The organism is Pararhodobacter sp. SW119, from assembly GCF_017811755.1.
GTDB lineage: Bacteria > Pseudomonadota > Alphaproteobacteria > Rhodobacterales > Rhodobacteraceae > Pararhodobacter.
The window spans coordinates 168953-225189 of record NZ_JADDJF010000002.1 but is presented as its reverse complement, the minus strand read 5'-3'; the positions used below and the strand labels follow the sequence as shown (position 1 = coordinate 225189).

Sequence of the window (56237 nt, the reverse complement as noted above, 5' to 3'; positions counted from 1 at the left end):
GTGCGGCCAGGGGTGGTCCGGCTTTGCGGTGTCGGCGCGTCCCTCGGGGCATGGCCGGAACAAGAAAATCCGACCGTGCTGCTGAGTGCGCGGCCGGCGGTTCCGGGTCCGGAAGACCGAGGTCGGGTCAGTCTGCCGCGCGGGCTTCCTGCTGGATCGCGACGCCGGCGCGGGTGATGTCCTGGCCCGCCCCCTCGACCGTGTTGCAGGCGGCGAGGAGGAGAGCGGCAAGCAGGGGCAGGGTCTTGGGAAGGAGGGTCATTTCGGGCAATCCTTGTTGAAGTCGAAGGTCAACGTGCGGCGGCGCGTTTCGTTCCCCCGCCAACGCCCGAAAGACCGTGGGTTCAGAGCGCCTTCGCGGCCTCCAGCACCTCCTCGACATGGCCGGGGACTTTCACCTTGTTCCAGACGCGGGCGATCTTGCCCTGGCCATCGATCAGAACGGTGGTCCGCTCGATGCCCATGTATTTCTTGCCGTACATGTTCTTCTCGACCCAGGTGCCGTAGCGCTCGCAGATGTCGCCGTCCTCGTCCGAGACGAGGGCGATGCCGAGGCCGTGCTTGGCGATGAACTTGTCGTGGCTTTTCACGCTGTCCTTCGAGACGCCGACGACGACCGCGCCGGCGGCGTCGAAGGCGGTGGCGCGTTCGGTGAAGCCCACCGCTTCCTTCGTGCAGCCCGAGGTGTCGTCCTTGGGGTAGAAGTAGAGCACGACCTTCTTCGGGCGCAACTCGGACAGGGTCAGCGTGCCGCCCCCGTCGCGCGGGGCGGTGAAATCGGGGGCTTCGGTGCCGGGTTCCATCATGGTCCTCCTGTTGACTTTCCCTTGTGTTTTAGTCACCGCGCGGCGGGGATAAAGGGGCGGCGGCAAATTAGCGGGTCACGCGCGTGAAACTGAGCGATTTCGACTTCGACCTGCCGGACGACCTGATCGCGACGCGGCCGGTGCATCCGCGCCCCGCCGCGCGCCTGCTGCACGCCGAGGGCGGGGTGATCCGCGACCGCCATGTGCGCGACCTGCCCGAGATCCTGCGCCCCGGCGACCGGCTGGTGCTGAACAACACCAAGGTGATCCCGGCGCGGCTGATCGGCGAGCGGCTGCGCGACAGCCGCGACGGCAGCGGCCGGGCGAAGGTGGAACTGACCCTGATCGCGCCGGCCCCGGACGGGGCGTGGCGGGTGCTGGCAAAACCCCTGCGCAAGCTTGCGCCCGGCGACCGGCTGGTCTTTGGCGCGGCACTTTCGGGCCGCGTCGTCGCGCGCGAGGCCGACGCGGCGGTGGTCGCATTCGACCAGACGGGTGCCGCGTTCGACGCCGCGCTGGAGAGTGCCGGCCAGATGCCGCTGCCGCCCTATATCGCCGCGCGGCGGGCGGCGGATGCGCGGGACCGCGCCGATTACCAGACCGTGTTCGCCCGCCGTGCCGGCGCGGTGGCCGCACCCACCGCCAGTCTGCATTTCGACGCCGCCCTGCTGGAGAGCCTGCGCGCGCGCGGGATCGACATGACCGAGGTGACGCTGCATGTCGGCGCCGGCACCTTCCTGCCGGTCAAGGTCGAGGATGTGGCGACGCACCGGATGCACGCCGAATGGGGCGAGGTGAGCGCCGCCGCCGCCGCCGAGATCAACGCCACGCGCGCCGCCGGCGGGCGGGTCATCCCGGTGGGCACGACGGCGCTGCGGCTGATCGAAAGCGCGGCGGGCGAGGGCGGCGTGCACCCCTGGCGGGGCGAGACCGACATCTTCATCTATCCCGGCTATCGCTTCCGGGTCACCGATGCGCTGATGACCAACTTCCACCTGCCGAAATCGACGCTGATGATGCTGGTCGCGGCCCTGATGGGGATGGACGAGGTTCGGCGCATCTATGCCCACGCCGTGGCCGCGCGCTACCGATTCTTTTCCTATGGCGATGCCTCGCTTCTGGTTCCCGACCGCCACGCCTGATAGGACGCCCCCCACGACGGCGGCGCGCTTTCCCGCGTGTCGCCCGGCGTCGACCGTGCTAGCGTCGCGCCCATTGCCGCCACCCCGAGACCCGGACGGATTTGCCGATGTTGAGAGTTTTCTTCGCCAGCTGGACCCTGCTTCTGGGCATGATGCTGCTGATGATCGGCAACGGGCTTCAGGGCACGCTGCTGGGCATCCGGGGCTCGATCGAGGGGTTCGAGACCTGGCAGATGTCGGTCGTCATGTCGGCCTATTTCGCGGGCTTCCTGCTGGGCTCGCAACTGGCGCCGGGGATGATCAGCCGGGTCGGGCATGTGCGGGTCTTCGCCGGGCTCGGCTCGATGATCTCGGCGGTGCTGGTGCTCTATGCGGCGGCGCCCGACTGGATTGCCTGGTCGGCGCTGCGCGTGGTCATCGGGTTCTGCTTTGCCGGCGTCTATGTGACCGCCGAAAGCTGGCTCAACAACGCCGCCACGAACGAGACGCGCGGGCAGACGCTGTCCTTGTACATGATCGTGCAGATGGTCGGGATCATCACCGCCCAGGGCCTGCTGAACCTGGCCGATCCGGGGGGTTACAACCTCTTCGTCATCGCGTCGGTGCTGGTGTCGCTGGCCTTCACGCCGATCCTGCTGAGCGTGACGCCGGCGCCGGGATTCTCCTCGGCCAAGTCGATGGGGATCGTGAAGCTTTTCCGCATCTCTCCGCTGGGCTGCGTCGGGATCTTCCTGATGGGCGGCATCTATTCCGTGCTTTTCGGCATGGTCGCGGTCTGGGGCGCGCTGGTGGGGCTGAGCGTGCTGGAGATTTCAACCTTCGTGGCCGCGATCTATCTGGGCGGGCTGGTGTTCCAGTATCCGATCGGGGCGCTGTCGGACCGGATGGACCGGCGGCGCCTGATCATCGGCGTGGCCGGGTTGTGCATGCTGGCGTCGCTGATCGGCTTCGTTCTGACGCTGCCCCTTGTCGTGCTGCTGGCACTTGCACTGATTATCGGCGGGACAGCCAACCCGCTCTATTCGCTGCTGTTGGCGCATACCAACGACTTCCTGCAAAGCGACGACATGGCGGGTGCCTCGGGGGGATTGCTGTTCCTGAACGGGGTCGGCGCGGTGGCCGGGCCGCTGGTGCTGGGCTGGCTGATGAGCGCGGTAGGGCCTTCGGGGTTCTTTCTGTTCGTCGCCGTGCTTTCGGCGATGCTGGTTGGCTACGGGTTCTGGCGCATGTCGCGTCGCGCCGCCCCCGAGATTGCGGATCAGGGCAGCTATACGCCCTTGACCCCGGGCGCCTCGGTTGTGACACTTGATGCGGCCTTCGAGGCTGCGCAACCCGATGAAGCAGGAGGGGGAGCCCATGCCGCAGCGCGCTGAAGAGATCGTACGCTTCTGGGACGAGGTCGGTCCCGAGGGCTGGTACGGTGCGGCGCCGGAACTGGACGCGGAGATCCGCGCGCGCTTCCTGGCCGATTGGGAAAAGGCCGCCGAGGGCGGGCTGACCCACTGGTGCAGCAACCCGACCGGGGCGCTGGCCTACATCATCGTCACCGACCAGTTTCCCCGCAACCTGTTCCGCGACGACCCGCGTGCGTTTGCCACCGACCGGATGGCCCGCGACGCGGCGATGATCGCCGTGCAGCGCGATTTCGACCTGAAGACGCCCGAGCCGATCCGCCAGTTCTTCTACCTGCCGTTCATGCATGCCGAGGATACATTCGACCAGGACCGCAGCGTGCGCCTGTTCATCGCCCGCATGCCCGACACCGGCACGGAGAACCTGCGCCACGCCCGCGCGCACCGCGACGTGATCCGGCGCTTCGGCCGCTTTCCCTACCGCAATCCCGCGCTGGGCCGGAAAAGCACGCCGGATGAACAGCGCTTCCTCGACAAGGGCGGCTACGGGGCGGTCGTGCGGGAACTGGCCTGAGGCGCCCGCTTGCGGCCCGGTCCTGGCCTGTCGGGGCGCGGCTGCGCGCGGCATTGCCCGGCGCGGCGGATCGGCATAACGTCGGAACAGATTTCTTCGGGGGGTTTCCATGGCGCAGCAGGGCTTTGATGTCATCGTGATCGGGGCGGGACCCGGCGGCTATGTGGCGGCGATACGCGCCGCGCAACTGGACAAACGCGTCGTCATCGTGGAGCGCGAGCATCTGGGCGGGATCTGCCTGAACTGGGGCTGCATCCCGACGAAGGCGTTGCTGCGCTCGGCCGAGGTCTTTCACCTGATGCACCGCGCCAAGGAATTCGGCCTGAAGGCCGAGGGGGTCGATTTCGACCTCGATGCGGTGATCAAGCGCTCGCGCAAGGTGGCGGGACAGCTGACCAGCGGAATCGGCCATCTGATGAAGAAGAACAAGGTCACGGTGGTGATGGGCGCGGCCAAGATCACCGCGCCGGGCAAGGTCAGCGTCAAGACCGACAAGGGGACCGAGGATCTGACCGCGCCCGAGGTCATCCTGGCCACCGGCGCGCGGGCGCGGGAACTGCCGGGGCTGGAGGCCGACGGCGACCTGGTCTGGACCTACAGGCACGCGCTGCAGCCCAAGCGCATGCCGAAGAACCTGCTGGTCATCGGCTCGGGCGCCATCGGCATCGAATTCGCCAGCTTCTTCAACACGCTGGGTGCCAAGACCACGGTGGTCGAGGTGATGGACCGCGTCCTGCCGGTGGAGGACGAGGAAATCTCGGCCTTCGCGAAGAAGGCGTTCGAGAAGCAGGGCATGTCGATCCGCGTCAAGACCACGGTCAAGAAGCTTGAACGCGGCAAGGGCAAGGTCACCGCGCATCTGGAAGCCGGCGGCAAGACCGAAACCGCCGAGTTCGACACCGTGATCTCGGCCGTCGGCATCGTCGGCAATACCGAGGGACTGGGGCTGGAGGAACTGGGCGTCAAGGTCGACCGCACGCATGTGGTGACCGACGAATACGGGCGCACCGGGGTCAAGGGTCTGTGGGCCATCGGCGATATCGCCGGCGCGCCGTGGCTGGCGCACAAGGCCAGCCACGAAGGCGTGGTGGTGGCCGAGAAGATCGCCGGCATGAACCCGCATCCGGTCAAGCCCGCGGCCATCGCCGGCTGCACCTATTGCCATCCGCAGGTCGCCTCGGTCGGGCTGTCTGAGGCGAAGGCGAAGGAGGCCGGGCACCAGGTCAAGGTCGGCCGCTTCCCCTTCATCGGCAACGGCAAGGCCATCGCGCTGGGCGAATCCGAGGGCATGATCAAGACCGTCTTCGACGCCAAGACCGGCGAGTTGCTGGGCGCGCACATGATCGGGGCGGAAGTGACCGAACTGATCCAGGGCTATGTCGTCGGCCGCACGCTGGAGACGACCGAGGAAGAACTGATGCACACCGTCTTCCCGCATCCGACGCTGAGCGAGATGATGCACGAATCGGTCCTGGACGCCTACGGACGCGCGATCCACTTCTAGCCGTAGGCGATCATCCGGCCCGCGATCAGCACCGAGGGCCAGAGCGCGAGCGAGAGGACGACGGCGACGCGCTGGCGTGACAAGGGATGGTCCGCGATCCGAGGGTGCAGAACGGCATTGCCGATCGCCAGCGCCAGAAGAACCAGCTTTGCACGAAACCACGGGCTGGCGGCATAATCCACTGGCTGCACGATGAAGAGCATCAGCCCACAGGTCATCGCCAGAAGAAGCCCGGCAACGGCAAAGGGTCGCAGCAGCGCCACGGTCCGGGCGACATTGATGCCGCGCAGGATTCGCAGGTCCATCGGCACCACCGCCCCGATCAGGAGCGCGATGCCGAGGATGTGACCGGCATTGACCAGCGGATAGGTCCAGCGCGACACCTTCAGGTGCTGCGCCAGTGCCGTCGCCTCGAGCAGGGACAGCGTCTCGGTCACCGGCAGCCGTCAGAGCCGATCGGGATAGAGATCGTAGTTCTGCCCCGCGATCACGACCCGCTCGGCCTTCAGCAGGTTTTCCGATGGGTCGGCCGACCGCGGGCCGATCGCCACGATCTCCACGCCCGGCGCGAGCATCGAATCCTCCAGCCCCACGCGTGCATTTCGCCAGGGTTGGCCGACCTCGACGCGCCAGATCTCCCCCTCGGCGTCGACGGTCAGCACGCCGTGGGGATTGCCGAGTTGGGCGTCCGTGATGACGCCGGTGAGTTCGATCTTGCCGTCCGCCGTCCAGCGCCAACCGTGATGCCCGAGCGCGGGCAGGGCGGGCAGCAGCGCGACGGCGGCAAACAGCATTCGACGGGTGATCTGCATGTTTCCTCCTGTCTGTGCGTATGCGGCAGGGTAGTCCGATCCGGCGCGCTCCGACAGTGACAACGCAGTGAGGTGTTCTTGCTTCGTTCACAATTTCGGTTTGGCGACTCGCCAGGAGTGACCTATGTAGGGGGCTTGAGGTTCGGGGGCTGAAAATGGCGGAACAGAAGTTCATCGAGGTGCGCGGCGCGCGCGAGCATAACCTCAAGGGGATCGATGTCGATATCCCGCGCGACCAGCTGGTGGTGATCACCGGTCTGTCGGGGTCGGGCAAGTCGTCGCTGGCCTTCGACACGATCTATGCCGAGGGGCAGCGCCGCTACGTCGAGAGCCTGAGCGCCTATGCGCGGCAGTTCCTGAACATGATGCAGAAGCCCGATGTGGACCATATCTCGGGCCTCAGCCCGGCGATTTCCATCGAGCAGAAGACGACCTCGAAGAACCCGCGCTCGACCGTCGGCACGGTGACCGAGATCCACGACTACCTGCGGCTGCTGTTCGCCCGCGCCGGCACCCCCTACAGCCCCGCCACCGGCCTGCCGATCGAGGCGCAGCAGGTGCAGGACATGGTCGACCGAGTATTGGCCATGGCGGAGGGCACGCGCGCCTACCTGCTGGCCCCCATCGTGCGCGACCGCAAGGGCGAATACCGCAAGGAATTCCTGGAGTTGCGCAAGCAGGGCTTCCAGCGCGTCAAGGTCGACGGGACCTTTCACGAACTCGACAGCCCGCCGGAGCTGGACAAGAAGTTCCGCCACGACATCGACGTGGTGGTCGACCGGATCGTGGTGCGCGCGGGGATGGAGACGCGCCTGGCGGACAGTTTCCGCACCGCGCTGGACCTGGCGCAGGGCATCGCGGTGCTGGAACTGGCCGACGACAGCGCCGAGCGGATCACCTTTTCCGAGAATTTCGCCTGTCCGGTCAGCGGCTTCACCATCCCCGAGATCGAACCGCGGCTGTTTTCGTTCAACGCGCCCTTCGGCGCCTGTCCGGCCTGCGACGGGCTGGGGGTGGAGCTGTTCTTCGATGAACGCCTGGTCGTGCCCGACCAGATGCTGCGGCTGGAGGACGGCGCCATCGCCCCCTGGCGCAAGGGCAAGTCGCCCTATTTCCTGCAGACGATCGAGGCGCTGGCCAAGCACTACGGGTTCGACGCCCGCACGCCCTGGCGCGACCTGCCCGACGCGGTGAAGACGGTGCTGCTGCACGGGTCCGACGGCGAGGAAATCCCGTTCCGCTACGACGACGGCGGGCGGGTCTACAACGTCACCCGCAGCTTCGAAGGGGTGATCCCGAACATGGAGCGCCGCTACCGGGAGACCGACAGCGCCTGGGTGCGCGAGGAATTCGAGCGCTACCAGAACAACCGGCCGTGCAGCACCTGCGGCGGCGCGCGCCTGAAGCCCGAGGCGCTGGCGGTGAAGATCGGTCCCGCCAAAGGCGGGCGTCACAAGCTTCTGCACATCGCCGAAGTCAGCGAGATGTCGATCAAGGAGGCGCTGGCCTGGATCGACACCGCGCCCGATCACCTGAGCAATCAGAAGAACCAGATCGCCGCGGCGATCATCAAGGAAATCCGCGAACGCCTTGGATTCCTTGTCAATGTCGGACTGGACTACCTGACGCTCAGCCGCGCGGCCGGCACCCTTTCAGGCGGCGAGAGCCAGCGCATCCGGTTGGCGAGCCAGATCGGCAGCGGGCTGACCGGCGTGCTCTACGTGCTCGACGAACCCTCGATCGGGTTGCACCAGCGCGACAACGACCGCCTGCTGACGACGCTGCGCAACCTGCGCGACCAGGGCAACACCGTGCTGGTCGTCGAGCATGACGAGGAAGCGATCCGTACCGCCGACTGGGTGCTGGACATCGGCCCCGGCGCCGGTGTGCATGGCGGGCGCGTGGTTGCCGAGGGCAAGCCCGAGGCGATCACCGCCGATCCGGCCAGCCTGACCGGGCAATACCTGTCGGGCGCGCGGCGGATCGAGGTGCCGGCGGAACGGCGCAAGGGCAACGGCAAGTCGCTGCGGGTGGTGAATGCGACCGGGAACAACCTTCGCGGTGTGACCGTCGATTTTCCGGCGGGGAAATTCGTCTGCGTGACCGGGGTGTCGGGGGGCGGCAAGTCGACGCTGACCGTCGAGACGCTGTTCAAGACCGCCTCGATGCGACTGAACGGCGCCCGGCAGACGCCAGCGCCCTGCGAGACGATCACCGGGCTTCAGCATCTGGACAAGGTCATCGACATCGACCAGCGCCCGATCGGACGCACGCCGCGGTCGAACCCGGCGACCTATACCGGGGCGTTCGGGCCGATCCGCGACTGGTTCGCCGGCCTGCCCGAAGCGAAGGCGCGCGGCTACAAGCCGGGGCGGTTTTCTTTCAACGTCAAGGGCGGGCGCTGCGAGGCGTGCCAGGGCGATGGCGTGCTGAAGATCGAGATGAACTTCCTGCCCGACGTCTATGTCACCTGCGAGACCTGCAAGGGCGCGCGATATAATCGCGAAACACTAGAAGTTCTTTACAAAGGCAATAGCATAGCCGACGTTCTTGACATGACGGTTGAAGAGGCGCAGGGCTTCTTCCAGGCGGTCCCGGCGATCCGCGAGAAGATGGATGCGCTGATGCGCGTCGGGCTGAGTTACATCAAGGTCGGCCAGCAGGCGACGACGCTGTCAGGCGGCGAGGCGCAGCGCGTCAAGCTGTCGAAGGAACTGAGCCGCCGTTCGACCGGGCGGACGCTCTATATCCTCGACGAGCCGACGACCGGCCTGCACTTCGAGGATGTGCGCAAGCTGCTGGAAGTGCTGCACGAACTGGTCGATCAGGGCAATACCGTGGTGGTGATCGAGCACAATCTGGACGTGATCAAGACCGCCGACTGGATCATCGACATCGGGCCCGAAGGGGGCGACGGCGGCGGGCTGATCGTGGCCGAAGGGACACCCGAGGATATCGCGCGCGTCGACGCCAGCCACACCGGGCGCTACCTGGCGCCGCTGCTGAACCGGACGCGCGCGGCGGCGGAATAGACCCTGCCAGCGGCCTGCCGGAAACCGGCTGGCAGGCGTATGGCAGGCGTATGGCAAGCGTATGGCAAGCGTATGGCACGAACGCACGCCGGCGCAGGAAACCCGAAAGGTTTGCGGCGGCCAGGATGAAATGCGATTGTCCCGGCTGTCGGGATCAACGGCGCCGCGCTGGCCGGTTGTCGAGCTTGTCAGGGGCGGGCACGACCAATCCGGCCGAGATGACAAGTTTCGCTGCGTCCTCGACGCTCATCTCCAGAGGTTTCACGTCGGCTTCCGGCACGAACAGCAGAAAGCCCGAAGTCGGGTTCGGCGTGGTCGGCAGGAAGACGGCGATGTGTTTTTCGCCCGTGCCCAGATGGCCCGCGATCTCGCCGCGCGTATCGGTCGAAATGAAGGCGATCGCCCAGATGCCGCGGCGAGGATATTCGACGAGGCAGGCGCGGTTGAAGCTGGTCGAGGACTGCGCGAAGACCGTCTCGGCGATCTGCTTGAGGCCCTGATAGACCGACCGCACCACCGGCATCCGCGAAACGATCCGTTCGCCCCAATCGATCAGGCTGCGCCCGATGATCCCCTTGGCCAGCCAGCCGACGACCATCGTGAAGATCAGGAAGATCAGCACGCCCATGCCGGGGAAGGTCATGCCGGTCAGGAAGTCCGGCAGGATCGTCCGCGGGATCAGCGGCAGCACGCGGTTGTCGATGAATTCGACCGTGGCGACGATGATCCAGATGGTCAGCACCGCGGGCGCGACGATCACGAGCCCGGTCAGAAACGAATTGCGCAAGAGGGCAAGAACGCCGCGCTTCGGCGGGGGCGGTTCGGTGGTCATGGCAGGTTCCGTCGGAGGCAGGCCAGACCCGTCCTTACCAGAGCCGGAAGCGCCCCGGCAAGCGCGCCGGCGCGGCTCAGAGGTCGAGCGGCGCGATCAGCCGGCGCAGGGCGGCCAGCGGGTCGTCCTGGATCCAGACCTCGTCCCCGAGGGCGATGAAATCGGTGATCGGGGCCAGTGCGGCGACGAGTTCGGGCGTCAGGGCGCCTTCGGCGACGACCGGCACCTCGATCATCTGCGACCACCATTCGAATAGCTCTGCATCCACTGTGGAACCGCCGCCCAGCGGGCTGTCGCCGACCGGGCCGAAGGCGACATAGTCGGCGCCGGCCTCGGCCGCCGAAAGCCCCTCGTGCCGGGAGGCGCCGCAGGCCGCGCCGATGATCGCGTCCTTGCCCAGCGTTTCGCGCAGCTTGCGGATGCCCGGCGTGCGCTCGGGCAGGTGGACGCCGTCGAGGCCCAGGCGTTCGGCCAGCAGGACGTGGCGTTCGATCACCAGCGGGATGTCGCGTGCATGCGCCAGTTCGCGCAATTGGTCGGCAACGCGGGCGATGCGATCCTCGTCCCCGCCGGCCATGGACAGGCGCAGGCAGGCGACGGGCACGGCGTCGAGCACGCGGGCCAGCGTCGGCGCGAAATCCGCGGGCTCGAAAACCGGCGGGGTGATCAGGTAGAGCTGCGGGCGGTCGGGTTGGTCGGTCATCGGATCTGTCCTGACATTGCGCGCCTGCATAGCCGCGGGGCGGGTACTACGCAATGGCGCGCGGGGCGGGGTGGTCGGGCACGAAAGGTTGGACCTGCGGCGGAAGACCCGCTAGATTTTGATCAAAATAATCGAATCAAGGGCAGGAGGGAACATGGCCGACAAAGCCGATCTGATCATCACCAACGCTCGCGTCCTGACGATGGACCCGGCGCGTCCGCGTGCCGAAGCGGTGGCGGTGGTCGGCGGGCGCATCCTGGCCGTGGGCGCGGCCGAGGAGGTGGCGGCGCTGGCCGGTCCGCAGACCCGGCGCATCGACGCGCGCGGCGCCAGCGTCCTGCCGGGCTTCATCGAAAGCCATCTGCATCTCTTCATGGGCGGGGCCGAACTGGCACATCTGCAACTTCTGGGCGTCAAGGGCGAGACGGCGCTGGGGCGCGCGATCCGCGTCTACGCGGCCGAGCACCCGGACCTGCCGCTGATCATCGGACAGGGCTGCGACTACGCCATCCTGAACCGGCCGCTGACCCGGCAGGACCTGGACGCGATCCTGCCCGACCGCCCGGTGCTGCTGGTCGCGGCAGACCACCACACCGGCTGGGCGAATACCGCGGCGCTGAAGGCGGCGGGGATCCTGGAGGGTCGGGCGCTGGGGCCGGGCAACGAGATCGTCATGGGCAAGGATGGGCTGGCGACCGGCGAGTTGCGCGAATTCGAGGCGAAGGCCCCGGTCATGGCGCTGTCGGGCGCGCAGCGGATCACCGCCGGTATCGCCACCGGCGAGGAGCCGGTGCCCGCGCCGGGCGCGGCGGAACTGGTCGCCGACTGCGTGCATATGGCGCGCGGGCTGCGCCATTGCGCGCGCCACGGGCTGACCAGCCTCGTGAACATGGACGGAAACCGCTACACGCTGCAGGTGCTGGCGGCGCTGCGCGCGCAAGGCAGGCTGACCGCGCGGGTGCGCGTCCCCTTTCACTTTCGCAACCATCGCACGCTGGCCGACCTGCAGTTTGCCAGCGACCTGGCTGCCGAGTTCGACGACGACTGGCTGTGCTCGGGTTTCGTCAAGCTGTTCATGGACGGGGTGGTGGACAGCGGCACGGCGGTGCGGCTGGACGATTACCCCGACCAGCCCGGCTGGCGCGGCGAGCCGCTGTTCCAGGCCGACCAGTTCGCCGCGATCGCCACCGAATGCGACCGACGCGGCTTGCAGATCGCCGTCCATGCGATCGGCGACGGCGCCGTGCGCCGGGTGATCGACGGCTACGAGGCCGCGCGCCGCGCCAACGGGCCGCGCGACGCCCGCCACCGGATCGAACATATCGAGATGATCGACCGCGCTGACATCCGCCGCATGGCGGATCTGGGCATCGTCGCCTCGATCCAGCCGTGCCACGTGCCCGGCGCGCTCGATTTCCCGTTGTTCCCGACGCTGGACATGGTCGGGCGGGACCGCTGGAACGACGCCTATCTCTGCCGGTCCCTGGCCGAGGCGGGGGTGAAACTGGCCTTCGCCTCGGACTGGCCGGTGGCGGATGTGAACCCGCTGCGCGGTATCCAGTCGGCGCTGATGCGCCCGGTCTTCGACGGCGCGGGCGACGAACGACTGGACCTGCACTCGGTGCTGGCCGCCTACACGACCGGCGGCGCCTGGGCCGAGCATACGGAAAAGTGGAAGGGCATGCTGAAGCCCGGCTTCCTGGCCGATATCGTCGTGCTGGACGGCGATATCGAGGAAACGGCGCACGACCGCATCGGCCGCATGACCGTTGCACAGACGGTGTGCGGCGGCCAGATTGTCTGGGATCAGGCGGCGATGGCGGAAGAAGATGCTTGATCGCCGCGCCGGTTTGCGCCTCACTGATGCGGACGATCCCGGCAACGAACGAGCGGAGGCCGACATGGCGGCGCAGGGTGCAGGGCAGCGGGGCGCGCGCGATCCGGTGCAGACCGAGATTGACATCCGCAAGGTCAGCAAGGTCTTCGGCCAGGGCACCGCGGCCTTTCACGCGCTCACCGACATCGATCTGCAGATCCGCAGCGGCGAGTTCTTCACGCTACTGGGGCCCTCGGGCTGCGGCAAGACAACCCTGCTGCGGGTGATCGCCGGGTTCGAACAGCCGACCGGCGGGTCGCTGCAGATCGACGGCAAGGAGGTTGCGGGCCTGGGGCCGAACCAGCGCCCGGTGAACACGGTCTTCCAGAACTACGCGCTGTTTCCACACATGACCGTGGCGCAGAATATCGGCTTCGGGCTGAAGATGCAGGGCCGCCCCCGCGCCGAGGTCGCGGCGACGACGGACGAGATGCTGAATCTGGTCAAGATGGAGGAGATGGCCGAGCGCAAGCCCTCCGAGATCTCGGGCGGGCAACAGCAGCGCGTGGCGCTGGCCCGGGCGCTGGCGCCACGGCCGCGGGTGCTGCTTCTGGACGAGCCGCTGAGCGCGCTGGACCTGAAGCTGCGCAAGGAGATGCAGGGCGAGTTGAAGCGCCTGCAGTCCGAGACCGGCATTACCTTCGTCTTCGTCACGCATGACCAGGAAGAGGCGCTGACCATGTCCGACCGGATCGCCGTGATGAACAAGGGCCGGATCCTGCAACTGGGCAGCCCCCACGAGATTTATCATTCCCCGACAGAGCGTTTCGTGGCGGACTTCATAGGTGACACGAACTTTCTGGAACTGCCGGTCTCGGCGGTGGAGGGCGCCGAGGCGACGGTCACGCTGCCCGGCGGCAACGGCACGGCGGCGCGTCTGCCCGACGGCATGACGCCGCGCCCCGGCGAGAAAGTGATAACCGTGATCCGCCCCGAACAGGCCCACCTGGTCGAGGACGGCCCCGCCGACCTGCAGGCCGAGGTCGAGACCGCGGTCTTCTTTGGCACCGACACCCATGTCCATCTGCGCCTGCCCGACGGGCAGGGGTTTATCCTGCGCCGGCAGAACGTCGACCACATGGCCGAACCCGCGCCGGGGACGCGCGTCGGCTTGCGGCTCAGTCCCGGCGCGCTTCGGGTGCTGAGGGGCTGAGGCGATGGAGGCGACGAAGGAACGCCACGGCTGGAAATGGCTGTTGTGCACCCCGGCGCTGATCGTGCTGGTGCTGGCTGCGTCCGGCCCGCTGATGATCGTGCTGATCTATTCCTTCCTGACCCCCGGCAACATGGGCGGGGTCAACTGGGAGTTCACGACCGAGGCCTGGTTCCGCGTCTTCTGGCGGCGCGACATCTTCGACCCCGATCAGGTCACCTGGAACGAGGCGCATCTGACGGTCTTCTGGCGCTCGATCTCGCTGTCGCTGCAGACGACGCTGCTCTGCGCCTTTCTGGGCTTTCCGACCGCCTGGTTCATCGCCACGCGGCCGCCGAACAGCCGCGCGATCTGGCTGTTCATGATCACCATCCCGTTCTGGACCAACCTGCTGATCCGCACTTTCGCGATCCAGGAGCTGATCCGCAACAACGGCACGATCAATGCGCTGTTGCTGCAGACCGGCGTGATCAACCAGCCGATCCAGATAATGTACACCGATTTCGCGGTGCTGCTGGGCATGGCCTATGTCTTCCTGCCGCTGATGGTGCTGCCGCTCTATGCCGCGATGGACAAGCTGGACTTCCGGCTGGTGGAGGCGGGCTATGACCTTTACGCCAGCCGGATCAAGGTCTTGTGGTACGTCATCCTGCCGCTGGTGAAGCCGGGGTTCATCGCCGGGTCGATCCTGGTCTTCATCCCGGCGATCGGCGCCTATGTCACGCCGCGGGTCCTGGGGGGCGGGCGCACGATGATGCTGGGCAACCTGATCGCGCTGCAGTTCGGGCAGGGGCGCAACTGGCCGCTGGGCGCGGCGCTGGCGATGCTTCTTCTGATCATCGTGGTCACGGCGCTGGTGCTCTATCTGCGCTGGGTCAACCGCGAGGAGGTGCGCCGTGGCTGAGGTCACCGCCGGGACGGAACGCGCGCTGCGCGGCGGTTCGGACGCGGCCCGCCCCGCGCGGCGGCGCAACTATTCGGTGCGGCGGCTGCCGGGGTTCGGCGTCATCGCCATCTTCACCTTCGTCATGCTGTACCTGCCGATCGTGATCCTGGTGGCCTATTCCTTCAACGAGGGCGTGTCTCAGGCGCGCTGGGAGGGCTTCTCGCTGCAATGGTACGAGGCCGCGTTCAACAACCGGCAGGTGCGCGACGTGTCGGTCCGTTCGCTCTGGCTGGCGGTGACGGCGTCGGGCATCGCCACGCTTCTGGCGACGCTGGCGGCGCTGGGGACCACCCGCACCAGCCGCTTTCCCGGCCAGACCATGATCTACGCGCTGATCAACCAGCCGCTGATGGTGCCCGAGGTGGTGACCGGCATCGCGCTTCTGATCTTCGTGGCGGCAATCAAGGTGCAGACGGGCTATACCGGCATGGGCTACCTGGTGGCCGCGCACACCGCGTTCTGCATCCCCTTTGCCTACCTGCCGATCCGCGCCCGGCTGGAGACGATGGACATCACCCTGGAAAAGGCCGCGGCCGACCTCTACGCTAGCCCCTTTCAGGCCTTTCGCTACATCACCCTGCCGCTGCTGGTGCCCGGCATCGTCGCGGGCTTCATGCTGGGCTTCGTCATCTCGCTCGACACCGTGGTGATCACCGAGTTCGTGAAATCCGCCGGGCAGGACACGCTGCCGACCTACATGCTGGGCCAGTTGCGCCGGACCGTCACGCCCGAGATGAACGCCATCGCCACGCTTTTTCTTGCGCTGTCTCTGATGATCGTGACAGCCTTCTTCCTCATCACCCGCAAGCGCGGGGTGTGAGAGCATCAACCACCAGGGAGTAGAACGATGAAAAATACACTGGCCGTCAGCCTTGCGGCACTTCTGGCCTCCGCCGGATTCGCGCAAGCGCAGGGTGTGGTGAACCTCTATAACTGGGGCAACTACACCCATCCCGAACTGCTGGAACGCTTCACCGCCGAGACCGGCATCCAGGTCAACCTGACCGATTTCGACAGCAACGACACCGCGCTGGCCCGCATCCGGCAGGGGGGGCACGGTTTCGACCTGGTCGTGCCGTCGAACACCTATGTCCAGACCTGGGTGGACGAAGGGCTGGTGCAACCGCTCGACCCCGAGATCGTGACCGACCGGGACAACATCGCCCCGCAATGGGTCGATGTCGACTTCGACCCGGGCCGCGAATATTCGGTGCCGTGGGCCTGGGGTACGACGGGCGTGATCGTCAACACCTCGGTCTATGGCGGGGATGTCAATGACCTGGACCTGATCCTCGACCCGCCCGAGGAACTGCGCGGCCGGATCAACGTCATCCCCGAGATGTCGGACGTGATGTCGATGGCGATCTATCACGCCGGCGGCGACAGCAGCTGCACTACCGACATGGACGTGCTGCGGCAGGTACGCGACAATCTGATGGCCGCGAAACCGCACTGGCTGGCCTTGGATTACGGCACGGTCGACAGCTACGCCGCGGGCGATCTTGATGCCGGCATCTACTGGAACGGCGCCAGCATGCGCGTGCGCCTGCAGAACGAGGATTTCGCCTACGGCTATCCGCGCACCGGCTATCCGATCTGGATGGACAACCTGATGGTGCTGGCCGATGCGCAGAACACCGAGAACGCGATGCGCTTCGTCAACTTCGTGCTGCAGCCGGAAAACGCCGCGCTGATCTCGAACTTCGCGCGCTACGCCAACGGCATCACCGGGTCTGAGGAATACATGGACGAGGTGATGCGCGAGGCGCCGGAGATAAACGTGCCCGAGGAACTGGTCGCGGCCGGTCGCTTCGGTCAGGCCTGCCCGCAAGAGATCAACGACATCCACGCGCAGATCTGGACCGAACTGCTTCAGTAAGCGCTGCGTGAATATCGACCGGGGAGGGGGCCTGCGCCCCCTCCCTTCGATTGTGAGGAAGGGGCAGGACATGGACGGGATACTGGCACGCGACGCGCTCGATCAGGCGCTCGCGCTGGAGGGGGGCGAGATCGGCGCCGAGGAACTGATGCGCGCGACGCTTCAGCAGATCGAGCGGCTGAACGGGCCGGCCAATGCGATCGTGTCGCTGCGCGACGCGGAGGCGCTGCTCGCCGAGGCGCGCGCCGCCGACGCGGCGCCGCGCAAGGGCTGGCTGCATGGCCTGCCGGTGGCGATCAAGGATCTGGCGGATGCCGAGGGTCTGCCGACCTCCAAGGGCTCGCCCGTGCTGGCGGGGCAGGTGGCGCAGCGCGATTCGCTGCATGTCTCGCGGATGAAGGCGGCGGGCGCCATCGTCATCGGCAAGACCAACACGCCCGAGTTCGGGCTGGGCAGCAACACCTTCAACCCGGTTCACGGCACAACGGGCAATGCCTATGACGCCGGGCGCACCTGCGGCGGGTCCTCGGGCGGGGCGGCGGTGGCGCTGGCGCTGCGGATGCTGCCGGTTGCCGACGGCTCCGACATGATGGGCAGCCTGCGCAACCCGGCGGGCTGGAACAATGTCTACGGGATGCGCCCCAGCTGGGGCCGCGTGCCCGATTGGCCCGAGGGCGAGACCTACCTGCACAAACTGTCGACCAACGGGCCGATGGCGCGCAGCCCGAGGGACCTCGCGGCACTGCTGGACGTGCAGGCCGGTCCGGTGGCGGGTGCGCCCTTCTGCCTGCCGAAAGTCGCAAGCCTGCCTGACATCGACGCGCCGGTCGCAGGCCGCCGGATCGCTTGGGCGCGCGACTGGGGCGGCGCCTTCCCGTTCGAGCCGGGCATTCTGGATCTGTGTGAAACCGCACTGGCGGGCTTTGCCGACCTGGGCGTCACTGTCGAGGCGATCGATCCGCCCTTCGACCGCGACGCGCTCTGGCAATCCTGGCTGGATCTGCGCGCCTTCGCCAATGCCGCGCGTCTGGGGCAACTCTACGACGATCCGGGCCACCGGCCCCGCCTGAAGGCCACCGCGCTGTGGGAGATCGAGCAGGGCCGCAACCTGACCCTGGCGGCGGTCGAGGCCGCCAGCCTGACCCGGTCGCAATGGTACGCGCGCGCCGATGCGCTGTTTCAGACCCATGACGTGATCGCGCTGCCGACGGCGCAGGTCTGGCCCTTCCCGCTCGATCAGGAATACCCGACCGAGGTCGCGGGGCACGCGATGGACACCTATCACCGCTGGATGGAGGTGATGATCCCGGCCAGCCTGATCGGCCTGCCGGCGATCTCGGTCCCCGCGGGGTTCGGTGCGAACGGTCTGCCGATGGGCCTGCAACTGATCGGCGCGCATGGCGCGGATGCGGCGGTGCTGCAGCTTGCGCAGGCCTGGCATCGCGCGACCGACTGGCCGAACCGCCGCCCGCCGCCGGGCGTCTGACCCCCGCCACACGGCCTGCGCCTGCGCCTTGCGCGGCTCCGGGCGAAAGTTTCATTGCGGTTAACTGCGTCGATTTTTATAGACATATCACTTCCTTACGGAAGTGCGCACGCGTGCGCACTTTCTCGTTTCGCCCTCGCGGCGCCCCTTTAGCCGGCGGCCACGCGCCAGTGCACCGGAAAGCCGGGGTCGAACACGGTGACCGGCCCGGCGCCGGTTTCGATCTTCTCGGGGAAGCGTACCGGCGCGTCCTGCCGTTCCAGCGTCAGCTGGCCGGCGTTCCGCGGTAGCCCGTAGAAATCAGCGCCGTGATGCGCGACGAAAGCCTCCAGCCGGTCCAGCGCCCCGGCGCGTTCGAACACCTCGGCCAGGACCGGCATCGTGTTCGTCGCCGTGAAGCAGCCCGCGCAGCCGCAGGCGGCCTCCTTGGCCGGGTCGGCATGCGGCGCGCTGTCGGTGCCCAGAAAGAACCGCGCATCGCCCGAGGTCGCGGCCTTGAGCAGCGCTTGGCGATGCGTCTCGCGCTTGGCGACCGGCAGGCAGTAGTAATGCGGCCGGATGCCGCCGGCCAGGATATGGTTGCGGTTGATGATCAGGTGATGCGTGGTGATCGTCGCGCCCAGCCCGCGGTCGGCGCCGCGCACATAGGCGACGGCATCGGCGGTCGTCACATGCTCCATGATCACCCGCAACCCCGGCACCGCGCGCCGGATCGGGTCCAGCACCCGGTCGATGAACACCGCCTCCCGGTCGAAGATGTCGATATCGGCGTCGGTGACCTCGCCATGCACGCAGAGCGGCACGCCGGCCTCGGCCATCGCCTCGAAGGTGGCGCGCACCCGGTCGAAATCGCCCACGCCGGAGTCGGAATTCGTGGTCGCCCCGGCGGGATAGAGCTTCACCGCATGGATGATCCCCGCCCGGTGCGCCGCGACGATATCGGCCGAATCGCTTGCCTCGGTCAGATAGAGCGTCATCAGCGGGGTGAAATCCGCGCCGGGCAGGGCGGTGCGGATACGCTCGCGATAGGCCTGAGCCTGCGCACCGGTCACGACCGGGGGCACCAGGTTGGGCATGATGATCGCGCGGGCGAAATCGCGCGCCGATTCCGGCGCGATCCCGGTCAGCATGGCGCCATCGCGCAGATGCAGGTGAAAGTCGTCGGGACGGGTGAGCGTGAGCGTGCGTTGCATGCCCTGCCTCTAGCCGCCGCGCGTGGGTCTGTGAAGGGGGATCAGGCGCGTCCGCCGTCGGACTCGGTCTCGATTTCGGCCTCCGCCTCGGCCAACAGAAGCCGCAGGCGCGGGTGGTCCGAGCGGGCAAGCGCCGCGCGGCAAGCCCGCGCCAGCCGGACCGCGCCGCCGGTCGCCTGCGCGCGCGCGGCCAGACGGCCCAGCCAGGCCGGATCATCCCGGCGCGCGCGCGACAGCCGGTGAAAGAGCGCCGCCGAGATCGTCCCGTCGACCACCGCCTCGATCAGCGGGACGAGCAGGTCGAGCCGGGACAGCGCCGCCGCGGGATCGGGGCCGATATGCCGGGCGCGCAAATGCGTGACCTGTGGACCCCGGAAGAGCGCCGCATGGGCGGCATCGAGGGCCTGCAGGGGATCGTGGATCAGGAAGGTTGCCTCGGTCCCCGCCACCATGTCGGGCGCAAAGCCGTAGCGCGACCGGAAGTCGAGCCGCCGCGCCGTCAGGTCGCGCCGGTCCCAGGGGGCCGTGGCGGGGTCGAGCGTCGCGCGCGGCGCCAGTGCCAGCACGCGGCAACCGGGGGCGACAACGGCATAGGCCGAGGCCGCATAGCCGCCCATCCCCGCCCCGTAGAACGCGACGCGGTCGAAATCCTCGAAAAAACCCTCGTCGATCAGGCGGTCGAAATAGCCCCAGAGATGCCGGTCGCGAAACCAGCTGGCGCCGTCGGCGATGATCGTCAGGCTGGACCAGCCCCGCGCCGACGCGACCCGGTAGCCCAGCGGCATCTGGTCGGCGGCGGCGTCGCGCAGGCTCGACAATTCCTCGAAGCTGACCAGCAGCACCGGGGCGAGGTCGTTGAAGAAGGTGTGGTGTCTTGCGCCGATGGGTTCGAAATAGCCCGCCTCCTCGCCGATCCGGTCGAGATGGGCGCGCCAGTCGTCGACGCTTTTCGCCCCTTCGGCGCTGTAGCGGTCGCGCGGTACGGTTGGCATTGCTGCGCCTCCTCGCGCGGGGCCGGGGCGCGCGGGTCTAGACGAAGCGGACCTTGCCGATATACGGCAGGTTGCGGTCTCGCTGGGCGAAATCGATGCCGTAGCCGACGACGAATTCATCCGGGATCTCGAACCCGGTCCAGGTGGCCTTGATCTCGACCTCACGGCGCGAGGGCTTGTCGAGCAGCGCGCAGACCTCCAGCCGTCGCGGCTCGCGGCTTTGCAGCAGGTTCTTGACGTGATGAAGCGTAAAGCCGGTGTCGACGATATCCTCGACCAGAAGCACGTCGCGCCCGGCGATTTCGCTGCGCAGATCCTTGAGGATGCGCACCTCGCGCGAGGAATGCATGGCGTCGCCGTAGCTGGAGGCTTCGAGGAAATCGACCTCCACCGGCAGATCGAGTTCGCGCACGAGATCGGCGATGAAGACGAAGGAGCCGCGCAACAGGCCTACGACCACCAGCTTTTCCGTTCCCTTGAAGGCGCGCGTGATCTCCGCTGCAAGCGCCTCGACCCGTGCGGCAATGGACTTGGCCGAGATCATCTGGTCGATGACATATGTCCGCTCGCTCATCCGCGTCTCCGGGTCGGGCGCCGTGGCGGGACGGGGCCTCTTGTCATTTGGGCGCGACTTTACGAAAAGGCAGGCGTGCTGACCAGAGGTCGCGGATGCCCCGCCATAGCGAAAACCGCAAGCTGCCCTACACCGCCCGCCAGATCTACGATCTGGTGGCGGACGTGGCGCGCTATCCCGAATTCCTGCCCTGGACAGCGGCGGCGCGGATCCGGAAGGTCGAGCCCCTGCCCGACCGCTCGGAGGGGGCCGAGGTGATGGAGGCCGATCTGGTGATCTCGTTCAAGGTATTTCGCGAACGGTTCGGATCGCGCGTGACGCTGCTGCCGGCCGAGCGGCGGATCGAGACCGAGTATCTGGACGGGCCGTTCAAGTACCTGCAATCGTCGTGGGACATTCAGGACCGGCCCGAGGGCGGCTGCGAGGTGCACTTTCATGTCGATTTCGAGTTTCGGAACGCGCTGTTGCAGAAGATCATCGGCGTCGTCTTCGACGAAGCGATGCGCCGCGTCGTGACCGCATTCGACCGCCGGGCGCGCGCGCTTTACGGAGAGGGCTGAGCGGCCAGCGCGCGCGCCAGCAACAGCAGCGCATGGTCGCGGGCCGCGCGCCGCACGGGGTCGCGGCCGAGAGCGCCGAAATCCACCGTTTCACTCGTGATGCCAGCGGGCGAGGCGACGGCGAAGCAGACCCGCCCTTCGGGCTTGAACTCGGACCCGCCTGGGCCGGCGATGCCGGTGATCGCCACCGCATGGCTGGCGCCGGTCCGCATCCGGGCGCCGGTGGCCATTTCCTGCGCCACGGGTTCCGACACCGCGCCATGCTGCGCCAGTGTCGCTTCGGAGACATTCAGAAGATCGCGCTTCAAGTCATTGGAGTAAGTTATGAATCCACCGATATAGACGTCCGAAGATCCGGGCAGGTCCGTCAGTGCGGCGCCGACCATCCCGCCCGTGCAGCTCTCGGCCGTTGCGATCAGGGCGCTCCGCGCCCGGCCTTGAGAAAGGATCTGGTGGGCCAGCCGGCTCATATAAGCACCAGGTGAGCAAATGTCGCGGCGACCGCGACGACGAGTACCGCGCAAAGCCCGGCAAGGATGTCGTCCAGCATCAGGCCGAGCGGGGTGTGCCAACGGTCGACCCATCCGATCGGGCCGGGTTTCCAGATGTCGAACAGGCGAAAAGCGATGAACGCCAGGACCCAGCCGGGCCAGAGGCGCAGGATATCGGCGCCGGCCATCTGTGCGCCGAGTGAGACCGGCCAAAGCGCGAGGAACATGCCCGCGACCTCGTCCACGACGATCTCGGAAGGGTCGGGGTCGCTACCGCCGCGGGTTTCGGCGATGGCGGCCCACCAGCCGACCGCAAAGATCACGACCGTGGCCAGCGCGACCAGAACGAAGCCGCCCATCATATGCATCGCCCAGACGAACGGCAGTGCCGCCAGCGTGCCCCAGGTGCCCGGTGCCGGACGCAAGAGCCCTGCGCCGAACCAGATCGCGATGACCCGCGTCGCGGTCATGGCGCCACCAGGGTCGCAGTGGCGAGGGCGGCGATTCCTTCCTCGCGCCCGGTGAAGCCAAGCCGTTCCGAGGTCGTGGCCTTGACCGAGAGGCGCGCGGCTTCCACCCCGAGGATAGCGGCAAGTGCTTCGCGCATGGCATCGGCATGCGGGCCGATCTTCGGGCGTTCGCAGATCAGCGTGACATCCGCGTGGGTCAGTCGAAAGCCGCGCGCGGTGACGCGCTCTGTCGCGTGGCGCAGGAAGATGCGGCTTTCGGCACCTTTCCATTGTGGGTCGCTTGGCGGGAAATGTCGCCCGATATCGCCTTCGGACAGCGCGCCGTAGATTGCGTCGGTCAGCGCGTGCATGCCGACGTCCGCGTCCGAATGGCCCTGCAGCGCACGGTCGTGCGGGACCTTGACTCCGCAAAGCCAGACGGCGTCGCCCGGCCCGAAGCGATGCACGTCGAAACCGTTGCCGGTGCGGATGTCCACGGGCGCGTCCTCCGTCCTGAGGGGTCTGGCCAGGATCGCTTCGGCGCGCACGAAATCGGCGGGCCTGGTCAGTTTCAGATTGTCTTGATCCCCCTCGGTGATGGTCACGTCAAGACCGGCGGCGCGGGCCACGGCGACGTCGTCATCGGCCGGCCCGGGATGCGCCCGGTAGGCGCGAAGGATCGCGTCGAAGGCAAAGCCCTGCGGTGTCTGGGCGCGAAACAGTCCGTCGCGCGGGACAGTGCCGGTCACGCGATCCGCATCTGCGCGCCAGAGGGCATCCGTCACCGGCAGGGCGGGGGCGGCGGCGGGGCTGGACCTGAGCGCTTCAAGCACGGCGGTGATGACGGCGGTCGTGACCAGAGGACGGGCGCCGTCATGGATCAGCACCCGTGCCGGCGGATCGGCGGCAAGGTGTTCGAGCGCGGCGCGCACCGACTCGGTCCGGGTTTCGCCCCCGGCGACCCAGGGCAGTCCGATGGGCGCAATGTGACCGGCGTCCTCGGGCCGTATCACCGCAAGAAGACGGTCGAGCCCGGCTGTACGGAACGCCGCCGCGGTTTGGCCAAGTACCGTCCGGCCGGCGAGTGGGCGCCACTGCTTTGCGGTGCCCTCGCCCATGCGCGTGCCGCGCCCTGCAGCAACGAGGATCACCGCAGTCTGATCTTGTTCGCCCATGAGGCAGGGTTAGGGCAGGGCTTATCCCCCCGCAACCCTCGGGACCTGTCCCAAGCATCGCGGATCGCCCCTTTTGCTTGCGACGAAGATCAAGAAATGTGCAAATGATGAATTCTCGCGCATCAATGTCGGGCGCCGCCTTTGCGGCGGGCGTTCGAGGCGCTACATCTCGGGCACCGTTCAAGCGCGAGAATCGATGTCTTCGCCGCCCTTTCCCATTCCTCTCGACCCGCCGGTCCTGCTGGCGCCGATGTCGGGAATCACTGATCTGCCCTTTCGGCGGATCGTGGCGCGCTTTGGCGCGGGGCTGCTGGTCAGCGAGATGATCGCGTCGGGCGAGTTGGTCACCAAGAGGCGCTCGAGCCGGGCGCGCGCGCGCATCGCGGCTGGCCTGCCGACCGCGGTGCAGCTTGCCGGCCGCGACCCCACCGCGATGGCCGAGGCCGCGCGCATCGCCGAAGCCGAGGGCGCGCCGCTGATCGACATCAACATGGGCTGCCCGGCAAAGAAGGTGGTAGGGGGCCTTTCGGGCTCGGCGCTGATGCGCGATCTCGACTTGGCGCAACGGTTGATCGAGGCTGTCGTGCGCGCGGTGCGGATCCCGGTCACGCTGAAGACGCGGCTGGGCTGGGACATAGACTGCCTGAACGCGCCCGAACTCGCCCGCCGGGCCGAGGCGTCCGGCGTGCGCATGATCACCATCCACGGCCGGACCCGCGCGCAGTTCTACACCGGCCGCGCCAACTGGCGCGCGATCCGCGAAGTGGGTTCGAGCGTGCGCATACCACTGATTGCGAATGGCGATGTCCTGGATGCCTCCGACGCCCGTACGGCGCTTGCCCAGTCGGGTGCGCAGGGCGTCATGATCGGCCGCGGGGCGCAGGGGCGGCCGTGGCTTCTGGCACAGATCGCGGCGGCGCTCTACGGCGGCCCGGCGCCTGTGGTGCCGACGGGCGGCGCGCTCGTCGATCTGGTGGGCCTTCATTACGAGTCGATGCTGTCCTTTTACGGGCGCGATCACGGGCTGCGGATCGCGCGGAAGCACCTGGGCTGGTACGTGGATGCGGCGGGCGGTCCGGCTGATCTTCGCGCGCGGCTGATGCGCGCGCCGGAACCGGCGCAGGTCCTGGCGCTGCTGGCGGACGCCCTTTGCGCGCGCGAGGCTGCGGCATGATGCCCCCGCCCGGCGCCATCTGGGCGGCTCTGCCGGTGCCGGCGTTCTTGCTCGCCTCGCAGGACGGGATCGAATGCATCCTCGGCTGCAATCCGGCGGCGGAACTTTTCATGTCGGCGACCAGCGCAACGCTGGAGGGCGAGCCCGCGCTGGACCGGCTGACGATCGACGCGCCGATGGAAGAGGCCTTGGCACGCGCCCGGCGCAACCGCGCGCCGATCTTCATCAACGACGCGGATGTCTGCACCGGGGATCGACCGCCCGTCCTGTGTACCCTGCAGATCGCCCCTCTGAGCGAGGAGGAAGAGACACTTCTGCTGCTGGTCACGCCGCGCGATATTGCCGGGCGGCTGGGGCGGACGCAGGCAACGAAGGCCGCGGCGCGCTCGGCCATCGGTCTGGCCGAGATGCTGGCCCACGAGATCAAGAACCCGCTTGCCGGTATTGCCGGGGCGGCGCAGTTGCTGTCGATGGGATTGCCCAGGGCCGACCGGGAAATGACCGACCTGATCGTCGAAGAGACGCAGCGCATTGTGAAGCTGCTGGACCAGGTCGAGCAGTTCGGCGATCAGCGTCCCCCGGAGCGAAGGCCCGTCAACCTGCATGACGTGCTGGAGCGCGCGCGCCGCTCGGCGGTGGTTGGGTTTGCGGCGCATATGCGCATTCTGGATCAGTACGACCCCTCGTTGCCGTTGACCCTGGCCGACCCGGACCAGTTGCTGCAGGTCTTTCTCAATCTGCTGAAGAACGCCGCGGAAGTTCAACCCCAAGGCGGCACCATCCGCATGCGAACCTATTTCGAGCGTGGTCTGCACTTGCGCCATCCCGGCGGGTCGGTCGCTCTGCCGCTGCACGTGGAGATCATGGACGATGGCCCCGGCCTGCCGGTCGAGATCGCCGAGCAGGTGTTCGAACCCTTCGTCTCGGGCCGCGAGAACGGCACCGGTCTGGGCCTCGCGCTGGTATCGAAGATCATTGCCGCGCACGAGGGATGGATCGAGGTGGACCAGCGTCCTGGCCAGACGACTTTTCGTATCTCGCTGCCCGTCGCGCCGCCCGAAGCGCTTCCCGATTTCCTGACCCAAGCTGTGCCCGACCCCGAGGAGTGAAGCCGATGGATGGTACCGTCCTGGTTGCCGATGACGACCGCACGATCCGAACGGTGCTGACCCAGGCACTGACCCGCGCGGGATGCCGGGTTCATGCGACATCGAGCCTGACCACGCTGATGCGCTGGGTCGAGGAGGGCAAGGGCGATCTGGTCGTCTCGGACGTGATCATGCCCGACGGCAACGGCATCGAGATGCTGCCGCGCATCCGGGCGCTGCGACCTGGGCTGCCGGTGATCGTGATCTCGGCGCAGAACACCATCATGACCGCCATCCAGGCGACCGAGGCCGAGGCCTGGGACTATCTTCCCAAGCCTTTCGACCTGCCGGATCTGCTGAAGCGCGCCGCCAAGGCGATGGAGGCGAGCCCGCGCCGTAATCGCACGCCGGCCACGCCGCCCTCCGGCGAGGTACTGGACCCGCCCGCGGAAACCGATCTGCCGCTGGTCGGGCGAACGCCTTCGATGCAGACGCTCTACCGGCTGGTTGCACGGGTCATGAACACCGACATGCCGGTGCTGATCACCGGCGAGTCCGGAACGGGGAAGTCCCTGATCGCGCGCGCCCTGCATGATTTTTCTGATCGCCGGGCGCAACCGTTCGTGCTGGCAGCGGGCCAGGACCTGGGGCAGGGCGACCCGACCGCCGTGCCGGGGCTGGTGGCGCGCGCGCGGGGCGGCACGCTGGTGATCGACGGGCTGGGTGATCTGGACGGCGCAGCCCAGGCGAGGTTGGTGCGCCTGCTCGATTCGCTGCCGGAAAACGGGCCGCGGCTTCTGGCGATCGCCGAGGGCGACCTGTCGGCGGCGCTGGAGGAAGGGGGCTTTCGCCAAGACCTCTACTACCGCCTTGCCGGAATGACCCTGCATGTCCCGCCCCTGCGCGAGCGGATCGAGGACATTCCGCTTCTGGCCGAACACTTCCTGGCCCGCGCCGCGCGCGATACGGGCGCCGTTCGGCGCATCGCGCCGCAGGCGATGGAGCTTATCCGCCACTACACCTGGCCGGGAAACGTGCGGCAACTCGAAAACACGATGCGCAGGCTGGTCGTGACCGGCCAGACCGAGGAGATCGGACGCAGCGAGATGGAGTCGGCGCTGACCGGCCAGCCCGCGGTGACTCAGGCCAGCGGCGGTGCGCCGGGCGAAAAACTGGGCGAATCGGTCGCGCGCCATCTGCGGCGCTACTTCGAGCTTCATGGCGACGAGTTGCCCCCGCCGGGGCTCTATGACCGCATCCTGCGCGAGGTCGAAGCGCCGCTGATCGAGATTGCGCTGGAGTATACCAGCGGCAATCAGGCGAGGTGTGCTGAGCTTATGGGAATCAACCGCAATACGTTGCGCAAGAAGATCAACGATCTGGATATTCGCGTGACACGCCGCCGCAAATTGATGTAAGCACGCCACAGGGGCGTGGCGAGCCTGCCGCAGTGCGGCCCGCCGGATCGCGCCCGTCGAAAACGAGGCGGCGAGCGGCATCGATGGCGACGGATATTCCGGCACACCAGCCCCCGGGCCTGGCGCCGGTCATGGCGGTTCCCCCGCGACGCAGCCCGCGCCGGCGTCGAATTCAGGCGATTGCAACCTTCGTCCTCGTGACCTTGGCACCCATTCTGGTTCTGGGCACGGTACTGGTGCTCGGTCCGTTCACGGTTCCTGCAGGCGTGCCGTCCCTGCGCGTCATCCTGCTGCTGGACCTTATCTACCTGCTTGTCATCGCCGCGTTGGTCATGGCGCGGATCGCGCGCATGGTGGCCGCGCGGCGCCAGCGCTCGGCCGGTTCGCGCCTGCACATGCGGTTGTCCGCGCTTTTCGCCATCATCGCGCTGCTGCCGGCCGTGACGGTCGCGGTCTTTGCGGTGGTCACGATCAACTTCGGGCTGGAAGGGTGGTTCTCCGAGCGCGTGCGCAACGTCGTCGGCAGTTCGCTCGCGGCCTCCGAGGCCTATCAGGCAGAACAGCAGGAAAACCTGATCGAGGACGGGCTCGCCGTGTCGCGCCGACTGGAGGCGGTGCTTGCGCGCGATCCCCTGGTACCCGAGGGCGAGCTGCGGCAGGTGCTGAGCCAGGCGCAGGCGGATGTGCAGCGCGGATTGCGTGTCGCCTTCATTCTGGACGGGGACGGCAATCTGCGCCTGCGCGGTGAAAGATCCTACCTGTTCGACTTCATCCAGCCGACGCGCGACGAGCTAGAACTGGCGCTGGATGGGGAACTGGTCCTGATCCGTGATCTGGAGAACAGCGAATTCCGTGTGCTTGTGCAACTGCAGGGTCGTGCGGACCGCCTGCTCTATATCGCGCGGGCGGTCGACGGGGACCTGCTCAGCCTTCTGGACGAGACGCAGGCGACCATCCAGCTCTACAACCAGCTTGAACGCGAGCGGGGTCGGCTGCTGTTCAATTTCGGCATGATCTATCTGGGCTTTGCGCTGATCCTGATTCTTGCCGCGGTCTGGCTGGGCATGTGGTTTGCCGAACGTCTCTCGCGTCCTATCGGGCGACTGGCCGGCGCGGCGGAGCAGGTCGGTGCGGGCGATCTGGATCAGCAGGTGCCCGAGGAGAAAGGCGAGGACGAGATCGCCCTGATGGGGCGCGTCTTCAACCAGATGACCCGGCAGTTGAAGCAGCAGCGCGAGGCACTGCTCACCAACACCCGGCAGATCGAACGGCGTCGCCGCCTGTTCGATTCGGTGCTTGGGTCGGTGACGGCGGGCGTGATTGGGCTGGACGCGACGGGCGAGGTGGAATTCGTCAATCGGGCAGCGGAGACGCTGTTAGGCATCGGCGGCGAGGCGGCACAAAGAAAACCGCTAATCGAAGTCGTGCCCGAGTTTGCCGCGCTTCTGGAGCGGCTGCGCAATGGGGAAGCCCGGTTGGACGGCCGCATTCAGGAGGAGTTGCGCCTCGGACGCGGCGGGCGACTTGAGACCTTGCTGGTGCGCCTGGCCGAACGCCGCAACGCTGCAGGCGATCTGGAGGGTTATGTGCTGGCCTTTGACGATGTGACTGAACTGGTCTCGGCGCAGCGAATGGCGGCCTGGGGCGACGTCGCTCGACGGATCGCGCACGAGATCAAGAATCCCCTGACCCCAATCCAGCTGTCTGCTGACAGGATCAAGCGCAAGTTCCGCCGGCACCTGGCCGAGGACGAAGCAAAGGCTCTGGAAGAGCTGACAGATGTAATTGTACGCCAAACCAATGACCTGCGCCGCATTGTTGACGAATTTTCGCGCTTCGCAAGAATGCCCGAACCCGATCGCCGCCCCCACGATCTCGTCGAGGTTGTGCGCGATGCCGTGACGCTTCAGGAGGCCGGGCTTCCCGACGTCGAGATCGTCACCGACTTGCCGGCCTTTCCGATGGTACTCGATATCGATAGGGGCATGATCGGTCAGGCGCTTACAAACCTGATAAAGAACGGCGGAGAAGCAATTGAAAGTTACAAGGAAAGCAATGGTGATGAAAACTACTCCCCGCGGCTCGAACTCAGGATGGTCGAGGGGAACGACGCGGTGACCATCACCATCGCCGACAACGGTATCGGCCTGCCGGAAGACCGTACGCGCCTGTTCGAGCCCTATGTGACGACCCGCAAGCAGGGCACCGGACTTGGCCTGCCGATCGTCAAGAAGATCATCGAAGAACATGGCGGGGCGCTGCGCCTGCGCGACGCGCCCGTCTTCGACGGCAGCACCCATGCCGGGGCGCTGGCCGAAATCCGACTGCCGCTGCTGGGGGGCGCACGCGCGTCGCGGGCAGAGGCCGAACAACAGACCGAGGCAGAGGCATGAGCGATATCTTGATCGTCGACGACGAACGCGACATCCGGGAACTGATCTCGGAAATCCTGCGCGACGAGGGCTACACGACCCGCGTCGCGGCCAATGCCGACGAGGCGATGAACGCGATTTCCGCCGATCCGCCGGCGCTTCTGATCCTCGATCTGTGGTTGAAGGACAGCCGGATGGACGGGATCGGCATCCTGATGGCGGTCAAGCGCGAGCATCCGGGCATCCCCGTCGTCATCATCTCGGGGCATGGCAACATCGAGATCGCGGTTGCGGCGATCAAGAAGGGTGCCTACGACTTCATCGAGAAGCCGTTCAACATCGACCAGCTGATGGTCGTGATAGGCCGCGCGATGGAGACCTCGCGGTTGCGGCGAGAGAATACGCAACTTCGCCGCCGGGATGGTGGGCCAACCGAGATGATCGGCCTGAGCCAGGCGATGAAGCTTCTGAAATCCCAGTTGGCGAAAGTCACGAAGTCGAACGGCCGGGTCATGCTGACCGGGCCCTCTGGCTGCGGCAAGGAGATGGCGGCGCGCTTCATCCATGCGCATTCGAACCGCGCAGATGCGCCGTTCGTCAGCGTTTCCTGCGCGGCCATCGAGCCCGACAAGATGGAAATCGTCCTTTTCGGTCAGGAAGGCGCGCAGGGCGTCGTGCAAGGCTTGCTGGAACAGGCCAACGGCGGCGTCATCTACCTGGACGAAGTCGCCGACATGCCGTCGGGAACGCAATCGAAGATCCTGCGCGTGCTGGTCGACCAGACCTTTACCCGCGTGGGGGGCAACGGAAAGGTCAAGGTCGATCTGCGCGTCATCTCCTCGACCACGCGCGACCTGAGGGCCGAAATCGCGGCAAGCAATTTCCGTCAGGAACTCTACGATCGGCTGAATGTCGTGCCGATCGCGGTGCCCTCGCTCGAGGAACGGCGCGATGACATCCCGCTTCTTGCCGGGCATTTCATCGACCACTTCCACCAGACCCAGGGTCTGCCCAAGCGCGATCTCTCGGCCGAGGCCGAAGCGCAGCTGCAAGCAATGGGCTGGCCCGGCAATATCCGCCAGTTGCGCAATGTGATCGAGCGTGCCCTCATCCTCGGTGAGGGGACGGGCCCGATCGAGGCGAGAGAGCTTCAGGGCGAAAACGGTCAATCCGCGGGCGAGGGGCGGGTGGTTCTGTCGGGCGTGCTCGCGACCCTGCCGCTGCGGGAAGCGCGCGAGCTTTTCGAAAGGGAGTACCTGCTGACCCAGATCCACCGTTTCGGCGGCAACATTTCGCGTACTGCGACCTTCGTGGGCATGGAGCGTTCGGCGCTCCATCGCAAGCTGAAGTCGCTGGGTGTCGGCACCGGTGCCTTGGGCGATGCCCGAAGCGACCGCGAGCAGGTTTGAGGGGCGGCGATGAAGGTCATCATTTGCGGCGCCGGCCAGGTCGGCTGGCAGATCGCGCGGCAACTTTCGGGCGAGGCCAACGACGTCGCCATCGTCGACAACAACCCTGCGTTGGTCCGGCGGGCGACCGATACGCTGGAGGTGCAGGGCGTGATCGGCTTTGCCTCCTACCCCGACGTGCTGGAGGCCGCCGGCGCGCATGACGCCGACATGGTGATCGCCGCCACCTTCTCGGACGAAGTGAACATGGTCACCTGTCAGGTGGCCCATTCGCTATTCAACGTCACCCGCAAGATCGCGCGATTGCGCAACCAGTCCTATCTGCAGGCGCGCTATTCGGACCTTTTTCGTACCGAGCATGTTCCGATCGATGTCATCATCAACCCCGAGCACGAAGTCTCGATGGCCGCTCTTCGCCGGATCGGTGCGCCCTCGACATTCGACGTTCAGGATTTCCTCGACGGGCGCGTGCGCCTCGCCGGTATCGTGCTGGCCGAGGATTGCCCGGTGCTCAACACCGCCTTGCGGGAGCTGACGGAACTGTTCTCGACCCTTCGCGCCATCGTCGTCGGTGTGCGCCGTCACGGTCGGCTGTTCGCGCCCGAGCCGCAGGACCAGTTGTTCGACGGAGATCAGGTGTATGTCATTTCGGACACCGAGGATCTGCCGCGCACGCTCGAGATCTTCGGCAAGCCGCTCGCCCGGCAGGAGCGGGTGGTGGTCATCGGAGCGGGCAACGTCGGCCTCACCGTCGCGCGGGCGCTGGAAGAGCGTCCCGAGCGCATCCGCGTGCGGGCCATCGAGCGGGATCGCGCCCGCGCAGAACTTGCCGCGGATGCGCTGGAACGAACGATCGTTCTGAACGGCGATGGGATGGACAGCGCCATCCTGTCCGAAGCCGGGGTCGAGCGTGCCGACGCGGTTCTGGCCGTGACCGATGACGACAAGATCAACCTGCTGGCCTCGGTCCGTGCCAAGGCGATGGGATGCAAGCTGGCGATCGCGCTGATCAACGACCCCTCGCTGGCCCCGTTGATGGAGCATCTGGGCATCGATGCCTACATCAACCCGCGCGCCACCACGGTTTCGTCCATCCTGCGCCATGTCCGCCACGGGCGCGTCCGTTCGATCTATACCGTCGGCGACGGCGAGGCCGAGGTCATCGAGGCGCAGGTCCTGTCCACATCCTCGCTGGCCGGACGGACCATCGCGTCCGCGGATTTTCCCGAAGGTGCGCTTGTCGGGGCGGTCCTCAAGGGTGAGGTGCTCGTCCGGCCCCGCGGCTCGACCCTGCTGGAGGCCGGCGACGTTCTGGTGATCTTCGTGCTCAAGAATGACGTTCCCAAGGTAGAACGCCTCCTGCAGGTCGCGGTGGAGTACTTCTGACATGCTCGCGCGACTTCTCCGCGCGCCGGTGCCGGTGTTGTTGCTGGGAACGACGGGTGCGGCGATGCTGGTTCCGTCCGGGCATGCCTTTCTGGCGGGCATCGCCCCGGTGGGGCGCGCTTTCCTCTACGCAGGGGTCTTCCTGATCCTGCTTTCCGCACTGCTCGCGCTTGCGCTGAGCGGCGCAAGCGGTCGCCAACGGGCGAACGCACTCCTGCCGCTGTTTGCGGCAAGCTACCTGTTGCTGCCGGTCGCCATGGCGCTGCCCCTGGTCGAGGCCGTGCCGGGCATGCGCTTTCAGGACGCCTGGTTCGAGATGGTCGCCTGTTTCACGACGACCGGCGCCACGGTGATCGAGGCGCCTCATCGCATCGCGGCGTCGGTGCACCTCTGGCGTGGCTTTGTCGCATGGTCGGGCGGGCTGTTCATCCTGGTCGTGGCGATGTCGCTTCTGGCTCCCTTGGGACTGGGCGGGTACGAAGTCGTGCGCGAGAAGGCGCTGCAACCCCTGATGCGCGCCGATGCCGGCGAAGATGTTTCGCTTCGTCTGCGCCAGCAGTTGAACCTGGTCTTGCTGCCTTATCTGGCGGCGACCGCGCTGGTCTGGGCGGCGCTCACATCGCTGGGCGTATCCGGTTTCGACGCGTTGATGCAGGCAATGGCGGCCCTTTCGACCTCGGGTGTGCTGGCGCAGATCGGCCTCGGCCCGGTCGGCCTGGGCGCGGAAGTGGTGTTGTTTCTGGCGCTGCTGCCCGCGCTCAGCCTGCGCATGCGCCCCGGGCCGCGCGGATTCGAGCGGTTCACGCCGCGTCGGGACCCCGAGCTGGTTGCCGGCGTGATCATCCTGCTGGTGGTCATCCTGATCGTCGTGTTCCGCCATATGACCGCGGGGACGGCCCTGCCCGAGGACGAGGCGTTCCCGGCCCTTGGGCGGGCGGTCTGGGGTATGGCATTCAACGGGCTTTCCTTCCTGACGACAGCAGGATTGGTGAGCGAGGACTGGTCGACCATGCGCGCCTGGTCGGGCTTGTCGCCGCCGGGACTCTTGCTGGTCGGACTCGCGCTCATGGGGGGCGGGGTGGCAACGACCGCAGGCGGGGTCAAGCTGTTGCGAGTGCACGCCATGGCCAGGATGAGCCGGGTCGAGGTCGAGCGGATGATCTATCCGTCCATGGTTGTCGGCGGCGGTCCAAGGGCGCGACAGCTTGCCACGGCAGGCGCGCGCGCCGCCTGGTTGCTCGTCATGGTTTTCGCCATTGCCGGCGTTTCGCTGGTCGCGCTGCTCATGGCGATGGGCCTGCGCTTCGAGTCCGCCCTGATCTTCGGTATCGCCGCGCTGACGACCACCGGTCCGTTGACGCAGGTCGCGGCCGAGGCACCCCTCTTGTGGACAGGCGTCTCCGATTCGATTCGTTTCATTCTGGCACTGGCAATGATCCTCGGAAGGCTTGAGATCCTCGTGCTCGTGGCGCTGGTAATGGCGCGACTGGGTCGCGGATGATGCAACCTGCAGTTCAAGGCCCAATTGGTGGCGTGTGGAGGATCAAACGACGGTTTTTAGGCTGGAAAGATCGAGAAAGCCACTCCATACTCCGCTGCCGGGGGGAACGCTGCGTCAGCGCCTATTGACGCAGGCCACGAAAAAAAAAGGCAAAAGCGATGGCCAACGACAAACAGAATCTTCAAGACGCATTTCTCAATCACGTTCGCAAGAACAAGGTTCCGGTCACGATATTCCTGATCAACGGGGTGAAGCTCCTGGGCGTCATCACATGGTTCGACAATTTCTGCGTCCTTCTGCGCCGCGAAGGGCAGAGCCAGTTGGTGTACAAGCACGCGATTTCGACCGTCATGCCGGGGCAGCCGATCAACCTCTATACGGGCGACGAGTGAGCCTGCCGCGACGCCCGATGCGATGATCGACGTGTCCGAACTCGACGGGGCTGGCGGCAAGAGGCCGACTCGCGCCCTGGTGCTTCATCCCGAGATCCGTGGCGAGCAGGTGTCGCGTTCACCGGATGCCGCCTTGTCCGAAGCGATGGCGCTTGCTCAGGCCCTGCCCGGGATCGAACTGGCGGGCGGGCAGGTCGTGCGTCTGCCGCGCGCGCATCCCGGCAAGCTTTTCGGGTCGGGCAAGCTGGATGAACTGAAATCCCGGATCGAGGGCGAGGAGATCGAGCTGGTTCTCATCGACGGCCCGGTCAGTCCCGTCCAGCAGCGCAATCTGGAGCGCGACTGGAAGGTGAAGCTGCTGGACCGGACCGGCTTGATCCTGGAGATCTTTGCCGACCGGGCGCGCACCCGTGAAGGCGTGCTGCAGGTCGAGCTTGCCGCACTCAGCTATCAGCGCACGCGGCTGGTGCGCGCATGGACCCACCTGGAGCGTCAACGCGGCGGGCTGGGCTTTGTCGGCGGCCCCGGTGAAACCCAGATCGAGGCGGATCGCCGCGCCATCGACACCCAGATCGTGCGCCTGCGCAAGCAGTTGGAAAAGGTCGCCAGAACGCGCGAGCTGCACCGCGCCGCGCGTCGCCGGGTGCCCTATCCGGTGGTTGCCCTCGTCGGCTATACGAACGCCGGCAAGTCGACGCTGTTCAACCGGATGACCGGGGCCAGGGTGATGGCGAAGGACATGCTTTTCGCCACGCTCGACCCCACCATGCGCGCGGTTCAACTGCCCGGCGGGCTTCAGGTGATCCTGTCCGACACCGTTGGCTTCATCTCGGATCTGCCGACACAACTGGTCGCCGCCTTCCGCGCCACGCTGGAGGAGGTGCTGGAGGCCGACCTGATCGTCCATGTCCGCGATATCGCGCATCCCGAAACCGAGGCGCAGGCGACCGATGTCGAGGCGATCCTGGGCGCGCTCGGCGTCGCCGAAAGCACGCCGCGCATCGAGATGTGGAACAAGGCCGATCTGCTGCCAGCGGACGATCCGCGCCTGACCATCGCCGCCCGGCGCGACGGCGTCTTTCCAGGGTCGGCGTTGACGGGGCAGGGGCTCAATGCCGTTTTTGCCGCGGTCACGCGGGCACTCGATGCCGAACGGACCACCGCAGAGCTGGTCCTGCCCTATGACGAAGGCCGCGCCCGCGCCTGGCTCTATTCCGAGGGGATCGTGCAGGACGAAGCCCCGGAGGACGCGGGTATTCGGTTGACCGTCCACTGGACGGCGGCGCAGCGGCGTCGTTTCGAATCGCTGCTGTCGGACCCTGAAGCCGAAACCGACGGCCCTCAGTCGTCCTGATCGACCAGCGTGATCTCGCCGGCATCGAGCAGTCCGCGCACCGCATCCGCCACCGCCGCCATCGCCGCCTCCGCGACCGACGCCTTTACCGGGCCAAGCGCTTCGGCCTCTTCGCGCAAGGTGGCGGCCATTCTCTGCGACATGTTCGCCAGCAGGAACTCGGCCGACTTGGCCTCGTTCGTCTCGCCTGCGCCCAGGGCGGCGGCCAGGGCCGAGATCAGTTCGGGCTGCGGGACATCGCGCAGCACGCGCGGCACGTCTCTTGGCTGAAGGCGGGAATGAATATGGCCGAAGGTGAAGATCGCCTTGCGCACGCCCGCGGCAAAGCCCTGATCCTCTTCATCGAGTTCGGCCAGAAGCCGGTCGCGGATCTGCGACGTCGCCAGGTTCAGGATCGCGCCCACCCGGTCGCTCGGCGGCGCCTCGAAAGCGCGGGGCGGGCGCTGGTCCAGTTGCAGCGCAAGTGACTTGCCGATCCGTGTGACCGTCTGGGGTGCAATCCCGCCGGTCAGCGAAATCGCATAGGCGACCCGCCGCGCCCGTTCGCCGGGCATGCGTTCCAGCAGCGCGGCCGCTTTCTTCACCGTCAGCTTCGACAGTGCCACCGCTGCCACCTCGGCGCTTTCCGGCTGCAAAAGTTCCGTCAGTTCGTCCAGTTCGGCGGCGGCAAGGCGTTCCCAGGGATCGGCCGATCCGCGCCCGGCGGCAAGTTCGCGCAAACGCCGTACCGCCGCGGGGCTGAGTTTTCCGTCAAGCGCCTTGATCGCGCCGTCAATTCCCCCTGCAAAGCTGAGGCCGATCTGCTCTAGCGTCTCGATGAACTCGCTGATGACGGCTTCCATCGTATCGCGGTCGACAAGCCGCATTTCGGCAAGCTGCTCGGTCAGCGCGGTCTGCATCTCGTCGGGTAGCGCGGCAAGGTTGATCTCGGCGCCCTGCGCGATCAGCAGGCGGACCAGAATCGCGGCCTTCTGCGGACCGCGCAGCACCGGGATGCGGCGCCCGCGGGGGCTGGTGGCGTGCGTCGGAAGATGACCGCCCGCCGCGTGGGCAGGGCGGGCGGGTTCGGGCGGCGGCCCGGACTTGATCTGTGGCAGCGAGAGCGTCATGCGAAGGTCGATCCCAATCGAATCGTCGCCAGCATCTCAGCGAACAGTTAACAGGGTGCTGAAAGCGGCTGTTTCGAAAAGTCTATTTGCCGTTGCGCCGCGTCCGTTCCAGGATCGACACTGCCGCACGCACGCTCAGTCTGCGCGCCAGATCCAGCCGCCACCAAAAACCCGGCTGCCCCCGGATTCATAGAACACACAAGCCTGCCCCGGGCTCACGCCTTCTTCGGCGTTCAGCAACTCGACCTCGGCACTCGTGGGCCCGGTCGGGCGCACAACGGCCTCGGACGGCGGTCGTGTGGACCGGATGCGCACCGAAAGCGTCCATTCGTCGCGGCTGTCGAAGGGCGCATCGCCCAGCCAGTTGATTTCACGCACCGGAACGCGGCGCGCGCGCAACGCCTCTTTCGGGCCGACGACGACGCGCCGCGACTCCGGGTCCAGCCGGACGACATAGAGCGGATCGGCAAGGCCGCCGATGCCAAGGCCCCGGCGCTGGCCGATGGTATAATGGATCACGCCGCGATGCCGGCCCAGAACATTGCCGTCCATGTCCACGATCTCGCCCGGATCGGCCGCGCCCGGGCGCAGCTTCTCGATAACCGCGGCGTAGTTGCCGTTCGGCACGAAGCAGATGTCCTGGCTGTCGGGCTTGTCGGCGACCGAAAGCCCGTGCTTAGCGGCGAGCGCCCGCGTCTCGGATTTCGAACGCAGGTGGCCCAGCGGAAAGCGCAGATAGTCGAGTTGCTTGGCAGTCGTCGAAAACAGGAAATACGACTGGTCGCGCGCGGGATCGGCCGCCATGTGCAACTCCGCCCCCTGCGGGCCCATCCTGCGCTGGATGTAATGGCCGGTCGCCATGCAATCGGCCTCCAGCTCGCGCGCCGTTTCCAGAAGATCGCGAAACTTCACGCGTTCGTTGCAGCGAATGCAGGGAACCGGCGTGGCGCCCGCCAGGTACGCATCCGCGAATTCGTCGATCACCGCTTCGCGAAACGTGTTTTCGTAGTCCAGCACGTAGTGCGGGAATCCCAGTTCCTCGGCCACGCGGCGGGCATCGTGGATGTCACGCCCTGCGCAGCAGGCGCCCTTTTTGGCCAGAGCCGCGCCATGATCGTAAAGCTGCAGCGTGACGCCGATCACGTCGTAGCCTTGGCCCGCCAGTTCCGCCGCGACGACGGAACTGTCCACGCCCCCGGACATGGCGACCAGAACGCGCGTTTCCGAGGCCGGTTTGGCAAAGCCGAGCGAATTGAGCGCAAGATCGCGCGCCATGGGCAGATCCCGTCGAAGGAGTTGGGCAAGGGTTTCAGAAACTCGCGCGAATATAAGAAAATTCGAGACGTTCTCAACCCCTCGGGGCCGTGTTGCTAAACCCGGCATTAAAGAACCGGGGGCACCCTTTCAGCGGGATAAAGTTGGGGTGTGTGACATGTACCTGAAAAAGATAGACGGCCCGCGGGCCGTGAAGCTGGCGGATGGGACCGTTCTGACGCGTGCCGATCTGCCGCCGCAGAAGACGCGTCGATGGGTGGCCAGCCGAAAGGCGGTTGTCGTCAAGGCCGTGGAAGCGGGCCTGATAACCATGAAAGAAGCGATGGAACGCTACTCCCTGAGCGAGGAAGAGTTCGAGGCCTGGCGCCGCGCCGTTCACGATCACGGTCTCGATGCGTTGAAAGTCACGGCGCTACAAAGATATAGACAACTATAGGTAGAGTGTGTATGGGTCATCCGCACGGTAACCGGGCGTTAACGAACATTGTTCAAACATAGCCCGAGCCAAGGTTAACGCGGAGCCCTATCCATGCGCATTTTGCTAGTCGAGGATGACCCGACGACGGCACGCAGCATCGAACTGATGCTGACTCATGCCAATTTCAACGTTTATTGTACGGACATGGGAGAGGAAGCGGTCGAGCTGGGCAAGCTCTATGACTACGACCTGATCCTTCTGGACCTCAACCTGCCGGACATGACGGGGCTGGACGTGCTGCGCCAGATCCGGCTGGCACGCATCGACACGCCGATCCTGATCCTGACCGGCGAAGACAGCACCGACACCAAGCTCAAGGGGTTCGGCAGCGGCGCGGACGACTACCTGACCAAGCCGTTCCATCGCGACGAACTCGTCGCCCGCATCCATGCGATCATTCGTCGCAGCCAGGGCCACGCCCAGTCGATCATCCATACCGGAAAGATCGCGGTCAATCTGGATGCGAAGACGGTCGATGCCGAAGGCGACACGGTGCATCTGACCGGCAAGGAATACCAGATGCTGGAGCTTCTCAGCCTGCGCAAGGGCACGACCCTGACCAAGGAGATGTTCCTGAACCATCTCTACGGCGGCATGGACGAGCCCGAGTTGAAGATCATCGACGTCTTCATCTGCAAGCTGCGCAAGAAGCTGGCGGAAGCCACGGGCGGCGACAACTACATCGAAACCGTCTGGGGGCGCGGGTACGTGCTGCGCGACCCGGTCCGCACCCAGGACAAGGCCCCGCGCGCGATCAGCGCCTGAACGCGCGCGACGGTCCCTGACCATCAGCCACGGGCCGCCGATAACCTTTCGAACGTCAGGGGCGCGTCCAGCCGGACGCGCCCTTGACGTTTCCCTGCCCGGATTGTGGCGCCGAAAGCCGCCCTCATCACGCGGAGACTCCCGGCGTCGTCCTCGTCCGGCTCAGGCCGCGTCCAAAGCTGCGGTCAGGTCGGCCAGCAGGTCCGCCGCATCCTCCAGCCCGACGCTCAGCCGTATCAACCCCTCGGTAATCCCCAACTCCGCTTTCTGCGTGTCGGGCAGGCGCTGGTGGGTCGTGGTCGCGGGATGGGTGGCGATGCTGCGCGCATCCCCCAGGTTGTTCGAGATCAGCACGACGCCGAGCGCGTTGAGAAAGCGGAACGCGGCCTCCTTCCCGCCGGCTACCTCCAGCGCCATCACCGTGCCGGGGCCGCCCATCTGCGCCGAGGCGATCTCGTGTTGCGGATGGCTCTCGAGCGCGGGAAAGAGGACCCGCGACAGCTTGGGATGCCCCTCAAGCGCTCGTGCCAATTCCTGCGCCGTCCTTGCCTGCGCCCGGACGCGCAGGTCCATCGTGGTCAGCCCGTTCAGCAGGACCCAGGCGTTGAACGGGCTCATCGCGCTGCCGGTATGCTTCATGTAGGGCTCGATCGTGCCGCGGATGAACTCGCGCGTGCCCAGAACCACGCCGCCCAAGCAGCGCCCCTGACCGTCGACATGCTTAGTTGCCGAGTAGATCACCACATCGGCCCCCAATGCCAGCGCCTGGGAAAAAACCGGCGTGGCGAAGACGTTGTCGACAATGACCAGCGCCCCGACCGCCTGTGCCAGTCCCGCGACCGCCTTCAGGTCGACAACCTCCAGCGTCGGGTTCGACACGCTTTCCAGAAACACCGCCTTGGTGCCGGGCCGGATCGCCGCGCGCCACTGGTCCAGGTCGGTTCCGTCGACAAAGGTCACTTCGACGCCAAAGCGCTTGAGCACCTCGTCCAGCACGTAGATGCAGGATCCGAACAGCGCCCGCGCCGCGACGACGTGATCGCCGGTGCGCAGCATGGCGCACAGCGTCCCGGACACCGCCGCCATGCCGCTTGCCGTGGCAAAGGCGTCCTCGGTCCCTTCCAGCGCCGCCATCCGGTCCTCGAACGCCGCCACGGTCGGATTGCCGTAGCGCGCATAGATGAACTCGTCGCGCCCGGATTGAACAAAGCGCGCCTCGGCGGCTTCCGCGGTCGGATAGACAAAGCCCTGCGTCAGGTAGATCGCCTCGGCCACCTCGCCGTACTGGCTGCGGCGCGCGCCGGCATGCACGGCGACCGTCCGCGGCGCCCAGGGTTTGCCATCCGTCCCGTCGGTGCTGCGCATCTTCCCACTCTCTCAAGACCCTGCGCGGCGGTGGCGCAATCCGCGCTTAGCCCCTTGCCGCGGGCACGTCAATCAAGCGTCAACGGCGGCGTAACCATCAGGTAACGCGCCGCGCGCAGACTGCGCGCAGAACTTCCGCCGGGAATGCCACATGCCGCTTCTTCAGATCACCGCGACCCGGTTCGGGTTGACCAGCGCCGCCGCCCCGGTCGATTGCATCGGGGTCCCCGCCTCGGATTCGCCCGAGGCTCAGGTGCGTCATGCCCTGGTCGGGCTGCCGGCGGGCGCGCCGGTGCTGATCATGATCCACGGCATGGGCTACGTGCCTGGCGTCGCCGCCGTGGACCCGCATCGCCTGATCTACGCGCCGCGCTCGGGTCAGGCCACGCGCCGCTACCTGTCCTGGCCCCGCCACCTTCGCTTCACGCCGGCCTCGCCGACCGAGGCGGCGGCGCGTCCGGGGCTCTGTATCGGGTTCGGCTGGAACGGCGGCGGCGGTGTCTGGGCGGCGAGCCGTCAGGCCGAGGCCGCCGCGCAAGCGCTGGCGCGGCTTGTGCAGATCGTGCGCCGCGCCGCCCCCGACCGACCGGTGGACCTCTTTGCCCACAGCCTCGGGGCGCGGGTTGCGCTCGCGGCGGTCCCGCTTCTGCACGCTGGCGCATTGGGTCGCGTCTTCCTGCTCGCCGGCGCCGAACTGGGCCCGCGCGCGTTGCGGGCGATCGACTCCCCCGCCGGACAGGGCGCCGAATTCATCAATGTGACCACGCGCGAAAACGACATCTTCGACATGCTGTTCGAACTGAGCCAGATCCCGATGCACGGTCGCGGGCGTTCGATTGGCCTGGGCTTGCGCGAGGCGCCGAACTGGCTCGATCTGCAGATCGACCATGCGCCGGTGCTCGACCGGCTTGCGGCGCTGGGTTTCGAACTCGCGCCGGCGGGTCTGCGGGTCTGCCACTGGTCCGTCTACCTGAGGCCGGGTATCTTCCGGCTCTACCGGACCCTGGTTCACGAGCGCGAGCGCCTGACCCTGCCTGCCCTGCGCGAGTTGCTCGCCGAACCACCGACGCCGCGATGGTCGCGGCTGGTTTCGCGGCGTTTGGCCTTGCCTTTTGCCCCGCGGGGACCAAACCTCCCTGAATAACTCTGGGAGAGAATGAATGACCGCCGATATCGAACTGCACTACTGGCCCACCCCCAACGGGTGGAAAATAACCATCGCGCTGGAAGAGATGGGACTGCCCTATCGCGTGAAACTGGTGAACATCGGGACGGGCGAACAGTTCGAACCCGACTTCCTGAACATCGCGCCGAACAACCGCATGCCCGCCATCGTCGATCCCGAGGGGCCGGACGGCGCACCGATCTCGATCTTCGAATCCGGCGCGATCCTTCAGTACCTCGCGCGCAAGACCGGCCAGTTCGGCGGCCCGACCGAGAGGGACCGCACCGCGGTCGACCAGTGGCTCATGTGGCAGATGGGCGGCGTCGGCCCGATGGCAGGCCAGGCGCATCACTTCCTCAGCTACGCGCCGCAGCTGGATCCGCCGCAGGACCTGCCCTACGCCAAGGACCGCTACCGGCGCGAGGTCGGCCGGCTTTACGCCGTGCTCGACCGGCAGCTTGCGCAGAACCACTATGTCGCGGGCGATTTCCTGTCGATCGCCGATTTCGCGATCTGGCCCTGGGCCTGCCTCTGGGATCGGCAGGAGCAGACGCTGGACGACAAGCCGCATATGGCGCGCTGGCTAGACGAACTCGCGGCGCGCCCGGCCTTCGAGAAGGGCAAGGCGGTCGCGGCCGAGGCGCGGCAGAACTCCGCGCACGACCGCAAGGCGCAGGAGATCCTGTTCGGGGTGAAATCGGCGCAAGGCTGATCCGGTACCGGGGGCCTTGCCCCCGGCGCGAAATCGCTGGCCGGTCGGCTCCGCCCGACCACCGGGCACCCCAACGGCGGCGCCTTGACCGCAGGTGACGGACCGCGCGCGTGGTCCGAATCCGGCCCCCGAAAGGCCCCGAAAACGGGATGAAAATTCGGTTAAGAAATTTTCTCTTTCATCGCGATATCAATGACTTGCTTCGGCGTCCAAATTTGGACGCCCCCCATCGAGGTGCCAAGCGCGCGAAAAAGCCTCAGGTCTCGTCCGGTTCCTGCCAGTGCGTTTCGATCAGGCGGTAGTTGGAAATGAAGAAGCCGAACATCACCCCCATCTGCCCCAGCGTATCCCAAAGCACATAGACATCGGTCGAGAAATTGCGCCAGATCACCTCGTTCGCGACAGCCACGGCGGCGAAGAACCAGGCCAGGCGCCGGGTCAGGATCATCCAACCGTCGTGGCTGATCGGCAGCGCGCCTTCCAGAACGTAGGCGAAATAGGACCGGCCCCGCGCCAGCCCGATCCACAGCAGCAGGCTGAAGATGCCGAAGACGAAGGTGCTCTTCATCTTGAAGAAGCGCTCGTCGTTCAGCGCCACGGTGATGCCGCCCAGAACCACGACCAGCACCAGCGTCGCCACCTGCATGCGCGACAGCTTGCCGGTCAGGCGCCGCATGATCAGCGTCGCCGCCAGTTGCAGCGGCGTGAAGATCACGATGGCGATGATGAAGCCCGCGTAGTCCACCCCGCCCAGCGTGACCACCGTGTCCCGAAACCAGAAATAGGCGGCCAGGAACACCAGCAGCGGGCCGAATTCCAGGATCTGACGCAGGCGCGGGTCGGGCGCGGTCGGGGGCGGTTGCATCGGCTCTCCTGATCTGTCTGGCCCCATCTGCCCTGCGCCGGTGCCAAGTTGCAAGTGACAATGCCGCGTGGTCGCGCAAACCCAGACCCTTGACCTTTGCGGAAAAACCGAACACTCCCCGCGCGAAAGTCGTGAAGGACCAGACCCGATGTCGATGCCGAACCATGCGCCCATTTCCGAACTCTACGTTTCCGCCGACTCGGCGCAGAAACTGAAGGTCGAGGCGGCGACGCTGCCGTCCTGGGATCTGACGCCCCGGCAGATCTGCGATCTGGAGCTTCTGATGAACGGCGGCTTCACGCCGCTCAAGGGCTTTCTGGGGCAGGCCGACTACGACAGCGCCGTCGAGAAGATGCGCCTGGCCGACGGCACGCTCTGGCCGATGCCCGTGACGCTCGATGTCTCCGAGGCTTTCGCTGATGGGATCGAACCCGGGCAGGACATCGCCCTGCGCGACCCCGAGGGGGTGATCCTTGCGATCCTGTCGGTCAGCGACAAATGGGTGCCCGAGAAAGCGCGCGAAGCCGAGGGGGTGTTCGGCGCCAACGATTTCGCCCATCCGGCGGTCCGCTACCTGCACGACATCGCCGGACCGGTCTATCTGGGCGGGCCTGTGACGGGCATTCAGGCGCCGGTGCATTACGATTTCAAGGGCCGTCGCGACACGCCCAACGAGTTGCGCGCGCGCTTCCGCAAGCTCGGCTGGCGCAAGGTCGTGGCCTTCCAGACCCGCAACCCGCTGCACCGGGCGCATCAGGAACTGACCTTCCGCGCCGCGCGCGAGGTGCAGGCGAACCTGCTGATCCATCCGGTCGTCGGCATGACCAAGCCCGGCGACGTCGACCACTTCACCCGCGTGCGCTGCTACGAGGCGGTGCTGGACAAGTACCCTGCCGCCACCACCACCATGAGCCTGCTGAACCTGGCGATGCGCATGGGCGGCCCGCGCGAGGCAGTCTGGCACGGCATCATCCGGCGCAACCACGGCTGCACCCACATGATCGTCGGGCGCGACCACGCGGGGCCGGGCAAGAACAGCGAGGGCCGCGATTTCTACGGCCCCTACGACGCGCAGGAGTTGTTCAAGACCCACGAGGCCGAGATCGGCGTGACCATGGTCGACTTCAAGCACATGGTCTACGTGCAGGAAAAGGCGCAGTACTTCCCGGCGAACGAGGTGTCCGAAGAGGCGACGGTGCTGGACATCTCGGGCACCGAACTGCGCCGCAGGCTGCGCGAGGGGCTGGAGATCCCCGAATGGTTCAGCTTCGCCGAGGTGGTGAAGGAATTGCGCCGCCGGTACCCGCCGCGCGCGGCGCAGGGGTTCACGGTGTTCTTCACGGGGCTGTCCGGTTCGGGCAAGTCCACCATCGCCAACGCCCTGATGGTCAAGCTGATGGAGATGGGCGGGCGGCCGGTGACGCTGCTGGATGGGGATGTGGTGCGCAAGCACCTGTCGTCGGAACTGGGCTTCTCGAAGGAGCACCGCGACATCAACATCCGCCGCATCGGCTATGTGGCGAGCGAGATCACCAAGAACGGCGGCATCGCGCTTTGCGCACCGATCGCGCCCTACACGGCGACCCGGCGCACCGTGCGCGAGATGATCGAGGCCTATGGCGCCTTCGTCGAGGTGCATGTGGCGACGCCGCTGGAGGAATGCGAGAAGCGCGACCGCAAGGGGCTCTACAAGCTGGCGCGCGAGGGCAAGATCAAGGAGTTCACCGGCATCTCGGATCCCTACGAGGAACCCGAGGCGCCCGAGTTGCGCGTCGATACGCAGAACGTCGATGTCGATCACTGCGCGCACCAGGTGCTGCTGACGCTCGAGTCGATGGGCCTCGTGTCTGGGCGCTGACGGGGCGCTTTCGGAGGCCCGTCAACCGACCCCGTCGAGGGGCCGGTCGCCGGGCGCGGCGAAGGCGCCGCGCGGGCCCTGTAGCGGCCGGCGGGCGCTGGATCGGCGCCGAACGGGACCGGGTCCGCATGCGGACCGTTTGGCACCGTATTGATCCGGAACGACAAATCGGCGCCGTTAACCGAAATGAAACTTTCGCGCGGTGCTGCCTCGTGCGGTATCCGCGGGCGAGGGCGGGCGTCGCCGGCGGCGGTCAGGCTCAGGCGGCGAGTTGGACGATCACCGCGCCGGTCGCGATCAGCGTCATCAGCGCCACGCGCCGCGGCCCGGTGCTTTCGCCCAGCATCAGCCAGCCGATGAGCGCGGCGAAGACCGTCGAGGTCTCGCGCAGCACGGCCGCCTGACCGACCGAGCCGAGCCGCGTCGCCAGCATGATGCCCCCGAACGAGGCGAAGGCGACGAGCCCGCCGAGAACGCCTCGCCGCATCAGCCCGGCGATCTGGTCGCGCGGCAGACGCGACCAGCGCCGCCATGTCCAGATCGGCATGAAGAAGGCGTCGATGAAGAAGAACCACGCCAGGAACGTGAACGGATCGGCGGCGGCGCGGATGCCGTAGGCGTCGATCGTGGTGTAGAGCGCGACGAAAGCGCCGGTCAGCAGGGCCAGCAGCAGCGCCGGAACCAGCGTGTCGCGGTCGGCGGTTATCGTGCGCAGGTTGTAGATCGCGAGCCCATAGATGCCGCTGACCAGGACCGCGACGCCGAGCCATTGCACCGCGTTGAAGGTCTCGCCGAATAGCAGCCAGGCGCCGATCACGGTGAACAGCGGGCCGGTGCCGCGCACCACCGGGTAGACGACCGTGTAGGCGCCGCGGCTGTAGGCCATGGCCTGCAGCACCTTGTAGGCGACATGCACGAGGAAGACGACGCCGAAGATCGGCCACATGTGCGGCTCGGGCCAGGGCACGACGAAAAGCGCGAAGGGCGCAGCCATCAGCCCGTAGCTGGTGTCGATCGCCGCGCGGCTGAGCCAGGGGTCATGGCGTCCCTTCTGCAGTGCCCCGAAGATCGCGTGCAGGATGGCCGCGGCAAGTGCCAGCATCAGCGCCAGTCGCTGACCGGCGTCGGTCCCTTCCAGCGAAATCAGCCAGTCGCTCATCCCCGCGCCCCGGAACCGGCGTGGCAGCCGCCGCGTTCATCCGCCGACCGCCGGCACGGGAGCGCGCGCATGATCGACACCCTCATCGAACAATCCTTTTCCGGCACCGCACCCGAGACGGCGCTGGTGCGGCTTTTCTGCGCCGTGCTGCTGGGGGGGGTGATCGGGTTCGAACGCGCGCTGCATGCGCGCACGGCGGGGCTGCGCACGCATATCCTGGTGTCGCTGGCGTCCTGCCTCTTCGCGTTGCTCACGTTCGAGATCATGGCCCGCTTCCAGGGCGAGGTTTCGGACCCGCTGCGCCTGATCGAGGCCGTCACCTCGGGCGTGGCCTTCCTGGCGGCGGGATCGATAATCATGTCGGGCGGCCGTGTGCTGGGCCTGACCACCGGCGCGGGCATGTGGCTGGCGGGCGCGATCGGGGTTGCCTGCGGGATCGGCGCCATCGCGCTGGCGGTGCTGGCGACGCTGATCCTGTTGCCGGTGCTTTGGGTGCTGCGCGGCGTGTCGCACAGGATCGAGGAGGAAAACAGCAAGGGCGAAGCGCCCGAGCGCGACGACCGGGCGCAGTGAGCGGGCGCGCGGGGTCGCGCGTCAGGCACCGTCGGTCCCGATCAGCGCGGCGGCGAACTCGGCCGGGTCGAACGGCGCCAGGTCATCGATCTGCTCGCCCACGCCGATGGCGTGGATCGGCAGGCCGAAGCGATCGGCCAGCGCCACCAGCACGCCACCCCGCGCCGTCCCGTCGAGCTTGGTCATCACCAGCCCCGAGACATCGGCGATCTCGCGGAAGATCTCGACCTGTTTCAGCGCGTTCTGACCGGTGGTCGCATCCAGCACCAGCAGGGTGTTGTGCGGCGCGCTGGGGTCCTTCTTCTTCAGAACGCGCACGATCTTGGCCAGTTCCGCCATCAGGTCGGCCCGGTTCTGCAGGCGTCCGGCGGTGTCGATCATCAGCAGATCGGTGCCTTCGGCCTGGGCGCGGGTCAGCGCGTCGAAGGACAGCGACGCGGGGTCCGACCCCTCGGGCGCGGTCATCACCGGCACGCCGGCGCGATCCCCCCAGATCTGCAGCTGCTCGACCGCGGCGGCGCGGAACGTGTCGCCGGCGGCGATGATCACGGTCTTGCCCGCCGCCCGGAACTGCGACGCCAGCTTGCCGATGGTCGTGGTCTTGCCGGCGCCGTTGACGCCCACCACCAGCACCACCTGCGGGCGCTTGGGATAGATCGGCATCGGCCGGGCGACCGGGTCCATGATGCGGCTGATCTCGGCGGCCAGCAGGGCCTTGATCTCGGCCACGGACAGGCGGCGGCCCATGTGGCCCTCGGCGATGTTTGCCGTGAGCTTGAGCGCGGTCTCCACGCCCATGTCGGCCTGGATCAGCAGCTCCTCCAGCTCCTCCAGCATCGCATCGTCCAGGAGGCGCCGCGGCGCCTCGCTGCGGCCGGTCAGCCGGGCCAGGATGCCGCGCTTCTCGGGCTCGGCGGCGGGCGGCGCCGGGGCGGGGGCAGGGGGCGCGGGGGGCATCCGGGGTGCCGCCGGGGCGCCGGGTGCGGGTTGCGGGACGGCAGGTACGGGCGGCGGGGTCGGGGCGGCGTCATCGCGCGCGGTGTCATCAGGTGGCGGGGCGGGCCCGTCGGATGCCTCGGGCGGCAAGCCTGTTTCCGCCCCCTCCTGCACAAGCGCGTCGAGCCCCTCGTCCAGCTTCGAGGAGGAGCGGAACATCCGTTCCTTGAGCTTGCGGAAAAAGGACATCGGGCCTCTCCTGCGGCTTCGGGGCGACCCTTCAGCTATATCAGCGCGCGGGGGGATGGAAGGGGCGCACCTCGCGCCGAGTTGAGCGCCCCGCCCGCTGGTCTTTGCCGGCGCGATCGGTCAGACTGGCCCGAAGCCGCCAGAGGAGTGTCATGTCCCGCCTGTTTTCCGCCCTGGTCCTGCTGTCGCTGTCGCTGCCCGCGGCGGCCGAAGAGCGCATGGGCGCGGCCGAGTTCGAAGCCTACACCACCGGCCAGACGCTGACCTTCAGCTTCATGGGCGTGCCCTACGGGATGGAACAGTATCTCCCGGGCCGGCGGGTGATCTGGGCCTTCATCGGCGAGGACTGCCAGGAAGGGCGCTGGTACGAGGAGGCGGGCAACATCTGCTTCGTCTACGATCACGCGCCCGTCGCGCCGCAATGCTGGACCTTCCGGCAAGCCGAGGACGGGCTGCACGCGACCTTCGCCGGCGAAGGGTCGAGCACCGAGCTTTACGAGGTCGAAAGGTCGAGCCGGCCGCTTGTCTGCAAGGGGCCGCAGGTCGGCGTCTAGGCGCCGAAGGGCGCATTTGCGGTTCCGGGGCCTCCGGCGATCTGCTATGCACCCGCGAAAAGCCACTAGAGCTTGGAGCGAGGCATGGCGTTGGCACAACCGCGCGAGCGGATCCAGTATTTCGTCGAGGGCGGGCACCGGTTGAACGGTGCCCTTGCGCCGTCGGGCAACAAGAACGCGGCACTGCCCATCGTGGCAGCGGCGCTCTTGACCGATCAGACGGTGCAGCTGACGAACGTCCCGCGCATCCGCGATATCGAGGCGCTGGTGGAGCTGATCCAGTCGGTCGGCGCCGAGGCGCGCTGGCTGGGCCGGAACGAGCTGGAGATCACCGCGCGCGACCTGCGGCCTGCCGACCTCGACCCCGATCTCTGCGCGCGCATCCGGGCGTCGATCCTGCTGGCCGGGCCGATGCTGGCGCGCTGTGGCGAGCTGGTGCTGCCGCCGCCGGGCGGCGACGTGATCGGCCGGCGGCGCGTCGACACGCATTTCCTGGCCCTTCAGCAACTGGGCGCCGAGATCAGCGTGAACGGGGCCTATGTCTTCAAGGCGCCGAAGCTGCGCGGCGCCGATGTCTTCCTCGACGAACCCTCGGTCACCGCGACGGAAAACGCGCTCTGCGCCGCCGTCTGCGCCGAGGGCACGACGATCCTGCGCAACTGCGCGTCCGAGCCGCATGTGCAGGACCTGGCGCGGTTCCTGACCGCGATGGGCGCGACGATCGAGGGCGTCGGCACCAACACCATGACCATCCACGGCGGCGGGCCGCTCAAGGGCTGTTCGCACCGCATCGGGCCCGATCACATCGAGGTCGGCTCGCTGATCGGGCTGGCGGCGGTGACGCAGTCGGACCTGACAATCAAGGATGCCGGCGTCGAGCACCTGCGCTCGACCTTGATGAACTTCGCCCGCCTCGGCATCCGGCCCGAGGTGTCGGGCGACGACCTGATCATCCGCGCCGGGCAGGCGATGAAGATCGAGCCCGACTTCGGCGGCCATATCCCGAAAATCGAGGATCAGCCCTGGCCCGCCTTTCCCGCCGACACGATGTCCATCGCCATCGTCACTGCCACGCAATGCGACGGCGTCGTGCTGATGTTCGAAAAGATGTTCGAATCCCGAATGTTCTTCGTCGACAAGCTGATCGCGATGGGGGCGCGGATCGTGCTGTGCGATCCGCATCGTGCGATCATTGCCGGGCCGTCGAAGCTGCGCGGCGCCCGGCTGGAAAGCCCCGACATCCGCGCCGGCATGGCCATGCTTATCGCCGCGCTCTGCGCCGAGGGCGAGAGCATCATCAACAACGCCCAGCAGATCGAGCGCGGCTACGAGCGGATCGACGAGCGCCTGAACGCGCTCGGCGCGCGGATCGAGCGGGTCCCGGCACGCGCCTGAAGCCGGTGCGCCGATCGCCGGCCGACTTCCTGATCTCGATCGCGCGCCGCGCTGTGCTGCCGCCGGAACGTCGCGCCGCCCCTGCACGGGATTGGATCGCGCGCGGCGCTGACGCGCGTCGGCGCAAACCCCTGCCGGATCGGCCGGTCGGCATTTCCGGTCGCGGAGGGCCTCCAGCCGGCGGTTAAAAAAGTGTTTCAATTTACACGATTTACAAACGACTCCATGACGTTATTGGGCAATGCGCACTGTGCGCACCCCCCTCCCTGCGACCCGTCTGGCCGTGTATGCGTCCCCGAGGCCCGGCGTCGGCGAAGCTGGGGGCGCGGCGACCCGCTTTGCCGACTGCGCGTCCGATACGCGCCGGTCGAAACGCAACGCGCTTGCTTTTGCTTCGATTCATGGCAAACTCCGGCCAGTGACAACAGACTTTCGGCGACCGCCTTCCGGGGCAGCCCGCGCTACTGAAAGACCTGGCTGCACGGCCCGCGGGCAATCTCGCCCCGGGAAAATTCGGAAGGGGAAAGCAAATGCCCACCGGCACCGTCAAATGGTTCAACTCCACCAAAGGCTTCGGCTTCATCGCGCCCGATGGCGGCGGCAAGGACGTCTTCGTCCATATCTCGGCGGTCGAACGCGCCGGGCTCACCGGTCTGGCCGACAACCAGAAGGTCAGCTTCGAACTGCAGTCCGGTCGTGACGGCCGCGAGTCGGCGAGCGATCTGAAACTGCTCTGATCCGCATCAGTCCACGCCGAGCGACGCGCGCGTCGCCGGCGTCCAGCCAAGGTGAAGCGCCCCATCCGCACGGATGACCGGGCGCTTCATCAATGCCGGATGTGCCGCCAGCAGCGCCGCCGGCGCCTGGTTCCGCGCCGCCTCGTCCAGTCCGCGCCAGGTGGTCGAGGCGCGGTTCACCAGTTTCTCGCCGAACGCGTCCAGGAATTCCGCGATCTCCTCGGCCCTCAGCGGGTCGGTGCGAATGTCGCGAAAAGCTGCCCCGGGCAGCGCCTTGCTTGCCTTGCGACAGGTATCGCAGGTCCGGATTCCATAGATCGTGCTCATCTGCTGACCTCCCCCATGTCGGTGATCGCGCTGTCGCGCGCAAGATCGGCCAGGATCGGACAATCCGGCCGGTGGTCCCCGGCGCAGGCGGCAACCAGTTGCGCCAGCGTTTCGCGCAGCCCCTGCAATTCGGCGATCCGTGTGTCGATCCGCTTCAGATGTTCCCGCGTCAGCGCCTTGACATCCTCGCTGGCGCGTTTCTCGTCCTCGTAGAGGCCGATCAGGGCGCGACACTCCTCGATACTGAAACCCAGTGCCCGGGCGCGCGCCAGGAAAGCCAGCTTGTGCACGTCGCGCCGGCCAAAGGCGCGGTAGCCGTTGGCGTCGCGGCGCGGCCGGATCAGGCCGATCTCCTCGTAGTAGCGGATGGTCTTGGCCGGCAGGCCCGAGGCCTCGGCGGCGTTGCCTATGTTCATCGTCACTCTCCTACTGCGCGGGGACCAGCCGGGGGGGGCGCCTCGGGGGTAGCGGGCGCGTCCAGGTGGATTGGTCGCAGCCCGCGCAAGCGCAGCGCGTTGCTGACCACGAAGACACTGGAAAGCGCCATGGCGCCGGCGGCAAGCATCGGGCTGAGCGTCAGGCCGAAGGCGGGATAGAGCAGGCCGGCGGCAACCGGGATCAGCGCGGCATTGTAGGCGAACGCCCAGAAGAGGTTCTGCCGGATGTTGCGCAGCGTCGCGCGGCTGACCGCGAGCGCGTTGACCACGCCGCCCAGATCGCCCGACATCAGCACCACTTCGGCCGCTTCGACCGCAACGTCCGTGCCGGTGCCGATGGCGATGCCCACGTCCGCCGCCGCCAGCGCCGGGGCGTCGTTGATGCCGTCGCCGACAAAGGCCACGCGCCGGTCGCCGTCGCGCAGTCCCTGCAGTGCTGCGACCTTGCCTTCGGGCAACACCTCGGCCGCGATGGTATCGATGCCCAGGTCGGCGGCAATGGCCTGCGCGGTTGCTTCGGCGTCGCCGGTGATCATCGCTACCTTCAGCCCCATCGCGTGCAACGCCTCGATGGCGGCGGGCGTCGAGGACTTGATCCTGTCGGCTACGACGATCAGCGCCGCCACCTGCCCGTCGATCGCGGCGAAGAGCGGCGTCTGACCCTTGCGCGCCGCCTCGGCCGCCCGCGCGGGCAGGGTGCCAAGGTCGATACCTTCGCGCGCCATCAGCCGCTCGGCGCCGATCAGAAGCGCGCGGCCCCCGAGCCGCGCGCGCACGCCGAAGCCGGGGATCGCGTCGAAGTCGTCAACCGGTGCCAGCGACAGACCGCGGGCTTCGGCGGCACGGATGATCGCCTGGCCGATCGGATGCTCCGATCTGGCTTCGACGGCGGCGACGAGGGACAGCACTTCGGTCTCCTGGAAACCAGCGGCCAGGTGCAGGCCGACCAGATCGGGCCGGCCTTCGGTCAAGGTGCCGGTCTTGTCGAAGGCGATCACGTCGATCCCCTGCAGCGCCTGCAACGCGTCGCCCCGGCGGAACAGCACGCCCATTTCGGCCGCCCGCCCGGTGCCGACCATGATCGAGGTCGGCGTCGCCAGGCCCATCGCGCAGGGGCAGGCGATGATCAGGACCGCGACCGCGGCGACGACCGCATGGCCCAGCCCCGGCCCCAGGGCCATCCAGGCGACGAAGGTCAGCGCCGCCACCGCCATGACCGCCGGGACGAAGTAGTAGGTCACCCGGTCGACCAGCGCCTGGATCGGCAGTTTCGAGCCCTGCGCGTCCTCGACCAGGCGGATGATCTGCGCGAGCAGCGTGTCCGCGCCAACACGCGTCGCCACGAAGGTCAGCGTGCCGGTGCCGTTGACCGTGCCGCCGCTCACCGTGTCGCCTTCGTCCTTGGCGACGGGGATCGGTTCGCCTGTGATCATGCTTTCGTCGATGTACGAGGATCCGCCCGTAACCCTTCCGTCTGTCGGCACTTTTTCACCGGGACGTACATGCACGACATCGCCCGCGCGGATCTCGGCGATGGGCAGGTCGGTGACTTGGCCGCCGCGTTCGACCCGCGCCGATCTGGGTTGCAGGCCGATCAGCCGCTTGATCGCGGCCCCGGTGCGACCGCGTGCGCGCGCCTCCAGCCGGCGGCCCATCAGGATCAGCGTGACGATCACCGCGGCGGCCTCGAAATAGACGGCGGCGGTGCCCGGCGGCAGGGCAGCGGGCGCGAAGGTTGCGACCGTCGAGAAGCCCCAGGCGGCGCCGGTGCCCACGGCCACCAGGCTGTTCATGTCGGGGGCGCGACGGGCCAGCGCCGGCAGGCCGTGGCGAAAGAACACCATCCCGGGGCCGAACAGGACCAACGTGGTCAGCACGAACTGGATGAGCCAGCTTTCCCACATCCCCACGGTGTGATGGACCCAATCGTGGAAGGCCGGGACCAGGTGGCCGCCCATTTCCAGAATGAAGACGGGCAGGGTCAGCGCCCCGGCGATCAGCATCCGGCGGCGGGTCTGGGCGATCTCGTCGGCGCGTGTTTCGGCGCTGTCGTCGGCGGGTCGTTGGGACGGCGGGTGGGCGGCGAAGCCCGCGTCGGTGACGGCCTGGGCCAGTTGTTCCGCGATCCCCGAGGCGGGCAGATGCTGGACCGTGGCGCGGCCGGTGACCAGGTTGACGGAGGCGGCGATCACGCCGGGTTGGGCGGTCAGGGCGCGCTCCACCCGGCCCGTGCAGGAGGCGCAGTGCATGCCGTCGACGACCAGGTCGGTCTGCGTTTCTTCCAGGGGATAGCCGACCTGGCGCAAGGCGTCTGCCAGCGCGGCGGCTTGCGGTGTTCCGGTCACCTGGGCGCGCCCCGTCGCGAGGTTCGCCGCGGCCGAGCGCACGCCCGGTACTGCGGCCAGGGCGCGTTCCACCCGGCCGACGCAGGAGGCGCAGGTCATCCCTTCGATCTTCAGCGAAAGCGAGGGGTCCTGAGGCGAGGCGGTGGCGGTCATGGGCGGGCTCCGTGATGTGAACCTGCTCTATATGCTCCTTCCAGCAGATGGAAGGTCAAGCCCGCGCTGGCGAAAACTGCGGGCAGGTCTGCGGTGGGGCCGTTGCGTGCCGACGCGGTGGCGTGTGGGGTGGTTGATGAAAGGTTGACGCGGCGCGCAAGGCGATCCGGCGAAAGGGCGAGAATCGGCTTCTATCTTCTTGATTTCGGGCGATTCATGCCTGCCAGAAAGTGGCTGGCAAGCGTATGGCAAGTGTATGGCAAACGTATGGCAGTTTGCCAGCTTTTCGCCGGATCGAGGCCCTCCGGGGCGGTGGCGGACCGTCCCGGTCTGGGGCCGTCAGCCGAGGGTGCGTCCGGTTGCGCGCGGGGTTGGCGGGGCGGCCGCGCGCCGGGATCACTCCGCCGCGACGGCCTCGGGGTTTTCCGCGCGGACGGCGGCGAACTTGAACTCGGGGATCTTGCCGTAGGGGTCGAGCGCGGGGTTGGTCAGCACGTTCGCCGCCGCCTCGACGAAGGCGAAGGGCACGAAGACCATATCCTCGGCCACCGTGCGGTCGGCGCGCGCCATCAGCTCGATCGCGCCGCGGCGGGTGACCAGCCGGACGCGCCCGCCGGGGGCGATGCCCAGCCGGTTGAGCGTCGCCGGGTGGAGCGAGCAGTTCGCCTCGGGCTCCACCGCGTCGAGCACCTTCGAGCGGCGCGTCATCGAGCCGGTGTGCCAGTGTTCCAGCTGCCGGCCGGTGGTCAGGACCATCGGGAATTCGTCATCCGGCACCTCGTCCGGCGGGATGACCTGCGCCGGGGCGAAGCGTGCGCGGCCGCTTTCGCGTGGGAAGCGGTCGGCGAAGACGATGGCCTGGCCGGGATCTTCGGGCGAGAGGCTGGGGTAGGTCACGGCGCCCTCGCGCTCCAGCCGGTCCCAGGTGATGTTGTCGAGCGAGCGCATGTTCGCCTTCATCTCGGCGAACACCTCGCGCGGGTGGGTGTAGGTCCAGCCCAGCCCCAGGCGGTTGGCCAGTGCCACGGTGATCGCCAAATCCTCGCGCGCCTCGCCCGGCGGGGGCACGGCGCGGCGGCCGAGTTGCACCTGCCGGTTGGTGTTGGTGACGGTGCCGGTCTTTTCGTAGAAGGCGGCGGCGGGCAGGATCACGTCGGCATAGTTCGCGGTTTCGGTCAGGAAGATGTCCTGCACGACGAGGTGGTCGAGCATTGCCAGCGCCTCGCGCGCGTGGGTCACGTCGGGGTCGGACATCGCCGGGTTCTCGCCCTGGATGTACATGCCCCGGATCGCGCCGTCGTGGACGGCATCGAGGATCTCGGTCACCGTCAGGCCCTTTGCACCCGACCAGTCGCCCGATCCCCAGATGTCGGAATAGCGCGCGCGGATCGCGGGGTCGGTGACGGTCTGGTAGTCGGGAAGGAACATCGGGATGAGGCCCGCGTCGGAGGCGCCCTGCACGTTGTTCTGGCCGCGCAGCGGGTGCAGCCCGGTCCCCGGCCGGCCGACATGGCCGCACATCAGCGCGAGCGAAATCAGGCAGCGGGAATTGTCGGTGCCGTGGATATGCTGGGAAATCCCCATGCCCCAGAAGATCATCCCGGCGCGACCGCGGGCGAAATCGCGGGCGACGGCGCGCAGGGTTTCGGCCGGGATGCCGCAGATCGCTTCCATCTTCTCGGGCGCGAAGCCGGCGAGATGGGCGGTCATCGCCTCCCAGTTCTCGGTCATCGCCTGGATGTACTGGCGGTCGTAGAGACCTTCCTCGACGATGACATGCATGATGGCGTTGAGCATCGACACGTCGGCGCCGGGCTTGAACTGCAGCATGTGGGTGGCGTGGCGGCGCAGGGCCTGGCCGCGCGGATCCATGACGATCAGCTTGCCGCCGCGCTTGGTGAACTGCTTGAAGAAGGTGGCGGCGACGGGGTGATTCTCCACGGGATTGGCGCCGATGACGATGGCGACATCGGCATTCTCGATCTCGTTGAAGGTGGCGGTCACCGCCGCCGAGCCGACGTTTTCCAGAAGGGCCGCCACGGAGGAGGCATGGCAGAGCCGGGTGCAGTGGTCGACGTTGTTGTGGCCGAAGCCTTCGCGGATCAGGCGCTGGAAGAGGTAGGCTTCCTCGTTCGAGCATTTGGCCGAGCCGAAA

52 protein-coding genes (1 of these 52 cut by a window edge) are annotated in these 56237 nt (G+C 67.3%); 30 read left to right on the top strand and 22 right to left on the bottom strand.

Annotation, left to right across the window (positions count from 1 at the left end; all coding sequences use genetic code 11):
• Nucleotides 1-127 precede the first annotated feature (127 nt).
• Together IM708_RS02865 and IM708_RS02860 are read right to left on the bottom strand one after the other, a co-directional pair.
• Complete coding sequence (locus IM708_RS02865; protein WP_209424803.1) at nucleotides 128-262, bottom strand: entericidin A/B family lipoprotein; 135 nt, start codon at nucleotides 260-262, stop codon at nucleotides 128-130.
• An 82-nt stretch (nucleotides 263-344) separates the two neighbouring features.
• Nucleotides 345-806 (bottom strand): peroxiredoxin, encoded by a 462-nt coding sequence (locus IM708_RS02860; RefSeq protein WP_209424802.1) that lies wholly within the window; start codon nucleotides 804-806, stop codon nucleotides 345-347.
• A gap of 83 nt (nucleotides 807-889) precedes the next feature.
• Here IM708_RS02860 and queA point away from each other — a divergent pair, with 83 nt between their 5' ends.
• The 4 genes from queA (at nucleotide 890) to lpdA (ending at nucleotide 5378) form a co-directional block, all read left to right on the top strand.
• On the top strand, nucleotides 890-1948 hold the full coding sequence (queA, locus tag IM708_RS02855; RefSeq protein WP_209424801.1) for a tRNA preQ1(34) S-adenosylmethionine ribosyltransferase-isomerase QueA: 1059 nt from the start codon (nucleotides 890-892) through the stop codon (nucleotides 1946-1948).
• A gap of 107 nt (nucleotides 1949-2055) precedes the next feature.
• Nucleotides 2056-3321 (top strand): MFS transporter, encoded by a 1266-nt coding sequence (locus tag IM708_RS02850; protein ID WP_209424800.1) that lies wholly within the window; start codon nucleotides 2056-2058, stop codon nucleotides 3319-3321.
• Nucleotides 3305-3874 carry a DUF924 family protein gene (locus tag IM708_RS02845; RefSeq protein ID WP_209424799.1) on the top strand — a complete coding sequence of 190 codons (570 nt, stop codon included), beginning with the start codon at nucleotides 3305-3307 and terminating at the stop codon, nucleotides 3872-3874. The genes IM708_RS02850 and IM708_RS02845 overlap by 17 nt, the downstream gene beginning before the upstream one ends.
• Nucleotides 3875-3983: 109 nt before the next feature.
• On the top strand, nucleotides 3984-5378 hold the full coding sequence (gene lpdA, locus IM708_RS02840) for a dihydrolipoyl dehydrogenase (RefSeq protein ID WP_209424798.1): 1395 nt from the start codon (nucleotides 3984-3986) through the stop codon (nucleotides 5376-5378).
• Here lpdA and IM708_RS02835 read toward each other — a convergent pair.
• A complete protein-coding gene (locus tag IM708_RS02835) occupies nucleotides 5375-5815 on the bottom strand; it encodes a hypothetical protein (protein ID WP_348524930.1) in 441 nt (146 codons plus the stop codon). The genes lpdA and IM708_RS02835 overlap by 4 nt on opposite strands.
• Nucleotides 5816-5824: 9 nt before the next feature.
• Nucleotides 5825-6190: a DUF6152 family protein gene (locus tag IM708_RS02830; protein ID WP_209424797.1), complete on the bottom strand. Its 366-nt coding sequence runs from the start codon at nucleotides 6188-6190 to the stop codon at nucleotides 5825-5827.
• A gap of 155 nt (nucleotides 6191-6345) precedes the next feature.
• Here IM708_RS02830 and uvrA point away from each other — a divergent pair, with 155 nt between their 5' ends.
• Nucleotides 6346-9222 (top strand): excinuclease ABC subunit UvrA, encoded by a 2877-nt coding sequence (gene uvrA / locus IM708_RS02825; protein ID WP_209424796.1) that lies wholly within the window; start codon nucleotides 6346-6348, stop codon nucleotides 9220-9222.
• Between the two features lie 154 nt (nucleotides 9223-9376).
• On the opposite strand, the gene IM708_RS02820 is transcribed toward uvrA, so the two are convergent.
• Together IM708_RS02820 and IM708_RS02815 are read right to left on the bottom strand one after the other, a co-directional pair.
• On the bottom strand, nucleotides 9377-10054 hold the full coding sequence (locus IM708_RS02820; protein ID WP_209424795.1) for a DUF502 domain-containing protein: 678 nt from the start codon (nucleotides 10052-10054) through the stop codon (nucleotides 9377-9379).
• 76 nt (nucleotides 10055-10130) lie between these two features.
• Entirely contained in the window at nucleotides 10131-10757 is a 627-nt protein-coding gene (locus IM708_RS02815) for a thiamine phosphate synthase (RefSeq protein WP_209424794.1), read from the bottom strand.
• 154 nt (nucleotides 10758-10911) lie between these two features.
• On the opposite strand from IM708_RS02815, the gene IM708_RS02810 reads away from it, so the two are divergent.
• The 6 genes from IM708_RS02810 (at nucleotide 10912) to IM708_RS02785 (ending at nucleotide 18097) form a co-directional block, all read left to right on the top strand.
• A complete protein-coding gene (locus IM708_RS02810; protein ID WP_209424793.1) occupies nucleotides 10912-12594 on the top strand; it encodes an amidohydrolase in 1683 nt (560 codons plus the stop codon).
• A gap of 64 nt (nucleotides 12595-12658) precedes the next feature.
• The gene (locus IM708_RS02805; protein ID WP_209424828.1) at nucleotides 12659-13786 is read left to right on the top strand and encodes an ABC transporter ATP-binding protein; all 1128 of its coding nucleotides are present in this window, start codon (nucleotides 12659-12661) and stop codon (nucleotides 13784-13786) included.
• A gap of 4 nt (nucleotides 13787-13790) precedes the next feature.
• Complete coding sequence (locus tag IM708_RS02800; protein ID WP_209424792.1) at nucleotides 13791-14690, top strand: ABC transporter permease; 900 nt, start codon at nucleotides 13791-13793, stop codon at nucleotides 14688-14690.
• Nucleotides 14691-14814: 124 nt separating this feature from the next.
• Nucleotides 14815-15552, top strand: coding sequence for an ABC transporter permease (locus IM708_RS02795; protein WP_348524932.1), 738 nt, complete (start codon nucleotides 14815-14817; stop codon nucleotides 15550-15552).
• A gap of 27 nt (nucleotides 15553-15579) precedes the next feature.
• Nucleotides 15580-16611, top strand: coding sequence for an extracellular solute-binding protein (locus tag IM708_RS02790; protein ID WP_209424791.1), 1032 nt, complete (start codon nucleotides 15580-15582; stop codon nucleotides 16609-16611).
• Between the two features lie 70 nt (nucleotides 16612-16681).
• Complete coding sequence (locus IM708_RS02785) at nucleotides 16682-18097, top strand: amidase (protein WP_209424790.1); 1416 nt, start codon at nucleotides 16682-16684, stop codon at nucleotides 18095-18097.
• A gap of 149 nt (nucleotides 18098-18246) precedes the next feature.
• Here IM708_RS02785 and pyrC read toward each other — a convergent pair whose 3' ends face one another.
• Genes pyrC through hpt form a run of 3 tightly spaced genes read right to left on the bottom strand, consistent with a single transcriptional unit; the run spans nucleotide 18247 to nucleotide 20856 of the window.
• Entirely contained in the window at nucleotides 18247-19290 is a 1044-nt protein-coding gene (gene pyrC / locus IM708_RS02780) for a dihydroorotase (protein ID WP_209424789.1), read from the bottom strand.
• A 41-nt stretch (nucleotides 19291-19331) separates the two neighbouring features.
• A complete protein-coding gene (locus tag IM708_RS02775; protein ID WP_209424788.1) occupies nucleotides 19332-20282 on the bottom strand; it encodes a hypothetical protein in 951 nt (316 codons plus the stop codon).
• Nucleotides 20283-20319: 37 nt separating this feature from the next.
• Nucleotides 20320-20856, bottom strand: coding sequence for a hypoxanthine phosphoribosyltransferase (gene hpt / locus IM708_RS02770; RefSeq protein WP_209424787.1), 537 nt, complete (start codon nucleotides 20854-20856; stop codon nucleotides 20320-20322).
• A 95-nt stretch (nucleotides 20857-20951) separates the two neighbouring features.
• Here hpt and IM708_RS02765 point away from each other — a divergent pair, with 95 nt between their 5' ends.
• A complete protein-coding gene (locus IM708_RS02765; RefSeq protein ID WP_209424786.1) occupies nucleotides 20952-21416 on the top strand; it encodes a type II toxin-antitoxin system RatA family toxin in 465 nt (154 codons plus the stop codon).
• On the opposite strand, the gene IM708_RS02760 is transcribed toward IM708_RS02765, so the two are convergent.
• The 3 genes from IM708_RS02760 to IM708_RS02750 are packed head-to-tail and all read right to left on the bottom strand — an operon-like array spanning nucleotide 21401 to nucleotide 23531.
• The gene (locus IM708_RS02760; protein ID WP_209424785.1) at nucleotides 21401-21886 is read right to left on the bottom strand and encodes a CinA family protein; all 486 of its coding nucleotides are present in this window, start codon (nucleotides 21884-21886) and stop codon (nucleotides 21401-21403) included. The genes IM708_RS02765 and IM708_RS02760 overlap by 16 nt on opposite strands.
• A complete protein-coding gene (locus IM708_RS02755) occupies nucleotides 21883-22377 on the bottom strand; it encodes a phosphatidylglycerophosphatase A (RefSeq protein ID WP_209424784.1) in 495 nt (164 codons plus the stop codon). Before IM708_RS02755 ends, IM708_RS02760 begins: the two co-directional genes overlap by 4 nt.
• Nucleotides 22374-23531, bottom strand: a complete 1158-nt coding sequence (locus IM708_RS02750; protein WP_209424783.1) for a bifunctional 2-C-methyl-D-erythritol 4-phosphate cytidylyltransferase/2-C-methyl-D-erythritol 2,4-cyclodiphosphate synthase — start codon at nucleotides 23529-23531, stop codon at nucleotides 22374-22376. Before IM708_RS02750 ends, IM708_RS02755 begins: the two co-directional genes overlap by 4 nt.
• A gap of 196 nt (nucleotides 23532-23727) precedes the next feature.
• Here IM708_RS02750 and dusB point away from each other — a divergent pair, with 196 nt between their 5' ends.
• The 9 genes from dusB to hflX all read left to right on the top strand — a co-directional run bounded on the left by dusB (nucleotide 23728) and on the right by hflX (nucleotide 35625).
• A complete protein-coding gene (dusB, locus tag IM708_RS02745) occupies nucleotides 23728-24705 on the top strand; it encodes a tRNA dihydrouridine synthase DusB (RefSeq protein ID WP_209424782.1) in 978 nt (325 codons plus the stop codon).
• Entirely contained in the window at nucleotides 24702-25814 is a 1113-nt protein-coding gene (locus IM708_RS02740) for an ATP-binding protein (RefSeq protein ID WP_209424781.1), read from the top strand. The genes dusB and IM708_RS02740 overlap by 4 nt, the downstream gene beginning before the upstream one ends.
• A gap of 5 nt (nucleotides 25815-25819) precedes the next feature.
• Nucleotides 25820-27211 (top strand): response regulator, encoded by a 1392-nt coding sequence (locus tag IM708_RS02735; protein WP_209424780.1) that lies wholly within the window; start codon nucleotides 25820-25822, stop codon nucleotides 27209-27211.
• A gap of 131 nt (nucleotides 27212-27342) precedes the next feature.
• On the top strand, nucleotides 27343-29604 hold the full coding sequence (locus IM708_RS02730; RefSeq protein ID WP_209424779.1) for a PAS domain-containing sensor histidine kinase: 2262 nt from the start codon (nucleotides 27343-27345) through the stop codon (nucleotides 29602-29604).
• A complete protein-coding gene (locus tag IM708_RS02725) occupies nucleotides 29601-30992 on the top strand; it encodes a sigma-54 dependent transcriptional regulator (RefSeq protein WP_209424778.1) in 1392 nt (463 codons plus the stop codon). The genes IM708_RS02730 and IM708_RS02725 overlap by 4 nt, the downstream gene beginning before the upstream one ends.
• A 9-nt stretch (nucleotides 30993-31001) precedes the next feature.
• On the top strand, nucleotides 31002-32378 hold the full coding sequence (trkA, locus tag IM708_RS02720) for a Trk system potassium transporter TrkA (RefSeq protein ID WP_209424777.1): 1377 nt from the start codon (nucleotides 31002-31004) through the stop codon (nucleotides 32376-32378).
• Nucleotide 32379: 1 nt separating this feature from the next.
• Complete coding sequence (locus IM708_RS02715) at nucleotides 32380-33879, top strand: potassium transporter TrkG (protein ID WP_209424776.1); 1500 nt, start codon at nucleotides 32380-32382, stop codon at nucleotides 33877-33879.
• Between the two features lie 158 nt (nucleotides 33880-34037).
• Complete coding sequence (gene hfq / locus IM708_RS02710; RefSeq protein ID WP_209424775.1) at nucleotides 34038-34271, top strand: RNA chaperone Hfq; 234 nt, start codon at nucleotides 34038-34040, stop codon at nucleotides 34269-34271.
• Between the two features lie 22 nt (nucleotides 34272-34293).
• Nucleotides 34294-35625, top strand: coding sequence for a GTPase HflX (hflX, locus tag IM708_RS02705; protein WP_209424774.1), 1332 nt, complete (start codon nucleotides 34294-34296; stop codon nucleotides 35623-35625).
• Here the strand turns inward: hflX and IM708_RS02700 are convergent.
• Together IM708_RS02700 and mnmA are read right to left on the bottom strand one after the other, a co-directional pair.
• Complete coding sequence (locus tag IM708_RS02700; RefSeq protein ID WP_209424773.1) at nucleotides 35613-36734, bottom strand: FliG C-terminal domain-containing protein; 1122 nt, start codon at nucleotides 36732-36734, stop codon at nucleotides 35613-35615. The two genes, hflX and IM708_RS02700, sit on opposite strands and share 13 nt — an antisense overlap.
• A gap of 135 nt (nucleotides 36735-36869) precedes the next feature.
• Nucleotides 36870-38009, bottom strand: a complete 1140-nt coding sequence (gene mnmA / locus IM708_RS02695) for a tRNA 2-thiouridine(34) synthase MnmA (protein WP_209424772.1) — start codon at nucleotides 38007-38009, stop codon at nucleotides 36870-36872.
• Nucleotides 38010-38166: 157 nt separating this feature from the next.
• On the opposite strand from mnmA, the gene IM708_RS02690 reads away from it, so the two are divergent.
• Nucleotides 38167-38445 carry a DUF1153 domain-containing protein gene (locus tag IM708_RS02690; RefSeq protein ID WP_209424771.1) on the top strand — a complete coding sequence of 93 codons (279 nt, stop codon included), beginning with the start codon at nucleotides 38167-38169 and terminating at the stop codon, nucleotides 38443-38445.
• Between the two features lie 93 nt (nucleotides 38446-38538).
• Nucleotides 38539-39252: a response regulator transcription factor CtrA gene (locus IM708_RS02685; RefSeq protein WP_209424770.1), complete on the top strand. Its 714-nt coding sequence runs from the start codon at nucleotides 38539-38541 to the stop codon at nucleotides 39250-39252.
• Between the two features lie 162 nt (nucleotides 39253-39414).
• Here IM708_RS02685 and metZ read toward each other — a convergent pair whose 3' ends face one another.
• Nucleotides 39415-40617 (bottom strand): O-succinylhomoserine sulfhydrylase, encoded by a 1203-nt coding sequence (gene metZ, locus IM708_RS02680; protein WP_209424769.1) that lies wholly within the window; start codon nucleotides 40615-40617, stop codon nucleotides 39415-39417.
• A gap of 151 nt (nucleotides 40618-40768) precedes the next feature.
• On the opposite strand from metZ, the gene IM708_RS02675 reads away from it, so the two are divergent.
• Together IM708_RS02675 and IM708_RS02670 are read left to right on the top strand one after the other, a co-directional pair.
• Nucleotides 40769-41761, top strand: a complete 993-nt coding sequence (locus tag IM708_RS02675; protein ID WP_209424768.1) for an alpha/beta hydrolase — start codon at nucleotides 40769-40771, stop codon at nucleotides 41759-41761.
• 16 nt (nucleotides 41762-41777) lie between these two features.
• Nucleotides 41778-42494, top strand: coding sequence for a glutathione binding-like protein (locus tag IM708_RS02670; protein WP_209424767.1), 717 nt, complete (start codon nucleotides 41778-41780; stop codon nucleotides 42492-42494).
• Nucleotides 42495-42750: 256 nt separating this feature from the next.
• On the opposite strand, the gene IM708_RS02665 is transcribed toward IM708_RS02670, so the two are convergent.
• Entirely contained in the window at nucleotides 42751-43359 is a 609-nt protein-coding gene (locus IM708_RS02665; protein WP_209424766.1) for a septation protein IspZ, read from the bottom strand.
• A gap of 148 nt (nucleotides 43360-43507) precedes the next feature.
• Here IM708_RS02665 and IM708_RS02660 point away from each other — a divergent pair, with 148 nt between their 5' ends.
• A complete protein-coding gene (locus IM708_RS02660) occupies nucleotides 43508-45217 on the top strand; it encodes a bifunctional sulfate adenylyltransferase/adenylylsulfate kinase (RefSeq protein ID WP_209424765.1) in 1710 nt (569 codons plus the stop codon).
• A gap of 259 nt (nucleotides 45218-45476) precedes the next feature.
• On the opposite strand, the gene IM708_RS02655 is transcribed toward IM708_RS02660, so the two are convergent.
• Nucleotides 45477-46376 (bottom strand): SMR family transporter, encoded by a 900-nt coding sequence (locus IM708_RS02655; protein WP_209424764.1) that lies wholly within the window; start codon nucleotides 46374-46376, stop codon nucleotides 45477-45479.
• A 69-nt stretch (nucleotides 46377-46445) separates the two neighbouring features.
• Here IM708_RS02655 and IM708_RS02650 point away from each other — a divergent pair, with 69 nt between their 5' ends.
• The gene (locus tag IM708_RS02650) at nucleotides 46446-46949 is read left to right on the top strand and encodes an MgtC/SapB family protein (protein ID WP_209424763.1); all 504 of its coding nucleotides are present in this window, start codon (nucleotides 46446-46448) and stop codon (nucleotides 46947-46949) included.
• 21 nt (nucleotides 46950-46970) lie between these two features.
• On the opposite strand, the gene ftsY is transcribed toward IM708_RS02650, so the two are convergent.
• Nucleotides 46971-48134 (bottom strand): signal recognition particle-docking protein FtsY, encoded by a 1164-nt coding sequence (gene ftsY / locus IM708_RS02645; RefSeq protein ID WP_209424762.1) that lies wholly within the window; start codon nucleotides 48132-48134, stop codon nucleotides 46971-46973.
• Nucleotides 48135-48286: 152 nt separating this feature from the next.
• Here ftsY and IM708_RS02640 point away from each other — a divergent pair, with 152 nt between their 5' ends.
• The 3 genes from IM708_RS02640 to IM708_RS02630 all read left to right on the top strand — a co-directional run bounded on the left by IM708_RS02640 (nucleotide 48287) and on the right by IM708_RS02630 (nucleotide 50820).
• The gene (locus IM708_RS02640; RefSeq protein ID WP_209424761.1) at nucleotides 48287-48688 is read left to right on the top strand and encodes a hypothetical protein; all 402 of its coding nucleotides are present in this window, start codon (nucleotides 48287-48289) and stop codon (nucleotides 48686-48688) included.
• 84 nt (nucleotides 48689-48772) lie between these two features.
• Complete coding sequence (gene murA / locus IM708_RS02635) at nucleotides 48773-50083, top strand: UDP-N-acetylglucosamine 1-carboxyvinyltransferase (protein WP_209424760.1); 1311 nt, start codon at nucleotides 48773-48775, stop codon at nucleotides 50081-50083.
• A gap of 530 nt (nucleotides 50084-50613) precedes the next feature.
• Nucleotides 50614-50820 carry a cold-shock protein gene (locus tag IM708_RS02630; RefSeq protein ID WP_209424759.1) on the top strand — a complete coding sequence of 69 codons (207 nt, stop codon included), beginning with the start codon at nucleotides 50614-50616 and terminating at the stop codon, nucleotides 50818-50820.
• 6 nt (nucleotides 50821-50826) lie between these two features.
• Here the strand turns inward: IM708_RS02630 and IM708_RS02625 are convergent, their stop codons facing one another.
• The 4 genes from IM708_RS02625 to fdhF form a co-directional block, all read right to left on the bottom strand.
• Entirely contained in the window at nucleotides 50827-51147 is a 321-nt protein-coding gene (locus tag IM708_RS02625) for an ArsC/Spx/MgsR family protein (protein WP_209424758.1), read from the bottom strand.
• Nucleotides 51144-51563 carry a Cu(I)-responsive transcriptional regulator gene (gene cueR, locus IM708_RS02620; RefSeq protein ID WP_209424757.1) on the bottom strand — a complete coding sequence of 140 codons (420 nt, stop codon included), beginning with the start codon at nucleotides 51561-51563 and terminating at the stop codon, nucleotides 51144-51146. Before cueR ends, IM708_RS02625 begins: the two co-directional genes overlap by 4 nt.
• A gap of 2 nt (nucleotides 51564-51565) precedes the next feature.
• Entirely contained in the window at nucleotides 51566-54082 is a 2517-nt protein-coding gene (locus tag IM708_RS02615; protein WP_209424756.1) for a heavy metal translocating P-type ATPase, read from the bottom strand.
• A 396-nt stretch (nucleotides 54083-54478) separates the two neighbouring features.
• A protein-coding gene (gene fdhF / locus IM708_RS02610; protein WP_209424755.1) for a formate dehydrogenase subunit alpha crosses the window boundary here: on the bottom strand, nucleotides 54479-56237 show its 3' portion. Its footprint extends 1016 nt past the window's final position; the window shows 1759 of its 2775 coding nt (coding positions 1017-2775); the start codon falls outside the window, past its right edge — the gene reads right to left on this strand; its stop codon occupies nucleotides 54479-54481.

Coding starts and splice junctions, on each gene's coding strand:
- IM708_RS02665 (WP_209424766.1), bottom strand. CDS start 43,359: ATGCAACCGCCCCCGACCGCGCCCGACCCGCGCCTGCGTCAGATCCTG.
- IM708_RS02650 (WP_209424763.1), top strand. CDS start 46,446: ATGATCGACACCCTCATCGAACAATCCTTTTCCGGCACCGCACCCGAG.
- IM708_RS02725 (WP_209424778.1), top strand. CDS start 29,601: ATGAGCGATATCTTGATCGTCGACGACGAACGCGACATCCGGGAACTG.
- trkA (WP_209424777.1), top strand. CDS start 31,002: ATGAAGGTCATCATTTGCGGCGCCGGCCAGGTCGGCTGGCAGATCGCG.
- IM708_RS02690 (WP_209424771.1), top strand. CDS start 38,167: ATGTACCTGAAAAAGATAGACGGCCCGCGGGCCGTGAAGCTGGCGGAT.
- IM708_RS02700 (WP_209424773.1), bottom strand. CDS start 36,734: ATGACGCTCTCGCTGCCACAGATCAAGTCCGGGCCGCCGCCCGAACCC.
- IM708_RS02830 (WP_209424797.1), bottom strand. CDS start 6,190: ATGCAGATCACCCGTCGAATGCTGTTTGCCGCCGTCGCGCTGCTGCCC.
- IM708_RS02795 (WP_348524932.1), top strand. CDS start 14,815: ATGCTGTACCTGCCGATCGTGATCCTGGTGGCCTATTCCTTCAACGAG.
- IM708_RS02675 (WP_209424768.1), top strand. CDS start 40,769: ATGCCGCTTCTTCAGATCACCGCGACCCGGTTCGGGTTGACCAGCGCC.
- IM708_RS02865 (WP_209424803.1), bottom strand. CDS start 262: ATGACCCTCCTTCCCAAGACCCTGCCCCTGCTTGCCGCTCTCCTCCTC.
- IM708_RS02820 (WP_209424795.1), bottom strand. CDS start 10,054: ATGACCACCGAACCGCCCCCGCCGAAGCGCGGCGTTCTTGCCCTCTTG.
- IM708_RS02625 (WP_209424758.1), bottom strand. CDS start 51,147: ATGAGCACGATCTATGGAATCCGGACCTGCGATACCTGTCGCAAGGCA.
- IM708_RS02800 (WP_209424792.1), top strand. CDS start 13,791: ATGGAGGCGACGAAGGAACGCCACGGCTGGAAATGGCTGTTGTGCACC.
- IM708_RS02760 (WP_209424785.1), bottom strand. CDS start 21,886: ATGAGCCGGCTGGCCCACCAGATCCTTTCTCAAGGCCGGGCGCGGAGC.
- IM708_RS02660 (WP_209424765.1), top strand. CDS start 43,508: ATGTCGATGCCGAACCATGCGCCCATTTCCGAACTCTACGTTTCCGCC.
- IM708_RS02845 (WP_209424799.1), top strand. CDS start 3,305: ATGCCGCAGCGCGCTGAAGAGATCGTACGCTTCTGGGACGAGGTCGGT.
- hflX (WP_209424774.1), top strand. CDS start 34,294: ATGATCGACGTGTCCGAACTCGACGGGGCTGGCGGCAAGAGGCCGACT.
- IM708_RS02630 (WP_209424759.1), top strand. CDS start 50,614: ATGCCCACCGGCACCGTCAAATGGTTCAACTCCACCAAAGGCTTCGGC.
- IM708_RS02750 (WP_209424783.1), bottom strand. CDS start 23,531: ATGGGCGAACAAGATCAGACTGCGGTGATCCTCGTTGCTGCAGGGCGC.
- IM708_RS02715 (WP_209424776.1), top strand. CDS start 32,380: ATGCTCGCGCGACTTCTCCGCGCGCCGGTGCCGGTGTTGTTGCTGGGA.
- IM708_RS02810 (WP_209424793.1), top strand. CDS start 10,912: ATGGCCGACAAAGCCGATCTGATCATCACCAACGCTCGCGTCCTGACG.
- hfq (WP_209424775.1), top strand. CDS start 34,038: ATGGCCAACGACAAACAGAATCTTCAAGACGCATTTCTCAATCACGTT.
- IM708_RS02615 (WP_209424756.1), bottom strand. CDS start 54,082: ATGACCGCCACCGCCTCGCCTCAGGACCCCTCGCTTTCGCTGAAGATC.
- metZ (WP_209424769.1), bottom strand. CDS start 40,617: ATGCGCAGCACCGACGGGACGGATGGCAAACCCTGGGCGCCGCGGACG.
- IM708_RS02850 (WP_209424800.1), top strand. CDS start 2,056: ATGTTGAGAGTTTTCTTCGCCAGCTGGACCCTGCTTCTGGGCATGATG.
- IM708_RS02730 (WP_209424779.1), top strand. CDS start 27,343: ATGGCGGTTCCCCCGCGACGCAGCCCGCGCCGGCGTCGAATTCAGGCG.
- IM708_RS02765 (WP_209424786.1), top strand. CDS start 20,952: ATGCCCCGCCATAGCGAAAACCGCAAGCTGCCCTACACCGCCCGCCAG.
- IM708_RS02785 (WP_209424790.1), top strand. CDS start 16,682: ATGGACGGGATACTGGCACGCGACGCGCTCGATCAGGCGCTCGCGCTG.
- IM708_RS02775 (WP_209424788.1), bottom strand. CDS start 20,282: ATGCCAACCGTACCGCGCGACCGCTACAGCGCCGAAGGGGCGAAAAGC.
- IM708_RS02740 (WP_209424781.1), top strand. CDS start 24,702: ATGATGCCCCCGCCCGGCGCCATCTGGGCGGCTCTGCCGGTGCCGGCG.
- IM708_RS02670 (WP_209424767.1), top strand. CDS start 41,778: ATGACCGCCGATATCGAACTGCACTACTGGCCCACCCCCAACGGGTGG.
- IM708_RS02860 (WP_209424802.1), bottom strand. CDS start 806: ATGATGGAACCCGGCACCGAAGCCCCCGATTTCACCGCCCCGCGCGAC.
- dusB (WP_209424782.1), top strand. CDS start 23,728: ATGTCTTCGCCGCCCTTTCCCATTCCTCTCGACCCGCCGGTCCTGCTG.
- hpt (WP_209424787.1), bottom strand. CDS start 20,856: ATGAGCGAGCGGACATATGTCATCGACCAGATGATCTCGGCCAAGTCC.
- pyrC (WP_209424789.1), bottom strand. CDS start 19,290: ATGCAACGCACGCTCACGCTCACCCGTCCCGACGACTTTCACCTGCAT.
- murA (WP_209424760.1), top strand. CDS start 48,773: ATGGCGTTGGCACAACCGCGCGAGCGGATCCAGTATTTCGTCGAGGGC.
- IM708_RS02805 (WP_209424828.1), top strand. CDS start 12,659: ATGGCGGCGCAGGGTGCAGGGCAGCGGGGCGCGCGCGATCCGGTGCAG.
- IM708_RS02755 (WP_209424784.1), bottom strand. CDS start 22,377: ATGACCGCGACGCGGGTCATCGCGATCTGGTTCGGCGCAGGGCTCTTG.
- IM708_RS02815 (WP_209424794.1), bottom strand. CDS start 10,757: ATGACCGACCAACCCGACCGCCCGCAGCTCTACCTGATCACCCCGCCG.
- IM708_RS02655 (WP_209424764.1), bottom strand. CDS start 46,376: ATGAGCGACTGGCTGATTTCGCTGGAAGGGACCGACGCCGGTCAGCGA.
- IM708_RS02790 (WP_209424791.1), top strand. CDS start 15,580: ATGAAAAATACACTGGCCGTCAGCCTTGCGGCACTTCTGGCCTCCGCC.
- IM708_RS02735 (WP_209424780.1), top strand. CDS start 25,820: ATGGATGGTACCGTCCTGGTTGCCGATGACGACCGCACGATCCGAACG.
- mnmA (WP_209424772.1), bottom strand. CDS start 38,009: ATGGCGCGCGATCTTGCGCTCAATTCGCTCGGCTTTGCCAAACCGGCC.
- ftsY (WP_209424762.1), bottom strand. CDS start 48,134: ATGTCCTTTTTCCGCAAGCTCAAGGAACGGATGTTCCGCTCCTCCTCG.
- IM708_RS02640 (WP_209424761.1), top strand. CDS start 48,287: ATGTCCCGCCTGTTTTCCGCCCTGGTCCTGCTGTCGCTGTCGCTGCCC.
- cueR (WP_209424757.1), bottom strand. CDS start 51,563: ATGAACATAGGCAACGCCGCCGAGGCCTCGGGCCTGCCGGCCAAGACC.
- IM708_RS02685 (WP_209424770.1), top strand. CDS start 38,539: ATGCGCATTTTGCTAGTCGAGGATGACCCGACGACGGCACGCAGCATC.
- lpdA (WP_209424798.1), top strand. CDS start 3,984: ATGGCGCAGCAGGGCTTTGATGTCATCGTGATCGGGGCGGGACCCGGC.
- uvrA (WP_209424796.1), top strand. CDS start 6,346: ATGGCGGAACAGAAGTTCATCGAGGTGCGCGGCGCGCGCGAGCATAAC.